45 protein-coding genes and 1 tRNA gene (1 of these 46 only partly in view) are annotated in these 42,381 nt (G+C 66.9%); 30 read left to right on the top strand and 16 right to left on the bottom strand.

Features of this window, described 5'->3' with window-relative positions; translation table 11 throughout:
• A protein-coding gene (locus ACWGE0_RS34835; RefSeq protein WP_452265140.1) for an LGFP repeat-containing protein crosses the window boundary here: on the bottom strand, positions 1-158 show its 5' end (the start). Its footprint begins 982 nt before the window's first position; 158 of the gene's 1,140 nt are visible here — the first part of the coding sequence; the start codon lies at positions 156-158; the stop codon falls past the left edge of the window.
• Positions 159-163: 5 nt separating this feature from the next.
• Positions 164-1,339 carry an LGFP repeat-containing protein gene (locus ACWGE0_RS34840; protein ID WP_452265141.1) on the bottom strand — a complete coding sequence of 392 codons (1,176 nt, stop codon included), beginning with the start codon at positions 1,337-1,339 and terminating at the stop codon, positions 164-166.
• 137 nt (positions 1,340-1,476) lie between these two features.
• Here ACWGE0_RS34840 and ACWGE0_RS34845 point away from each other — a divergent pair, with 137 nt between their 5' ends.
• Together ACWGE0_RS34845 and ACWGE0_RS34850 are read left to right on the top strand one after the other, a co-directional pair.
• A complete protein-coding gene (locus tag ACWGE0_RS34845) occupies positions 1,477-2,844 on the top strand; it encodes a S28 family serine protease (RefSeq protein WP_452265142.1) in 1,368 nt (455 codons plus the stop codon).
• A 14-nt stretch (positions 2,845-2,858) separates the two neighbouring features.
• Positions 2,859-3,203: a PIN domain-containing protein gene (locus tag ACWGE0_RS34850; RefSeq protein ID WP_319964883.1), complete on the top strand. Its 345-nt coding sequence runs from the start codon at positions 2,859-2,861 to the stop codon at positions 3,201-3,203.
• Here ACWGE0_RS34850 and ACWGE0_RS34855 read toward each other — a convergent pair.
• Positions 3,200-3,973: an HAD family hydrolase gene (locus ACWGE0_RS34855; RefSeq protein WP_452265143.1), complete on the bottom strand. Its 774-nt coding sequence runs from the start codon at positions 3,971-3,973 to the stop codon at positions 3,200-3,202. The two genes, ACWGE0_RS34850 and ACWGE0_RS34855, sit on opposite strands and share 4 nt — an antisense overlap.
• A gap of 74 nt (positions 3,974-4,047) precedes the next feature.
• Between ACWGE0_RS34855 and ACWGE0_RS34860 the strand changes: the two genes are divergently transcribed.
• On the top strand, positions 4,048-4,716 hold the full coding sequence (locus tag ACWGE0_RS34860) for a dienelactone hydrolase family protein (protein WP_452265144.1): 669 nt from the start codon (positions 4,048-4,050) through the stop codon (positions 4,714-4,716).
• Here the strand turns inward: ACWGE0_RS34860 and ACWGE0_RS34865 are convergent.
• Positions 4,713-5,732 carry an NAD(P)-binding domain-containing protein gene (locus ACWGE0_RS34865; RefSeq protein WP_452265145.1) on the bottom strand — a complete coding sequence of 340 codons (1,020 nt, stop codon included), beginning with the start codon at positions 5,730-5,732 and terminating at the stop codon, positions 4,713-4,715. The genes ACWGE0_RS34860 and ACWGE0_RS34865 overlap by 4 nt on opposite strands.
• Before the next feature lie 121 nt (positions 5,733-5,853).
• On the opposite strand from ACWGE0_RS34865, the gene ACWGE0_RS34870 reads away from it, so the two are divergent.
• The 7 genes from ACWGE0_RS34870 to ACWGE0_RS34900 all read left to right on the top strand — a co-directional run bounded on the left by ACWGE0_RS34870 (position 5,854) and on the right by ACWGE0_RS34900 (position 13,796).
• On the top strand, positions 5,854-6,705 hold the full coding sequence (locus ACWGE0_RS34870; RefSeq protein ID WP_452265146.1) for a pentapeptide repeat-containing protein: 852 nt from the start codon (positions 5,854-5,856) through the stop codon (positions 6,703-6,705).
• A gap of 45 nt (positions 6,706-6,750) precedes the next feature.
• Positions 6,751-8,571 carry an NHL domain-containing thioredoxin family protein gene (locus ACWGE0_RS34875; protein ID WP_452265147.1) on the top strand — a complete coding sequence of 607 codons (1,821 nt, stop codon included), beginning with the start codon at positions 6,751-6,753 and terminating at the stop codon, positions 8,569-8,571.
• 36 nt (positions 8,572-8,607) lie between these two features.
• Positions 8,608-8,901 (top strand): GroES family chaperonin, encoded by a 294-nt coding sequence (locus ACWGE0_RS34880; RefSeq protein ID WP_319965040.1) that lies wholly within the window; start codon positions 8,608-8,610, stop codon positions 8,899-8,901.
• Between the two features lie 282 nt (positions 8,902-9,183).
• Positions 9,184-10,968: a VanW family protein gene (locus tag ACWGE0_RS34885; RefSeq protein ID WP_452265179.1), complete on the top strand. Its 1,785-nt coding sequence runs from the start codon at positions 9,184-9,186 to the stop codon at positions 10,966-10,968.
• Between the two features lie 46 nt (positions 10,969-11,014).
• On the top strand, positions 11,015-11,803 hold the full coding sequence (locus tag ACWGE0_RS34890) for a DUF1206 domain-containing protein (RefSeq protein WP_452265148.1): 789 nt from the start codon (positions 11,015-11,017) through the stop codon (positions 11,801-11,803).
• A gap of 77 nt (positions 11,804-11,880) precedes the next feature.
• Positions 11,881-12,849 carry an FG-GAP repeat domain-containing protein gene (locus ACWGE0_RS34895; RefSeq protein WP_452265149.1) on the top strand — a complete coding sequence of 323 codons (969 nt, stop codon included), beginning with the start codon at positions 11,881-11,883 and terminating at the stop codon, positions 12,847-12,849.
• Between the two features lie 23 nt (positions 12,850-12,872).
• Positions 12,873-13,796 carry a hypothetical protein gene (locus tag ACWGE0_RS34900; RefSeq protein ID WP_452265150.1) on the top strand — a complete coding sequence of 308 codons (924 nt, stop codon included), beginning with the start codon at positions 12,873-12,875 and terminating at the stop codon, positions 13,794-13,796.
• A 68-nt stretch (positions 13,797-13,864) separates the two neighbouring features.
• On the opposite strand, the gene ACWGE0_RS34905 is transcribed toward ACWGE0_RS34900, so the two are convergent.
• Positions 13,865-15,700: an acyl-CoA dehydrogenase gene (locus tag ACWGE0_RS34905; protein WP_452265151.1), complete on the bottom strand. Its 1,836-nt coding sequence runs from the start codon at positions 15,698-15,700 to the stop codon at positions 13,865-13,867.
• Between the two features lie 151 nt (positions 15,701-15,851).
• Complete coding sequence (locus tag ACWGE0_RS34910) at positions 15,852-16,886, bottom strand: FAD-dependent oxidoreductase (protein ID WP_452265152.1); 1,035 nt, start codon at positions 16,884-16,886, stop codon at positions 15,852-15,854.
• Positions 16,887-16,967: 81 nt separating this feature from the next.
• Between ACWGE0_RS34910 and ACWGE0_RS34915 the strand changes: the two genes are divergently transcribed.
• Complete coding sequence (locus tag ACWGE0_RS34915) at positions 16,968-17,546, top strand: TetR/AcrR family transcriptional regulator (protein ID WP_452265153.1); 579 nt, start codon at positions 16,968-16,970, stop codon at positions 17,544-17,546.
• On the opposite strand, the gene ACWGE0_RS34920 is transcribed toward ACWGE0_RS34915, so the two are convergent.
• The gene (locus tag ACWGE0_RS34920) at positions 17,508-18,149 is read right to left on the bottom strand and encodes a response regulator transcription factor (protein ID WP_452265154.1); all 642 of its coding nucleotides are present in this window, start codon (positions 18,147-18,149) and stop codon (positions 17,508-17,510) included. The genes ACWGE0_RS34915 and ACWGE0_RS34920 overlap by 39 nt on opposite strands.
• A gap of 242 nt (positions 18,150-18,391) precedes the next feature.
• Here ACWGE0_RS34920 and ACWGE0_RS34925 point away from each other — a divergent pair, with 242 nt between their 5' ends.
• On the top strand, positions 18,392-19,903 hold the full coding sequence (locus tag ACWGE0_RS34925; RefSeq protein ID WP_452265155.1) for a sodium:solute symporter family protein: 1,512 nt from the start codon (positions 18,392-18,394) through the stop codon (positions 19,901-19,903).
• On the opposite strand, the gene ACWGE0_RS34930 is transcribed toward ACWGE0_RS34925, so the two are convergent.
• The gene (locus ACWGE0_RS34930; RefSeq protein ID WP_452265156.1) at positions 19,893-20,237 is read right to left on the bottom strand and encodes a hypothetical protein; all 345 of its coding nucleotides are present in this window, start codon (positions 20,235-20,237) and stop codon (positions 19,893-19,895) included. The genes ACWGE0_RS34925 and ACWGE0_RS34930 overlap by 11 nt on opposite strands.
• Positions 20,238-20,354: 117 nt before the next feature.
• On the opposite strand from ACWGE0_RS34930, the gene ACWGE0_RS34935 reads away from it, so the two are divergent.
• The gene (locus ACWGE0_RS34935) at positions 20,355-20,771 is read left to right on the top strand and encodes a hypothetical protein (protein ID WP_452265157.1); all 417 of its coding nucleotides are present in this window, start codon (positions 20,355-20,357) and stop codon (positions 20,769-20,771) included.
• Here ACWGE0_RS34935 and ACWGE0_RS34940 read toward each other — a convergent pair.
• The 4 genes from ACWGE0_RS34940 to ACWGE0_RS34955 all read right to left on the bottom strand — a co-directional run bounded on the left by ACWGE0_RS34940 (position 20,768) and on the right by ACWGE0_RS34955 (position 23,601).
• Entirely contained in the window at positions 20,768-21,730 is a 963-nt protein-coding gene (locus ACWGE0_RS34940) for a TIR domain-containing protein (RefSeq protein WP_452265158.1), read from the bottom strand. The genes ACWGE0_RS34935 and ACWGE0_RS34940 overlap by 4 nt on opposite strands.
• A gap of 142 nt (positions 21,731-21,872) precedes the next feature.
• Positions 21,873-22,244: a hypothetical protein gene (locus ACWGE0_RS34945; protein ID WP_319964903.1), complete on the bottom strand. Its 372-nt coding sequence runs from the start codon at positions 22,242-22,244 to the stop codon at positions 21,873-21,875.
• Positions 22,245-22,394: 150 nt separating this feature from the next.
• Positions 22,395-22,763, bottom strand: coding sequence for a roadblock/LC7 domain-containing protein (locus ACWGE0_RS34950; protein WP_452265159.1), 369 nt, complete (start codon positions 22,761-22,763; stop codon positions 22,395-22,397).
• Positions 22,764-22,827: 64 nt separating this feature from the next.
• The gene (locus ACWGE0_RS34955; protein ID WP_452265160.1) at positions 22,828-23,601 is read right to left on the bottom strand and encodes a hypothetical protein; all 774 of its coding nucleotides are present in this window, start codon (positions 23,599-23,601) and stop codon (positions 22,828-22,830) included.
• A gap of 375 nt (positions 23,602-23,976) precedes the next feature.
• Here ACWGE0_RS34955 and ACWGE0_RS34960 point away from each other — a divergent pair, with 375 nt between their 5' ends.
• The 3 genes from ACWGE0_RS34960 to ACWGE0_RS34970 all read left to right on the top strand — a co-directional run bounded on the left by ACWGE0_RS34960 (position 23,977) and on the right by ACWGE0_RS34970 (position 26,288).
• A complete protein-coding gene (locus tag ACWGE0_RS34960; protein WP_452265161.1) occupies positions 23,977-24,342 on the top strand; it encodes a PadR family transcriptional regulator in 366 nt (121 codons plus the stop codon).
• A 57-nt stretch (positions 24,343-24,399) separates the two neighbouring features.
• Positions 24,400-25,392 carry a hypothetical protein gene (locus ACWGE0_RS34965; RefSeq protein WP_452265162.1) on the top strand — a complete coding sequence of 331 codons (993 nt, stop codon included), beginning with the start codon at positions 24,400-24,402 and terminating at the stop codon, positions 25,390-25,392.
• 422 nt (positions 25,393-25,814) lie between these two features.
• Positions 25,815-26,288: a hypothetical protein gene (locus ACWGE0_RS34970; RefSeq protein WP_452265163.1), complete on the top strand. Its 474-nt coding sequence runs from the start codon at positions 25,815-25,817 to the stop codon at positions 26,286-26,288.
• A 106-nt stretch (positions 26,289-26,394) separates the two neighbouring features.
• Here the strand turns inward: ACWGE0_RS34970 and ACWGE0_RS34975 are convergent, their stop codons facing one another.
• Both ACWGE0_RS34975 and ACWGE0_RS34980 read right to left on the bottom strand, forming a co-directional pair.
• On the bottom strand, positions 26,395-26,922 hold the full coding sequence (locus tag ACWGE0_RS34975) for a hypothetical protein (protein ID WP_452265164.1): 528 nt from the start codon (positions 26,920-26,922) through the stop codon (positions 26,395-26,397).
• An 852-nt stretch (positions 26,923-27,774) separates the two neighbouring features.
• Positions 27,775-27,848: transfer RNA gene (locus ACWGE0_RS34980), tRNA-Gly, on the bottom strand.
• A 49-nt stretch (positions 27,849-27,897) separates the two neighbouring features.
• Between ACWGE0_RS34980 and dcd the strand changes: the two genes are divergently transcribed.
• Positions 27,898-28,479, top strand: coding sequence for a dCTP deaminase (gene dcd, locus ACWGE0_RS34985; RefSeq protein WP_319964909.1), 582 nt, complete (start codon positions 27,898-27,900; stop codon positions 28,477-28,479).
• On the opposite strand, the gene ACWGE0_RS34990 is transcribed toward dcd, so the two are convergent.
• On the bottom strand, positions 28,476-29,450 hold the full coding sequence (locus tag ACWGE0_RS34990) for a cation diffusion facilitator family transporter (RefSeq protein ID WP_452265165.1): 975 nt from the start codon (positions 29,448-29,450) through the stop codon (positions 28,476-28,478). The two genes, dcd and ACWGE0_RS34990, sit on opposite strands and share 4 nt — an antisense overlap.
• 219 nt (positions 29,451-29,669) lie before the next feature.
• Here ACWGE0_RS34990 and ACWGE0_RS34995 point away from each other — a divergent pair, with 219 nt between their 5' ends.
• From ACWGE0_RS34995 to ACWGE0_RS35010, 4 genes are all read left to right on the top strand, one after another.
• A complete protein-coding gene (locus ACWGE0_RS34995; protein ID WP_452265166.1) occupies positions 29,670-30,218 on the top strand; it encodes a MarR family winged helix-turn-helix transcriptional regulator in 549 nt (182 codons plus the stop codon).
• A 157-nt stretch (positions 30,219-30,375) separates the two neighbouring features.
• Entirely contained in the window at positions 30,376-31,659 is a 1,284-nt protein-coding gene (locus ACWGE0_RS35000; protein WP_452265167.1) for a hypothetical protein, read from the top strand.
• 32 nt (positions 31,660-31,691) lie between these two features.
• Positions 31,692-32,072 carry a phage holin family protein gene (locus tag ACWGE0_RS35005; protein ID WP_452265168.1) on the top strand — a complete coding sequence of 127 codons (381 nt, stop codon included), beginning with the start codon at positions 31,692-31,694 and terminating at the stop codon, positions 32,070-32,072.
• 140 nt (positions 32,073-32,212) lie between these two features.
• Positions 32,213-32,524: a hypothetical protein gene (locus ACWGE0_RS35010; RefSeq protein WP_452265169.1), complete on the top strand. Its 312-nt coding sequence runs from the start codon at positions 32,213-32,215 to the stop codon at positions 32,522-32,524.
• A gap of 57 nt (positions 32,525-32,581) precedes the next feature.
• Here ACWGE0_RS35010 and ACWGE0_RS35015 read toward each other — a convergent pair whose 3' ends face one another.
• A complete protein-coding gene (locus tag ACWGE0_RS35015; protein WP_452265170.1) occupies positions 32,582-34,846 on the bottom strand; it encodes a (Fe-S)-binding protein in 2,265 nt (754 codons plus the stop codon).
• Positions 34,847-34,989: 143 nt separating this feature from the next.
• On the opposite strand from ACWGE0_RS35015, the gene ACWGE0_RS35020 reads away from it, so the two are divergent.
• The 9 genes from ACWGE0_RS35020 to ACWGE0_RS35060 all read left to right on the top strand — a co-directional run bounded on the left by ACWGE0_RS35020 (position 34,990) and on the right by ACWGE0_RS35060 (position 42,197).
• Positions 34,990-35,313, top strand: a complete 324-nt coding sequence (locus ACWGE0_RS35020; RefSeq protein ID WP_319964915.1) for a DMT family transporter — start codon at positions 34,990-34,992, stop codon at positions 35,311-35,313.
• The gene (locus tag ACWGE0_RS35025) at positions 35,310-35,900 is read left to right on the top strand and encodes a TetR/AcrR family transcriptional regulator (RefSeq protein ID WP_452265180.1); all 591 of its coding nucleotides are present in this window, start codon (positions 35,310-35,312) and stop codon (positions 35,898-35,900) included. The genes ACWGE0_RS35020 and ACWGE0_RS35025 overlap by 4 nt, the downstream gene beginning before the upstream one ends.
• Positions 35,901-35,904: 4 nt before the next feature.
• Positions 35,905-36,459 carry a hypothetical protein gene (locus tag ACWGE0_RS35030; protein WP_452265171.1) on the top strand — a complete coding sequence of 185 codons (555 nt, stop codon included), beginning with the start codon at positions 35,905-35,907 and terminating at the stop codon, positions 36,457-36,459.
• Between the two features lie 92 nt (positions 36,460-36,551).
• The gene (locus ACWGE0_RS35035) at positions 36,552-37,394 is read left to right on the top strand and encodes a DUF4097 family beta strand repeat-containing protein (RefSeq protein WP_452265172.1); all 843 of its coding nucleotides are present in this window, start codon (positions 36,552-36,554) and stop codon (positions 37,392-37,394) included.
• 182 nt (positions 37,395-37,576) lie between these two features.
• Positions 37,577-39,448, top strand: coding sequence for a molecular chaperone DnaK (gene dnaK / locus ACWGE0_RS35040; RefSeq protein ID WP_452265173.1), 1,872 nt, complete (start codon positions 37,577-37,579; stop codon positions 39,446-39,448).
• Positions 39,445-40,077, top strand: a complete 633-nt coding sequence (grpE, locus tag ACWGE0_RS35045; protein ID WP_452265174.1) for a nucleotide exchange factor GrpE — start codon at positions 39,445-39,447, stop codon at positions 40,075-40,077. The genes dnaK and grpE overlap by 4 nt, the downstream gene beginning before the upstream one ends.
• Positions 40,078-40,096: 19 nt before the next feature.
• A complete protein-coding gene (gene dnaJ, locus ACWGE0_RS35050; protein ID WP_452265175.1) occupies positions 40,097-41,260 on the top strand; it encodes a molecular chaperone DnaJ in 1,164 nt (387 codons plus the stop codon).
• 5 nt (positions 41,261-41,265) lie between these two features.
• Positions 41,266-41,694, top strand: a complete 429-nt coding sequence (locus tag ACWGE0_RS35055; protein ID WP_452265176.1) for a heat shock protein transcriptional repressor HspR — start codon at positions 41,266-41,268, stop codon at positions 41,692-41,694.
• A complete protein-coding gene (locus ACWGE0_RS35060) occupies positions 41,670-42,197 on the top strand; it encodes a hypothetical protein (RefSeq protein WP_452265177.1) in 528 nt (175 codons plus the stop codon). The genes ACWGE0_RS35055 and ACWGE0_RS35060 overlap by 25 nt, the downstream gene beginning before the upstream one ends.
• Positions 42,198-42,381 lie beyond the last annotated feature (184 nt).

Below are 42,381 nucleotides of genomic sequence, written 5' to 3' on the forward strand. Positions count from 1 at the left end.
TTGTGGACGATCCGGGTGACGTTGAGGTCGCGGTTGGCGGGAACCGCGCAGGCGGCCTGCATCTCGGCGTTGGAGACGTGTGCCGGTTCGGCTTGGGAGACACCGGCCAACGGCAGCAGGGACAGGACAGCGATCGCGACAGTGGTGGTCGTCTTCATGGCCATCACCCGTTCGCCACGGACCAGGCGCCCTTGGCGGGGGTCCAGTAGAAGGTGGAGTTCTCGAAGGTCTGCATGCGGCCACCGGCCTCGCCTGCCCAGTCCTTCTCGGCTTCCTTGGGGTAGCCGTGGGTGTGCTCGTCGCCGGTGGTGCCGAACTTCTGCAGGATGTCGCCGTAGACGGGGTAGGCGCTGGTGCGGGCGGACCAGTACCAGATGCCGTTCTGGAACTTCTGGTAGCGGCCGTTGTTGGCGCCGGGCGCTTCTTCCATCAGCGGGTAGCCCCAGCGGTGCTCGTCACCGTTGTTCATGAAGTTGGTGAGGATCTCGCCGAAGACGGGGAACGCGCTGGTGCTGGAGGTCCAGTAGAAGTTGGCGTTCTGGAAGCCCTGCCAGCGGCCGCCGTGCGCACCAGGAGACTCGTCGTTGACCGGGTAGCCCCAGCGGTGCTCATCACCGGAGTTCATGAACTTGGTCAGGATCTCGCCGTACACCGGGTGGGCGTTCGTGGCCGGGGTCCAGTAGATGTTGCCGCGCTGGAAACCCTGCCAGCGACCGCCGGGCGCGCCGGGCTGCTCGTTGTTGATCGGGCTGCCGACGAGGCTGTTGTCCGCGCCCATCGCACGCCACTTCGTGCCGATGTCGCCGGCGACGTTGTACGAGATGATGCCGTTGTAGCGGATCGGCGTGTACTTGGCGGCGGTCGCGGCCGACCAGTTGCGCTCGACCGTGGCGGCACCGTTCGGGCCGGCCTGCTCACGGACCCGCGGCATGGTCCGCGCGCCGTCCGCCCAGCCGATGAACAACGCGGTGTGCTGTCCCGGCCAGTTCAGCGCGTCGCCGGGCTGCAGGTCAGCGCGGTTGATGGTGTGCGAGACCTCGTGCAACGTCGAGGTCGTGTAGGAGTGGTGCAGGCCCCAGATCATCGACAGGTAACCGCTGCAGTCGGTGCGGTACGAGCCGAACTGGTTGGAGTGGCACGCGCTCTGGCTGTACGGCACCCGCGCCTGGATCCAGGTCGTGGATCTGGCGAGGGCTTCGTCCCTGGCTGTCTGCTTGCCCGCGGGGTAGGTCCCGCAGTTGAACATCACGCTCATGTCGTCAGCCGTGGCCACGTTCGCCATTCCCATGACGAGCGCGACGGCGACCGCACTGGTTCCGAGCAGCTCTCGAATCTTCATTTCCGATCTCCCTCTTCAGGCTTGGCTGAAGATTCGCGGGCTCGTCTGCAAGGCCTCTCCAAGTCCGCTGCAAGAGACCTGTAGTCCCGCCGATCGGCCGGTCCGTTGAGACGCTCGCGCTGGCTAGCTTCAGGTGCGTGAACAGACTCGTACGCTCCCTGCTGGCGTTCGGCCTGGCATCGGCACAGGTCCTGGCTGTCGCCTCGGTCGTGTCCGCCGCCCCGGACATCAAGGACCGGATCGCCGCACTGCCCGGCGTCCGGATCATCAGCGAAGGGACGTCCGGCACCGCGCGGACGTTCGTCCTCGGCATTCAGCAGCCCGCGGACCACCACCGGCCGCGCGGGACGAAGTTCGAGCAACGCTTCTCGTTGCTGCACAAGGACGACGCCAAACCGATGGTGCTGCACACCACCGGCTACGGCCTGCCGGGCACGATCGGCGCGTCCGAACCGGCGCGGCTCGTCGACGGCAACCAGCTCAGCGTCGAGCAGCGGTTCTTCACGCCCTCACGCCCGGCGCCGGCCGACTGGGACGACCTGAACATCTGGCAGGCGGCCAACGACCACCACCGGATCGTGCTGGCGTTCAAGAAGATCTACCGCGCCAAGTGGCTCTCCACGGGTGCGAGCAAGGGCGGTATGACGTCGATCTACCACCGCCGCTTCTTCCCGCGCGATGTCGACGCGACCATTGCTTACGTCGCGCCGAACGACGTGGTGAACGACCGCGACGTGTACGGCGAGTTCATCCGCAACGTCGGCAACGACCCGACGTGCAACAAGCGGCTCGAGGGCGTGCAGCGGCAGATCCTGCAGCACCGCGACGAGATCGTTTCGCGCCTGGAAGCCAAGGGCTACACGTACAAGCAGTTCGGCAGCGCGCACCGGGCGTTGGAGATCCTGGTGCTCGACACGCCGTTCACGTTCTGGCAGTACGGCACTCAGGAGCAGTGCGCTCTGGTTCCGGGCGCCGCGGCCTCGGTGGACGACCTCTGGACGTTTATGGAGAAGACCGTGGGCTGGGACTTCTACACCGACGCGGGCGTGGCGCCCTACGCGCCGTACTACTACCAGGCCGGCACGCAGCTCGGCTGGCCGGAGGCGGACGAGTCGGCGGTGCGCGACCTGCTGCGCTACCCCGGTGTCTCGGTGCCGCGCTCGATGGTGTCGCCGGAGATCAGGTTCCCGCGTTTCGACCGTTCCGCCATGCGTGACGTCGACTCGTGGGTGCGCTATCAGGGTTCACGGCTGCTGTTCGTGAACGGCCAGAACGACCCGTGGAGCGCCGAACCGTTCCGCCTCGGTCCGGGCACGCGCGACTCGCTGTCGTTCGCGGTGCCGGGCGGCAACCACGGCTCCAACATCGCGAAGCTGCCCGAGAAGGAACGCGCCGCCGCAACGGCCGCCGTGCAGCGCTGGGCCGGCGTCTCCGGCGTTGTCTCTTCTCTCGCCGTGAGCGACGACCCCGACTCGCTCGACGCACTGCGAGCGCGCCGGGGCTGAGGCACTCTGAGGGCGTGAAGCCGTTGCTCGTGGTCGATGCTGCCAACGTCGTGGGATCAGTGCCCGACGGGTGGTGGCGCGACCGGGCGGGCGCGGCCGAACGCCTCCGCGACGCGTTGAGCGGCCGCGACGAGGAAGTGGTCCTCGTCGTGGAAGGCAAGGCGCGCAACGTGTCCAGCATTCCTGACGTCCGCGTGGTCTCCGCCGCCGGCGACGGCGACGACACGATCGTCGAGGTGGTCCGTTCCGAGGGCGCCGGCCGGTCGGTGACGGTGGTGACCGCCGACCGCGAGCTCCGGCGGCGGGTGACAGCGCTGGGTGCCGAGGTGGCAGGGCCCACCTCGGTGCCGCGCCGCTAGATCCGGAAGAGCCGTTCGAGGATCTGGGCGACGCCGTCCTCGGTGTTCGGCGGGGCGTGGTTGCTGCACGCCTGCTTGACCACCGGGTGCGCGTTGCCCATCGCATACGCCGTGCCGGCCCACCCGAGCACCGACAGGTCGTTCGGCATGTCCCCGAACGCGATCACCTCGTGCTTGCCGATTCCCCTTGCACCGCAAAGAGATTCCAGCGTGGCCGCCTTCGAGACGCCGGGCGGGCTGATCTCCAGCAGCCCGAGCCCGCCGGAGTGCGTGACCGTGACGTGCTGCCCGACGGCTTGCTTGGCGATCTCCATCATGTGGTCGCTCTCGGAGTCCGGCGCCCAGGCGAGCATCTGCACGACCTGGTGCGCCTCCTCGAAGACGTGGTCGAGCAACTCCAGTGTCCGATGTGGATTGTTCGCGCTGAACCCCTTGAACGCGGGCTCGCACAACACTTCCAGCCCGGTCTCGACCGCGATCCCCACGTTCGGGATCACCTCCGCGAGCGCCTCCGACACCTTCCGCACGACGTCGAACGGCACCGTCTGCGCGTGCGTGACCTCCCGATTCGTCAGGTCGTAGATCATCGCGCCGTTGGAGCAGATCGCCGTCCCGGTGAGGTCGAGGTCCTGCACGAACCGCGGCGGCCTCGCGGTCACGACCACGACGTCCGCGTCGACGGCGTTGAGCGTGGCGCGGGTGCGGTCGCTGAGCACCCCGCCCGGCTGCAGGAGCGTGCCGTCGAGGTCGGTCGCGATCAGCCTGATCATCGGCCGATTATCGGCCACCCAACGGCGCCGTGGTGGTGAGCACCTGGACCGAGCTTCTCGGGCAAGATCGATCCATGACCCATCGAATTGACGACATGCCGTTGCCGGTTTGGCTGCCTTCGTCCGGTTCCGGCCCCGGCATCGTCCTGATCCAGGAGATCTTCGGCCTGGACGGATACCTGCAGGGCATCGCCGAGAAGCTCGCCGCGCTCGGCTACGTCGTGGCCGTGCCCGAGCTGTTCCACCGCTTCGAGCCGGGCTGGGTGGGTGAGCACGACGAGGCCGGCATCCAGAAGTCGATGGAGGTCGTCGGGAAGCTCGACTTCCCGCTGGCCGTGCAGGACGTCGTGGCGTCGGTCGAGTACCTGCGCGGCCTGCCAGAGGTCACCGGTGGCGTCGGCGTGCTCGGGTTCTGCCTCGGCGGCACCCTGGCCTACGCGGCGGCCACCGCCTCCGACCCGGACACCGCCGTCTCGTTCTACGGCTCTGGCGTGCCGGACCAGATCGACACGCTGGACCACGTGTCCTGCCCGATCCTGTTCCACTTCGGCACCGAGGACTCGTTCATCACCGGGTACCAGAAGGTCGTGGACGCGGTGGCCGCGCACGAGGGCGCGGAGATCCACCTGGAGCCTGCGGGCCACGCGTTCCTCAACCACCTGGCGCCCTGGTACGACGAGGACGCCGCCGGCCGGGCCTGGGACCTGACCGCGGCGTTCCTCGCGCGCACGCTTCCCGCCTAGGCGATGCAGGGCACCGCGAGCTGCTGCGAGAAGAACCTCTCCAGCGGCTTGCGGTGCAGGCGGTGTTCCACGGCGATCAGCTCGTTCTTGCGGTAGTGGCTGATCTGGGTGCTCGTGACCACGAAGCCGCGGCGTTCGGTCGTCGGCATCTCGTCGTAGAGAAGCGCGTGCTGTCCTTGCGGGACAACGACGTCCGCCAGCCCGTCCGGGATCTCGCTGGCCCGCATGGCGATGGTCGCCGCGAGCGCGTCCGGCCGGTTGCGCAGTCTGCGGTGCGGCCACGGCACGCCGTGGTGTTCGGCCTCCAGCATCCGGTGCAGCGCCCTGGCCGAGTGCCGGATCGCTTTGATCGAGTCACCGCTGACGACGTGCGCGTGCGGCGCGTCGAGGGTCGTGTCCCTGCGGAAGCCCGCGCACACGATGACCTTGTCGTACCGCAGCTCGCCGGTGCCGTCGATCGTGGCGACGAACTCGTTGCCGTCCTTGACGATCCGCTGCACCGTCCGCCCCACGGTGTGCGTGACCCTGGCCGTCGCCGCGATGTTGTCCGCCGTCTCGAACGCGCTGTGCCCGCGTCCGATGATCAGCACCCGCCTGCCCGCGTACTCGGTCGGATCGGTGCTGGCACTCGCGTACGTCTCGGCGAGCTCGATGCCCGGAATTGCCGGCAGGTAAGGCTTCTTGCCGGTCGCGATGATCACGTGCCGCGCCCGGTACTGGTCCACGTGGCTGACCGTCGTGTTGTAGCGGACGTTCAACGGCCGCGCGAAATCCTCCAAATACCGCACCAGATCGTCCGCGTTGGGGAAAGACCGCTTGCTGTACCGCGAAAACGGCGCACCTTCGAACAACGAGTTGTCGTCCGTGGAAAGCACGCGATGCCGCGGGAACGTCCGGAAGAAGCTCGCCGGCTCCGCCCCCGCCTCGACGATCAGGTACTCGCGGCCCGCGCGGTGCAGGAAGCGCCCCATCTGCAGGCCCGCCGGACCCGCACCGATCACCAGGTACTCCACCATCACACGCACCTCCCGGCGTCCTCTACGCCAAACACGGCGCAAAGGTTCAGACGGGCGGTTACCGTCCATCATCGTGGATTCCGGCCTGCTTTGGTCAATCAAAAGGCACATAGGCCTCGTTGTGCTGATCGGCCTAACCGTCTTTGCTGCGGCCGCAGCGCTTCTCTGGGCCGCGCTGGGCTTTCCGACCGCGTCAAACGCCAGGCTCGACATCATCAAGGTCGCGCTGACCGTGGTAGCGGGCGTGGGCGGCGTGGTCGCACTCGTCGTGGCTTATCGAAAACAACGCATCAGCGAGTCCGCCGAAACCCGCGAACGAACCAAGCTGCTCAACGAACGCTTCGGCGCCGCCTGCAACCAGATCGGCAACGAGGCCCCGACCATCCGCCTGGCCGGCATCTACGCGATGGCCTCACTGGCCGACGAATGGCCCGAACAGCGCCAGGTCTGCATCAACGTCCTGTGCGCCTACCTGCGCGTCCCGTACGAGCCGGCCCTCGACTCGGAGTGGTACCACGACGCCGAGTCCGAGGTGCGCCTGACGCTCACCAGCGTGATCGCCCAGCACCTCCGCGCCGGCGCCCCGGTCAGCTGGCAGGGCCACGACTTCGACCTGGTGCGCGCGGTGCTGCGGTCGGCCGACTTCGCGGGCATCGTCATCCCGGCCGGCACGTTCTTCCTCAGCCTGGCGCGCTTCCCCGGCGGCTGGATCTCGTTCGACGGCATGAAGGTGTGCGGCGGCGAGGTGTGGTTCGGCGGCGCCTCGTTCGACGGCGCGCGCGTGACGTTCGACAAGGCGGAGTTCAGCGGCGGGCGGGTGCGGTTCGAGGGCGCGGAGTTCAACGCCGGCGAGGTGTCGTTCCGCGGGGCCCGGTTCGCGGGCGGGGAGGTGGACCTGTCGGAGGCGGAGATCACCGTGATGCCGGTGTTCGACGAGGGCGAGAAGCCGGGCCTCAAGCTGCCGTCCACATGATGGACATCGGAATGGACGCCCTGTCTCACCGTGTTGGATACGGTCGTGACGACTGTGAAGCGCCGTGCCCGTGTCCGTGCCCCTGAGCTGGTCGGACGCGGCTGGCTGAACACCGGTGACACCACGGTCAGCCTCAAGGACCTGCGCGGCAAGATCGTGCTGCTCGACTTCTGGACGTTCTGCTGCATCAACTGCCTGCACGTCCTGGACGAGCTGCGCCCCCTCGAGAAAGAGCTGGAGGACGTCCTCGTCACGATCGGCGTGCACTCGCCGAAGTTCGTCCACGAGGCCGACGCCGAGGCGCTCAAGGCGGCCGTCGAGCGCTACGAGGTGCATCACCCGGTCCTCGACGACCCCGAGCTCACCACCTGGCAGAACTACGCGGTCAAGGCGTGGCCGACGCTCGTGCTGGTCGACCCCGAGGGCTACGTCGTGCACGTCGCCGCTGGTGAAGGGCACGTCGAGGCGCTCAGGACGATCATCAGGGAACTGGTCGAGGAGCACGACGCGAAGGGCACGTTGCACCGCGGCTCGGGGCCGTACGTCGCGCCGGAGCCCACGAGCACCACGCTCCGGTTCCCGGCCAAGGCCATCGTCACGCCGCGCAACACCATCCTGGTGAGCGACTCCGCCCACCACAGCATCGTGGAGCTGGAAGCGGACGGCGAGACCGTCATCCGCCGCATCGGCACCGGCGAACGCGGCAAAGAAGACGGCCTCAACCCCACCTTCTCCGAGCCGGCCGGCCTCGCGAACGTTCCCAACACACACGGCTACGACGTCGTCGTCGCGGACACCGTCAACCACCTCATCAGGGGCCTCAACCTCGAAACGGGCGAGGTCACGACGCTCGCGGGCACGGGCGAGCAGTGGCGCGACGGTGAGACCGACGGGCCCGCCGACAAGATCGACCTCACCAGCCCGTGGGACGTCGCGTGGTGGAACGGTGGCGTGGCGATCGCCATGGCCGGCAACCACACGCTCGGCTTCTTCGACCCCGACCAGAACACCGTCAGCAGGCTTGCCGGCACCACGGTCGAAGGCATCAACGATGGTCCGGCGCGGGAGGCCTTCTTCGCGCAGACGTCCGGGCTGGCCGCGGACGGCGACAGGCTCTGGATGGTCGACTCCGAGACCAGTGCGCTGCGGTACCTCGAGAACGGCGAGGTCCACACCGTCATCGGCAAGGGCCTGTTCGCGTTTGGACACAAGGACGGCGACGCCGAGGAAGCGCTCCTGCAGCACCCGCTGGGCGTCACCGTCCTCAATGACCACTCGCTCGCCATTTCGGACACCTACAACAACGCGATCAGGCGCTACGACCCCGAAACGAAGACGCTGACCACCATCGCGACGGACATCGCCGAGCCGTCCGACGCACTCGTCGTCGACGACGAGCTGGTGGTCGTGGCCAGCGCTGCTCATCGGCTCGAGCGGTTCTCCGCGGCCGCCACGAAGATCGACGGCAAGGAGCACGCGGTCAAGCGGCCGTCCACCGACATCGCGTCCGGGGAGATCGAGCTCGCGGTGGTCTTCACGCCGCCGACCGGGACCAAACTGGACGAAAGGTACGGACCGTCCACTCGGCTGGAGATCACCAGCTCACCGCCGGAGCTGATCCTGGAGGGCGCGGGTGTCAGCACCGAACTGGTACGGGCGTTGCGGATCAACGATCAGGTCACGAACGGAGTTCTGCACGTAGTAGCGCAGGCGGCCAGTTGCAGTGACGATCCGGCCGACGAACACCCGGTCTGCCGTCTGACCAGGCAGGACTGGGGGGTTCCAGTTCGAGTTGTTGCCGATGCACCTACCCGGCTGCCGCTGCTCATGGGCGGCATGGACGAGGCTGGTCCAGCAGGCACGTAGACTCTGCTGGTGCCTGATGTCAAGCTCGAGATCCAGATGCTGTACGACCGCGTCATGGTGCGTATTTCGCCGGAGGACGGCGAGCGGCGTTCCAGTGGTGGCATCGTGATCCCCGCTACGGCCCAGATGGCGAAGCGGTTGGCGTGGGGTGATGTGTTCGGGGCTGGTACCAGCGTGCGGCACGTGAAGGTGGGCGACCGGGTTCTGTTCAACCCGGAAGATCAGCTTGAGGTCGAGGTGCACGGCACCACGTATCTCGTGATGAGGGAACGCGACCTGCACGCTGTGGCAAGTGAGCTCACCGAGCACGGTACTGGTCTGTACCTATGAGCCGCCGGTAAGAGATCTGCGCCTGATAGCTACATACACATATGCCGCCTCAGGAGAGACAGGGCAACGGGGAGAGCTGTGCCGTACGACGCTGAAAAGACTAGAGCGATGCCGCCGGTCAATCCCGGAGGCACCGCCTCCGAGCAGACGACGAAGATCGGCCCAGTGACCACCGGTGCGCCTCCCGAGGCGTGGCCTTCCGAGGAACCGGACAGCGAGCCGACCGTCACCGCGGCCGTGCCCGGCGTCGGGTTCCCGGCCAGCGAGGACGCGACCGAGTACATGGCGCCGGTGGCCCCGCCACTGCCGCAGCCGGAGGACTCGGGCGTCTACGGGCCGGTGATGATCGAGCCCGGCGAGGACGACGAACAGCCGAAGAACAACAAGAAGAAGATCCTGATCGTGGCCGCGGCAGTGGTCGGGGCGTTCGGCCTGCTCTACGGCCTGGACATCCTCGTCTCCAGCGGCAACGTGCCCCGCGGCGTGACCGTGGCGGGCGTCGACGTCGGCGGCATGGGTCACGACGAGGCCGAGAAGAAGCTGCGCGACGAGATAGGCCCGCGGCTGAGCAAGCCGGTCGCGCTCAAGGCCGGTGACATCACCACCGAGCTCGATCCCAAGGCAGCGGGTCTGGAGCTCGACTGGAACGGCACGATCGACCGTGCCGGCAGTCAGCCGCTCAGCCCGATCACCCGCGTGACCTCGTTCTTCACCAGCCGTGAGGTCGGCGTCGCGACGAAGGCGGACGACGCCAAGGTCTCCGGGGCGCTCGAGGCCATGCGCCCCAAGCTCGACCACGACCCGATCGAGGGCACCATCAAGTTCGAGGGCGCCAACCCGGTCGCCGTCGAGCCGCACGACGGCCAGAAGCTCAAGACGGAGGACGCCGCGAGCACGGTCGTCGCGAACTGGGCGTCCGGCAACCCGATCGAGGTCCCGATGGACTTCACCCCGGTGAAGACGACCAAGGAGGGCGTCGAGAAGGCGCTCAACGAGATCGTCAAGACCGCGGTGTCCGGTCCGGTCGTCATCAAGGGCGAGGGCAAGGACGCGACGCTCACGCCGGAGCAGATCGGGGCCACGCTGGCCTTCGCTCCCGGTGAAGGCGGCGCGCTGACCGTCACGCCGAACAAGGACAAGCTCGCCGAGGTGACCACGCCGCAGCTCAAGGACACGGTCAAGCAGGGCAAGGACGCCGAGATCGTCTTCGAGGGCGGCAAGCCGACCGTCAAGCCGTCGGTGGACGGCCTCGACCTCGACTGGGACAAGAACCTCCAGCCCTACTTCGACACGCTGAAGAAGACGGACGCGCGCGAGGTCAAGTTCGAGTACAAGCACACGCCCGCGAAGGTCACCACCGAGCAGGCGAACAAGATGGGCATCAAGGAGGTCATCGGCGAGTTCCAGACCGGTGGCTTCGCCCCCGCCTCCGGCGTCAACATCCGGGTCGTCGCCCAGAAGGTCAACGGCGCGATCGTGAAGCCCAAGGAGACGTTCAGCCTCAACAAGTACACCGGCCCCCGCGGTACCGCGCAGGGCTACGTCGAGGCGGGCATCATCGAGAACGGCATCCCCGGCATGGCGGTGGGCGGCGGTATCTCGCAGTTCGCGACCACGCTCTACAACGCGTACTACTACGCGGGCATGAAGGACGCGGGCCACAAGGAGCACAGCTACTGGATCACGCGGTACCCGAAGGGCCGCGAGGCCACCGTGTTCATGGACGGCGCGGGCAACAGCCTGATCGACATCGCGTTCACGAACCCGGACGACACGGGCGTCGCCATCCAGACGATCTGGACCGGCTCGTCGATCAAGATCGTGCTCTGGGGCACCAAGAACTACGACGTCACGGGCTCCACCAGCGGCGATTTCAACCCCACCCAGCCGCAGGAGAAGAAGGTCAGCAAGGCCGGGTGCTCGCCGAGCAACGGCGCTCCTGGCTTCTCGGTGACGGACACCCGCACGATCACGGACCGCCGCAACGGCCAGTCCCGCAGCGAGTCGCGCACGGTTCGCTACGACCCGCAGTTCAAGATCATCTGTGAGCCGCCGCCCGGCGGCTGAGCAACATTCAGGTTCACCGTGGCCACGCGGGGGTATTCACCCCTTCGTGGCCACTGTTGCGCAACAGGCGCGAAGACATCCCGTCGTCCAGACCCTCGGGCGGGCGGGAATGGTGCTGTACGGGGTCGTGCACGTCCTGGTGGCGTGGCTGGCGATCCAGGTCGCGTTCGGTGACTCCGAACAGGCCGACTCGAAAGGCGCGGTGAGCGACATCGCCCAGGGCGGCGCCTGGGTGCTGTGGACGCTCGCGATAGGGCTGGTGTTCTTCGCGCTGTGGCAGCTGTTGCTCGCCTTCGTGGGCTACACCTACATCGGCAAGAAGCGGAAGCGGATCTCCAAGCGCATCGGCTCCGCCGCCCGCGCCATCACCGCGACCGGTATCGCGCTCGGTGCCTTCAAGTACGCGACGAGCGGCAGTTCCGGCGACCAGAACCAGCAGCAGCAAGAACTCACCGCGCAGGTGCTCGCGTTGCCCGCCGGTCAGTTCATCGTCGGCGCGATCGCGATCGGCATCCTCTGCGTCGCCGGCGTGATCATCTACAAGGGAATCAAGAAGTCCTTCGAGAAGGACCTCGACATGAGCCGTGCGCCGTCGTGGATCGAGCCCGTCGGCCGGATCGGCTGGATCGGCAAGGGCGTTGCGTACGGCGTGATCGGTGTCCTCGTAGGACTCGCCGCGATCAACGCGGATCCCCAGCAGTCCGGTGGCATGGACAAGGCGCTGAAGACGTTGGCAGCACAGCCTTACGGCATGTTCCTGCTCAGTGCGGTCGCGATCGGCATCGCCGCGTTCGGCGTGTACTGCTTCGTCGCCGCACGCGCGCTCAAGGAGTGAAGGTTCGCTGACCGCAGCCGTCCCCGCGTTGCCGGATTCCGCTGCGGCAACACGGGGACGGCCTGCATGATGCGCGCATGCAGCGCAAATGGAGCCTCCTGGTCGCCACGGCGGCATTGCTGACATCTACTGCCGCATCCACAACTCCGGCCGTCGTCGCCGCGCCCGAGCCGCCCGGTGTCCAGTCCACCGGGATGCAGCCGGCCGAGACCGGCGGGTACGCCGGTGCCAGCTCCGCGAGCAGCGGCGCCAGATCCGGCGACTTCACCGGTGACGGGTTGCCGGACATCCTCGCGAGACAGGCCGACAACGGCGTGCTCAAGATCTACCCGCACGGCAACAACTTCGACGGCGGCTTCGACACCTTCCAGCCCGCCGTGACCATCAACCACGGGTGGGGCGGCTTCCGCTGGATCGGTGCCGGCCGGATCACCGACGACCAGCTGGCCGACGTGGTCAGCATCGACAGCGGGGGCACGATGCGGGTCTACCCGCACTCGGGGACCTTCGACGGCCTCAACACCCTCGGCCCGTCGTACGTCCTCGGCACCGGCTGGAACATCAACGACCTGGTGCTGCTTCACGACTTCAACGGCGACGGCCGCGACGACATCATCGCCCGCCGGGTGAACACCGACATGGCGTACATCTACCGCCACCTCGGCAACTTCGGTGGGGTAGCGCGGTACAGCGCACCGGAAGCGCTGATGTACGGCGTCAGGTACGTCGTGGACATGAACATGGCAGATGTCACCTTCGACGGCTCCCCCGACCTGTTGTACCTGGACCCGGCCGACACGCTGAAGGTGTTCTCGTTCCGCGAGGAGGCCAACTACACCCTCGGCCACGGGTTCACCACGCTCAACTTCGTCGGTGTCAGCGCGTACAGCGGTGACGCCTGGCCAGACCTGATCGGCAGGCGGCACAACGGCGAGCTGGTCGGCTACCGGCACTCGCAGACGTGGAACCCGGCCAACCCGATCGCGACGTTCCAGGCGCCGACCCTGATGGGCTACGGCTGGAACACCAACAACGTCATCAGCTGACCGAACCGGGGGAAAGAAAAGCCATGCGAAGAAGAACCTGGATCGCCGCCGCGGTCGTCGCCCTGTCCGTCACCGGCCTCGCCATGCCGGCGACCGCTGAGCCCGGCACTTCGCCCCGTCCGTCGGGTGATGTGACCGGCGACGGCAAGTCCGACATCACCGCGCGCACCTCCGACGGACGGCTCGTCGTCTACCCGCAGATCGACGGCGGCAACTTCGGCGCGCCGGTGACGATCGGCTACGGCTGGCGCGACGTGAACTACCACTGGATCGCCACCGCCAGGGCCGACGGTGCCGGCCCGAGCGACGTCGTCGCCTCCGACCACGACGGCAACCTCTGGCTCTACCCGAACGCCGGTTTCAACGGCATCGCGACGCTGCGCCAGCGCGAGATCGCCGGCAAGAACTTCTGGTACCACGCCGACGGCTGGGGCAAGGCCGTGATCCGCACGGTCCGCGGCGACGGCCTCGACGACATCGAGAAGATCTACGCCAGCGACAACGAGACCTCGCTCTACCACTACCAGAACAAGCTCGTGTACGGCGCCGACCACTTCGAGCAGTTCGGCATCGACCGGGAGAGCAAGGGCCGAGTCGTCTGGACGCAGTACTCGGAGGTGCCCGGCTCGGTGACGAGGGGCCCGCACCGCGACCGGATCGTCGAGTACGCGAACGGCAGGCTCGCGGTGCAGAAGTTCGAGGTCGAGAACAGCACCGGCCGCGTCCGGGAGATCACGATCGGCTGGGGCTGGGACACGCTGGACTCGTTGATGCTCAAGGAGATCAGCGGCGACGGCATCCCCGACCTGTTGGGCCGCAGGAAGAGCGACGGCGCGTTGGTCGCGTACGTGCACAGCGGCCGGTTCGACGAGAGCGACGTCTACAACACCTATCTGGCCCCGCGAGTGCTCAGCACGGGCTGGTACACCGTCGACCAGATCTCCTGACGAGGCAATGAAAAACGGGCCCGCGCACCTCGGGCAGGAGGTGCGCGGACCCGTTGTCGTTGAAGCGCCTAGAAGACGCTCTCGTCGATGTCCATCAGCGCGTTGTCGGTCTGCTCGGCGATCTTGCGACGGGCGGTGAGCTCCGGCAGCACGCTCTTCGCGAAGAACGACGCCACGGCGATCTTGCCCTCGTAGAACGCCTTGTCCTTGGCCGACGGCGTGCCCGCGAGCTTCTGCAGCGCGACCTCCGCCTGGCGCAGCAGCAGCCAGCCGACGAGGACGTCACCCGCGGTCATCAGCAGGCGGACCGAGTTCTGGCCGACCTTGTAGAGGTTGCGGACGTCCTCCTGCGAGGTGGTCAGGAATCCGACCAGCGCGCCGAGCATGCCCTGCAGGTCTTCGAGACCCTGCTTGAGCAGCGCCCGCTCCTCCTTCAGACGGCCGTTGCCGCCCTCGTTGTCGAGGAACGTCTGGATCTCGCCGTTGATGAAGCCGAGCGCCTGGCCCTTGTCGCGGATGATCTTCCGGAAGAAGAAGTCCAGCGACTGGATGGCCGTGGTGCCCTCGTACAGCGAGTCGATCTTCGCGTCGCGGATGTACTGCTCGATCGGGTACTCCTGCAGGAAGCCCGAGCCGCCCAGGGTCTGCAGCGACTGCGCCAGCTGCTCGTACGCGCGCTCCGAACCGACGCCCTTGACGATCGGCAGCAGCAGGTCGTTGACCTTGGCCGCCAGCTTCGCGTCGTCGCCGCCGAGCATCACCTTGTCCTGCTGAGTGGCGGCGTACAGGTACACCGCGCGCAGGCCCTCGGCGTACGCCTTCTGCAGCATCAGGCTGCGGCGCACGTCGGGGTGGTTGGTGATGGTGACGCGCGGGGCGGTCTTGTCCGTCATGCGCGTCAGGTCGGCGCTCTGCACGCGCTCCTTGGCGTAGGACAGCGCGTTCAGGTAACCGGTCGACAGCGTCGCGATGGCCTTGGTGCCGACCATCATGCGGGCGTACTCGATGACGTCGAACATCTGCGCGATGCCGTCGTGCACCTCGCCCAGCAGCCAGCCCTTGGCGGGCACGCCGTGCTGGCCGAACGTCAGCTCGCACGTGGTGGACGCCTTGAGGCCCATCTTGTGCTCGACGTTGGTCACGAAGGCGCCGTTGCGCTCGCCCAGCTCGCCGGACTCGGGGTCGAAGTGGAACTTCGGCACCAGGAACAGCGACAGGCCCTTGGTGCCCGGCTTCGCCTCGATGCCTTCGCCCTCGGGACGCGCCAGGACCATGTGCATGATGTTCTCGGTGATGTCCTGGTCAGCGGACGTGATGAAGCGCTTCACGCCCTCGATGTGCCAGGTGCCGTCGTCCTGCTTGATGGCCTTGGTGCGGCCGGCGCCCACGTCGGAACCGGCGTCCGGCTCGGTGAGCACCATCGTGGCGCCCCAACCGCGGTCGATCATCAGCTGCGCCCACTGCTTGTCGCGCTCGGTGCCGTTGTTGTAGACGACCGTCGCGAAGCTGGGGCCCGCCAGGTACATGTAGACCGCCGGGTTCGCACCGAGCAGCAGCTCGGACGCGGCCCAGGTGACCGACGGCGGGGTGCCGAAGCCGCCCAGCTCGTTCGGCAGGAACAGGCGGTACCACTCGCCGTCCCACACCGCCTGGTACGACTTCTTCAGCGACTCCGGCAGGGTCGCCGTGTGCGTCGCGGGGTCGAACACCGGTGGGTTGCGGTCTGCGTCGACGAAGGAGTCCCCCAGGACACCCTCCGCGAGGTTCTTCACCTCGGCCAGCACGCTGCGCGCCGTGTCCTCGTCGGACTGCTCGAACGGCCCCGTGCCGAGGTGGTCCTGCACGTTGAAGACCTCGAACAGGTTGAACTCGAGATCCCGGACGTTGCTCTTGTAGTGGCCCATCTCGTCAGCTCACTCCTCAGGGTCGCGGCGGGGTCGCCTACTGACCGGTAACAACAGAGTATTACCCGACAGTAACCCCGGCAAGGGCGACCACCCACTGGTGGCGAATCAGACACTTCCGCAACCACCCTGAATCGGGCATGAGAGCCGGTCAGACGCGTATCGGGCGCTCAGAAACCATGTGCAGCAGTGCGGGGTTCGTGCGCTCGGCGAAGCTGATCCCGCGCGGCAACATGACAGATTCGTAGGCTTGCGCACCCTTTCGGACACCGTGTTCGGCGATCGCGAGCGCCAGTTCGGCCGCGTCCTGCATGGCCAGGTTCGCTCCGACGCCCAGCGGAGGCATCAGATGGGCCGCGTCACCGAGCAGCGTGATGCCTGGCGTGTGGTCCCAGATGTGGGGCACCGGCAGCGCGTAGAGGGGCCGGTAGGTCAGCTCGCCGGCGAAGAACGCCCTGAGGTCCGGGTGCCAGTCCGCGTAGAGGTCCAGCAGCTCGGCGTTGGAGGGCCTCCAATCCTCACGCGCGCGCAGGCACGCGTACGCGCGGATGTGATCGCCGCTGTTGCGCTGCGCCCACAGCATCAGGCCCTCGTGGTCCGCGAGCATCGTGCCCTGGCCGGTGAGGTCGAGCAGTCGTTCGTCATCGTCGTGGCGGGTCTCGATGAACATCACGCCGGTGTACTGCGGGATCGCGTCGGTCAAGGCCTGGCGCACGCGTGACCAGGCGCCGTCCGCACCGATGACCAGGTCGAACGTGGCAGTGGAGCCGTCGGGGAACGTGATCTCGCCCGGTGCGGCGGAGTCGATGCCGAGGCCCCAGCTGACGGTTCCCGGCGCCAGTGAGTCGAGCAGGAGCCTGCGCAGCTGGCCGCGGTCGATCTCCGGGCGGAAGTCGCCCTCCGCCGGTTCGTGCTCGATCAACGCGGCCGTGGCGTGGTCGACCTTGCGCTGCTCCTGGCCCTCGAAGCGGGCGAGCGCGCGCCACTCGTCGAACAGGCCGGCGGCGCGGATCGCCTCCTGGCCGCTGTCGGCGTGCAGATCGATGGTGCCGCCCTGCTGGCGGGCTTCCGGCGAGCTCTCCTGTTCGAAGACGGTGACGTTGTCGAAGCCGTGCAGCTGGAGAACGCGGGCGCAGGTGAGGCCGCCGATGCCGGCCCCTGCGATGGCGATGCGTGGTGTGGTCATGCCGTCGATGAAAGCGTATCCACTACAAAAGTGCAATCGCTACACTTTTGTACTCAGTTAACTTTCAGGTAGGATCCGGCGGTGACCGAACTCGGCCGCCGTGAGCGCAAGAAGCTGCAGACCCGCCAGTCGATCGCCGACGCGGCGCTGGAGCTGTTCATGGCGCGCGGGTTCGACGACGTGGGCGTGAAGGAGATCGCCGACCGCGCGGACGTGTCGGTGACGACGCTGTTCAAGCACTTCCCGAGCAAGGAGGCGCTGCTCTTCGACGAGGACGAGGAGCAGGAGTCCGCGCTGCTCGGCGCGGTGCGCGACCGTCCGGCCGGCAAGTCGATCCCGCGGGCGTTGCGGGACCACTTCGTCGGGGCGGCCAAAGGGCACGCCGACCACCCGTTGTTCGTCGACTTCCAACGGCTGGTGCGGACGACACCGGCGTTGCGTGCGTACGGGCACGGGATGTGGATGCGCCATCAGGACGCGTTGGCGCGCGTCATCGCGGCGGAAATCGGTGCGCCGGAAGATGACGCCAGGTGCGCCGCGCTGGCCCGGTTCGCCCTGGAGGCGCGGGACCTGATCTTCGATCGGCCGGACCGTGAACGGGCCGCCGACGAGGTGTTCGGACTACTCGAGCACGGCTGGTCGGCCGATCAGCAGTCCTGACCGATAGGCGAGCGACACCGCGTGCGTTCGGTCGCGCGCGCTGAGCTTGCGCAGGATGCCCTTCACGTGGGTCCGCACGGTCTCCACGGACACGATGAGCTCGTTCGCGACCTGCTGGTTCTCCAGGCCGTCCGCGATGAGCGTGAGCACCTCGTACTCGCGCCGGGTGAGCGTCGGACGTTCCTTCGTCGGGCGCAGGTCGGGATGCACGTAGCCGCGGGACCGGCACGTCTCGGCGATCACCCGGACGATCTGCTCCGGCTGGGCCGAACGCGGCACGACGCCGCGAACACCTGCTTCTAACACGCTCGTCACGTAGTTCGCGTGCGAGTGCGCGTCGCGGACGAGTCCGATGATCAGCAGATTCGGGTCGCGTTCGACCAGCAGCCGGGCCAGGTGGCCGACCGGATCGAGCACGGAGTCGATGAGGAGCACGTCGGGGCGCAGTCGTTCGTGCAGGCGAACGGCAGCGTGCAGATCACCCGTTGAACCGAGCCAGCGCAGGCCGCCGGTCCGCCTGATCAGGGCGGACAGGCCTTCGCGGTACAGCGGCACCGGGTCGATCAGCGCGACACCGGGGGCAGGCCGGTTGGGCGGGAGCATCAGCACCTCCGTTCGTGCTTCCGGAGGAGAGACGTCGTTCCCTCGGACGTGTGACGCGGAATAGTCGGTTCACGTGGATGAACAAGGGTCACGAATGTGATTCAAGACCGCCGAAGGTCTTCCGTCCCGGGGCAACAGTCTCGTAAGACCTACGTCACATATCCCGTGCGGATGTGCCAGGTTCCGCCGCCATGAGGCCTGGTGCTCTCGCGGGCACACGTGTGTGCACGCAAGGAGGTCACATGGGCACCCTCGATTGGATCGTGGTCGCCGGTTACTTCGTGGTGATGGTCGGCATCGGTCTCTGGTCCCGTGGGCGGATCAAGAACATCGCCGACTTCTTCACCGCGGGCGGCAAGATGCCGTGGTGGTTGTCAGGCATCTCGCACCACATGTCCGGGTACAGCGCTGTCATGTTCGTCGCGTTCGCGGCGGAGGCGTACCGGCTCGGCCTCACGGTCTACATCTGGTGGTCGCTGACGATCGGTATCGGTGTCGGCATCGGCGCGTTCCTCTGGGCACCTGCCTGGAACCGGCTGCGCGCCAAGCACGACGTGAAGTCGCCGCTCGAGTACCTGGCAATCCGCTACAACGTGCCGACCCAGCAGCTCATGGCATGGGCGGGCGCCAGCCTCAAGGTCGTCGACATCGCGGCCAAGTGGGTCGCCGTCGCGCTGCTGCTGCAGGGTTTCGCCGGAGTCCCGATCTTCTGGGGCATCGCGCTCGTCGGCGTCGTCACGATGGTCTACTCGGTGCTCGGCGGTCTGTGGGCCGACGCGCTGACGGACTTCGGCCAGTTCATCATCCAGGGCGCCGCCGGCCTCGCGATGTTCTTCGCGGTCGCGTCGCACTTCGGTGGCATCGACTTCATGTGGACGATCTGGGACAAGCTCCCTGCGAGCCACAGCGACCCGTTGACCGGCCCTTACACGCTGACGTTCTTCATGGCGCTCTTCCTGATCAAGACGCTCGAGTACAACGGCGGCATGTGGAACCTGGCCCAGCGCTACATGGCGGCCCCGTCGGGCTTCGCCGCGAAGCGTTCGGCCCTGCTGTCCGCCGGGCTGTGGCTCGTCTGGCCACTCATCCTGTTCTTCCCGATGTGGGCCGCGCCGCTGATCGTGCCGGGAATGGAGGCCAACGCCGAGCAGGCCTACGTCGAGATGGGCAAGGCCATGCTCCCCGCGGGCATGGTGGGCCTCGTCCTCGCCGGCTTCTTCTCGCACACGATGGCGATGGTCTCGTCCGACGCCAACGTCATCACCGCCGTCATCACCCGCGACATCCTTCCGCGCATCTGGAAGGGCGCCCGTGAGATGACCGCGGATGCTCAGTTGAAACTGGCGCGCATCACGACGTTCCTGTTCATCGGCCTGTCGATGACCATCGCGTTGACAGCAGACACCAAGGGCTTCGTGCTGAAGGTCGTGATTGCCCTGGTCGCGGCCACAATGGGCCCGATCGCGATTCCGCTGATGCTCGGCCTGCTCCCGTGGTTCCGGAAGTTCGGCCCGACGGCAGCGCTGTCGTCGACCATCGGTGGTCTCAGCACCTGGGCGTTCCTCTACGTCGAGCAGCAGTTCCTGAAGGACTTCGTCGTCTCGCAGGCCCTGATCGTCTCGACGCCGCTGCTGGTCTCCCTGGTCCTTTACCTGACGATCGGCTTCGCGAAGCCGGAAGCCTCGCCGGAGCGCGACGCGCTGATCGACTCGCTGAAGTCCGACGAGCCCGACGTGGCCGCCGTCAAGGCGTAACGGCGGCACGTTCCTTCTGCATGATCCTCGCGGCGGCGCACCCGAACAGGGTCGCCGCCGCGAGCCAGATGTAGGGCATCGGCGTACCGGTGTACGTCTGGCCGGCGGTGGCGAGAATGGCCGTGGCGCCCGCCACGAGCCCGGTCGTGTGCGTGACCGGGTAGGAGCTCTTCAGCACGGTGACGACGGCGACGGGCACGAGCAGGAAACCGTAGGCCAGGATGCGGGTGATGAGGTTGGCGTGGTCGGCCAGCTCGTACTTGAGCGCCGGCACCGCGAGCAACGTCAGGACCAGCCCGATGGCGAGCCCGACCGCCATCGGCTTCAACAGCACGCCAAGCCCTTGCCTCACATGCGTCATGCGCTTCAAGACGCGTGTGTGACCCGTTGGTTCCGTGGCGTGCGTCATCGTCACGAGACTCATGCTCGGTTACGCATGCACAGTGGACACATGGGTAAGTGGTGTCCTGCAGACGACGCGGAACTGGCCACGGGGTGGCGGCTCTGGCTGGAGCTGAGCGACCGCGTGTACCCGGACCCGTCGTGGGACGGCACCCCGGCCGACGCCATCCGCCAGGTCCGGGCACTGCTGGCCGTCTGCGAGGAGATCCGGGCTTCCTACCTCGACGAGAGCCCGCGGCCTTCCATGGCGCTGCTACAACTCCTGCAGTCGATGTCGTTCGTCGCGTCGTTCGCGGTCGACCTGTGGCATGACGACACACATCCGTTGGACGTAGAACGCGCCGAGTTGCTGCACGGCGACCTCGCGTCGTTCGCCGACCACGTGGCGGGTGTGCGCGCTGCTCTCGCTCGCGGAGGTGGGTGGGTGGAGCTGGACCGCCGGCCGTGGGGCCTGCCGGTCGACTAGACCGTTTTCCCCAGAGCCGTGGTCACGATGTCCACCAGTTCGCCCGGCGCGCTCGTCAAGCCCTGCGCTCCGCGCGCTGCCGCCTCCAGGCGAAGTCGGCGTGCTGAGGCGCCGGTGTAGAGGAAGAACGGCGTCAAGAGATCCCGCGACCGGACCTCGTTCAACAAGGTGAAACCCTCTTCCGGACCCTCAACTCTGCCCATGTCCGAGATGATCGCGCCGAACCGGCGTTCATCGAGCACGCTCAGGGCCTCCCGGGTCGATCTGGCGAGAGTGAACTCGATGCCGAACGACTCGAAAACCTTCCGTTCGCGCTGGTTGTTGCCGGGGTTGTCGTCAACCCAAAGGATGTGTCGCTTCCAGTTCTCCGCGGGGTCTTCGCCGAGAAGCCCGACCTTCGCGCGTCCGCGCAGAGTCCGGTCCGTGGCTTCAGAGGCGACCGTCTCCACATCGATGCCGGCCGGTTCGTCGGCTACCTGCGCCAGGGCGAGCGAGAGCGCCCCGGTGACGACCTTCTCGAGCTGCGAGGCGTTCATGTTCGAGACCAGCGTGCTCGGCTCAGGAGCTGTGTGAGCCCCGCTCTGGTGGTGGCTGACCAGTTCCGCGGCTCTGGACGCCACGACAGACAGCTTCCGCTCCCAGGCGTCCCCTTGAAGAATCGGCGGCAGATGCTTTTCCGGCAGCGACGAGTCGGCCAGGTACACGATGATCGGTGTGCCGGCACCCCAGAAAGCGCCCAGCTCCGCGCCGCACCAACTCGACTTCACTGACGCATGGGTGGCGATGAAAACGCACACCGAGCACGTCTGCACCGCCGCACGGAGCTGGTCACGGAGCGAGGCACTGCCGGTCTTGATCTCGGCCGGGCGCCAGTACGGCACGTTCAGCTGATCCAGCCACTCGGTGACGTTCTCGAACTCGGGCTTGTTGTCGAAGGAGTGGCTGATGAACGCCGTCACGGTGACCACCTCGCATCACGGAGATCTGGCCGAGGCCGAAGCGGCCACTCTACCGGTTGGGGCCAAAAGAAACTCTTGGCGTCGAAAAGAAGGCCCAGGCCGTGTGACCTGGGCCTTCGAGCGGTGCGGATACCGGTTCGACCTATACCTGCAGGTCGGCTTCGATGCGCTTGAGCTGGTGCCGGGCCATCGCGAGGTTCGCGACCTCCCTTTCCAGCACCAGGTACAGGAAAAGCGAGCCTCTGGATTTCATGCCGCTCATCAGCCGGATGAGGTGGTACTGGCGGTGCAACGTGATCAGGATGTCCTCGATGCTGTCGTTGAGCCCGAGTGACGACATCACCCGCAGCTTCGACCGGATCACCTCGGTGTTCCCGGCCGCGGCGATCTCCAGGTTCAGCCAGTCGCCTCCACCGCTGGTGCCGAGCGACATTCCGCTGTCGTAGTCGACCAACGCGACACCGACGGCGCCGGAGATGGACATGGCTTCTTTCAACGCGATATCGATGTTCATCAAAATCCACTTCCCTGTTTCGGCTGGTGGTTGAGGAGACGTGGCCGATTTCCGGTGTCTCGGTCGCATGCGGACACGTCTCCATGCAGAAGATATTGACGAGAACAATGAACCAAGCGTGGACATGTACTCACCGAATTGTGGTGTGTGCTACGCGGCCAGGATCGCGCCGACCCGCTCGATCACAGGCCGGGACTCGTGCAGGAGACGGCCGAGGTTGAGTCCTTTGTCCCCGAGTACGACCATCAGTGAAAGCCGGCCGATGGCGTACACGGCCATGTAGCCTTCGCTGCCGAACACCACGGTCTGGTTGAGCGTGCCCAGTCCGATCACCTCCGCAGCCTGGCGCGCGATTCCGAGTTCGGCGGCGGCCAGTGCGGAGATGTGTGAGGGTTCGACGTCCTTCGCCACGTCGGCGAGAATCGGAATCCCGTCGGACGCGGCCAGCACCGTGTCGGTGACTCCGGTGACGTTCTCCCGGAGTTTTTGCATCTCGGCGTTCAGGGCCTCGTAGTCCAATTCACTCCACTCCTGAATTGGAAAAGCCGAACCGCTCAGCACTAACATTCCACCTCCGAAGTCCTCAGGCGATTCCGGAATCCGGCGCTGCCCGGCCCGGGCGGCGCGTGGGCAGCGGACTCGCCTGGTCAGCCTCGTGATTGACGGTCTGCGGCGCTGCTGCCCGAGGACGCAGTGAAGTCAGTCCCCAATGCGTGCAACTGGACGAGGTTGCCGGTGGAGCGATCTCCAGCAGTCCGTCACCGAGCATTCGGGAGATTTCGACGGTGACCGGGTAGAGGCTTCGTCCCAGCGCGAAGGCCATGTCCCGCGCGGTGCGCCTTCCGGTGGCGTGCGCGATGATCTCCTGCTGTTCCTCGTTCAAGCCGGCCGTCTCCGTTCCGCCGACGGCCACCACCCGGTCCCGGTGAGGCGACAAGGAGAGCGGGAGCGCGGCGACCGCATCCAGTCGGCGGGCCGTTTCCGACAACAGCAAGTCCGGGGCGACGCCGTCGGACGCGGCCAGTAGAGGGTGATCGATGGATTCGTCGACGAGACATTCCTCGATCTCGCCGGCGGCCGTGGCGAACGCCCCGTCCAGCATGACGGCGGTGATGAGGTCCTGGACTTCGGTGGAACTGATCCCCCGAGATAGAAGTGCCGCTTGAAGTGACCGCGTCTCGACACTCTCCACCAGTGCCGCGGTCCAGTCGCTTTCCTCGATCCTGCCCGAACTCAGCAGAAGTGTCTCCAGTCCGGGAGAGCCGGGGCTGTCCACCGCGACCACCAAGCCGTCGCGCAAATGAAACAGTCCGCCCGCATTGCCGACAATGCGCAACGCGCCGGTGACTCGATCCACGTTGCACTGCGTCAGGGCGGACGCGAGAACGTCGAATACAGCTCGATTGTCGCGTCTCAGGAGTCACTCCGGGTGAATTCGGGCCTGCAGAGCGTATCTGGCGACCTTGTCATCCGATCAGGTACTCCACCCTCATCGAAAGAGCGATCGCAGGGGTTACTTCTTACCCGCAGGCGTCGACTTTCCAGGGCAAGCGTCACCTGATTGAGTGAAGCATTCCAGTTCGTGAAGCAAAGCCGACCGGCCGGTTTGGTGTCGACGCCTCATTGCGTCACAACAACAGAAGGAAGTTTCATTTGCGATACATGAATTGGCGCCCGGAAGCTGGCTATGGGTCGGTTGACGATACATATCGGACGCTGTAGCTTCCTCGGTGTGCCCATCCCGCTTCGTGAGCCCACGTTTCTCATCCTCACCGCGCTCACCACCGAACCGCTCCACGGCTACGGCATCGTCCAGGCCGTAACGGAACTTTCCGGCAACCGCGTCCGCCTCCAGGCGGGCACCTTGTACGGCGCACTCGACCGGCTCAAGGACGACGGCTGGATCGAACTCGACCGCGAAGACGTCGTCGACGGTCGCCTGCGCCGCTACTACAAGCTCACCGACACCGGCGCCGGCGTCCTCGCGGAGGAAACCGCCCGGCTGCGCGCCAACGCCGATGCCGCCACCGCCGGCCTCCGCGCCCGCGCCGCCCGCGGTGGCCTGAGCGGCTTCGGCCCCGCGGCCGGCCTGGCCTGACGCACCGACGCACCCGCTCACGCGAACCGACCCCGTACTTCTCGAAGGAGCACGTCTGTGACCGTCGCCGACCCGGCGTCCCACCGCCTCGAGCACGCCTACCGCAGGCTGCTCCGCTGGTACCCCGCCGCCTACCGCGCCGACCGCGAGCAGGAGATGCTCGGCACCCTCTGCGAAATGGCGCAACCAGGCCAGGTCCGGCCCACGGCACGGGAGCGAGCCAGCCTGCTGCGCGGCGCCGTCCGGGCCCACGTGCGCGGAGCGGGAGACGGCATCCGCACCGCGACCACCGCGGCGACCATCCCCGTCGCCGCCCTGGTCACCGGCTACCTCGTCGCCGTCTACGCGCTGCTCGCCTTCGACGGCACCGGCCTGACCGACGCCGTGCACATCGGGTCAGCGTGGAGCCACCTCGCGCTAGCGGCCACCACGACTCTGTGGATCGGCGCCGTGGTGTCGGTGCTGCGCGGCCGCGCTCGGTGGGCCAAGGGCCTTGCCGCCGCAGCGGCGATCGCGGCGCCGTTCCTGCCTGGCGTGGACGCGGGCATGGGCCCGGACGCGCACATGACCGTGGTCATCGGCGCTCTGCTCCTGCTACTCGCTCCCGCACCTGCTCTCCAACTCGACAAGCGCGAACGCCTGCATGCCGGGCTCGTCACCGCGCTCGCCGCCCCGGTCTCCGTGGTCTTCGCGGCCCTCACGGTGGCCACGTCGGTACCCGCCCACAGCAGGCACCCCTTCACGATGGACCTCGACGAGCAAGCGCTCCCCATCGGCATGGCCCTCGCCCTCTTCGTCGCCGCGGGCCTGGTCCTCCAGCGCACGGGAGCGCGCGGCCTGCTCACCACACTGGTGATCGCGAGCGCCACCATCTACCTGCTCGACCCGATCTACGACCTGCTGCCGCGGGGCTCCATGGTGGCCATGCCGGTCCTGTACGGCCCTTTCCCGGCCATCGCGCAGACGGCCATCGCGTTCACGGCGACAACCATGGCGCTCCGCCACGTGCGCCGCGTTCTCAACCGTCCGCAGGGCGCCACCGCCGCCTGACGGATGTGTTCGCAACATCAAAAACGAGGGCCCAGGTCGTGGTGACCTGGGCCCTCGAAGTGGAGCGGGTGACGGGAATCGAACCCGCCTCTACAGCTTGGGAACCCGTTGCGGCTAGTGGGTCAGGAGCCCTGACCTCCTTCTGGGCTGAGTCGCAAGTGGCTGTGACGGACCCCTGTTGACCAGGGTTAGTTGCACGTGGATTGCACGGCGGGTACCGCCCTCCCGTCGCCGGGAAAGGATGGGTGGCCGGAGGCCGGGCCCGGTCCGCTTGCCCAAGCGACACAGGGATGGGGACGTGAAGCCCATGCCGGACGGGCCGCCTTGATGAAGAGACAAACGCTGAACGCGGAAGTCGGACCAGCTCCTGCGGTGTCTCGGCTGATGCTTGACACCGTTGGCCACCGGCACACCATGGAGGCGTGACAGCTTGGTTAGCCAGCGTGATCGCTGTGGCAGGCACTCTCCTCGGGTCGATCATCACTTTCGTGTTTCAGCGTTCTCACGCGGAGCGGGCCGAACGATTCGCCCGCGATGAGCGGCTGCGCCAGGAGCGGATAGCGTCCTACAGCGCATTCGCCGGGGCGATCACCGAACTGCGACGAGGAGTAATCAGCCTCTGGTTCGTGCGACTTCGCAAGGACGACCCCGCAGATCCGGATCTTCTCGCGGCTCACGCAGAGTCGGATCGTTTGGGGGCCGCCGCCGCTCATGCCCGGTTCCGGGTTCAGCTCATGGCCGACGACGCTGATCTTGTGGCACTTGCGGAAGCCGCATTCGGGCCAATCGCCGCCATACGAGCCTCGGCTGATCGTGCTGAGCTGGTGGAACACGAGGATCTGTCCGAGGAGAGAATCAGAGCGTTCATCATCGCTGCTGGCGCTCAGGTTCGCTGAGCCGTGCAGGTAGTCACGAGTCCAACAGGTGAAGGCCCAGATCCGGGGTGGACCTAGGCCTTCGAAGTGGAGCGGGTGATGGGGCTGCGCAGAGGAGTGGGCGGTTTTACCGATGCCACTTCCGGAACGACTTGATTACATCACCGTTGCGGATCTGCCCTGCACTCTCGTTCCACGAATCCGCCAGCTGGGCGGCCAGGAATTCTGTTCTTGGTGGGTAGCTGGGTCTGGAGAGCCTGGCCCACGTGGCGGCGGCTGCTGTGCCTTGCTCGGTGTTGATGACTGACACAGTGCGCTCGATCCGGCGCTTTTCCCGACCGCTCAGCCCGTAGGAGGCCCAGACGCCGATGATGATGGTGTCTTTCGCCGTGAACCACACCAGATGCGTCAACGGGCCGCTCTTCCAATCGCGCAGACCTATCTCCCTGAGGCGGTGGCGAGGGATGGAGCCGTTGGGATGGCGCACCCTGTCAATCTCCTTCGACAGTTGGTGCAGTGACTCCTCGTGCAGTGGCGAGAGCAGTTCCACGAGGAACTCCCCTGGGTCGGGCAGGATCGCCGAAACCTCCGGGTCTATGGCGATGTTGTCCGAGTCGATGACCAGTGTCTCCTCGTGACGGCTGAATAGACCCACGGGGCCACTCCTCCTGACGTTGTCATCTGATCGTCTGGCCGACTTTGTGTGTGCATCGGCCCTTGCACGTCGGGCACCGCTGGGTCTTGCACTCGTATCGTCCGTATGGGCCGTCTGCTTTCTGCACGGTCTCGTACAGGTAGGTGGGCACGTCGCAGTGTGGGCATCTCGGTGTCATGGTGAATCAGAAATTCCGTTTCCGCGGTTCCCGGGTCGGCTGTGGGACGGCAAAATTCGTTGATCAGTCGTCCACGTCTGGTTCGGTCTGCCCTGCCTTCTTGGCGCAATCAGGGCACAGAGTCGCACTCCAGCTGCCAGTGTGCTGCGCGCCGCACGTAGTGCATTTGATGTTGTTCTTCGCCATTTTCGCTCCAGCTCGATCAGGGCCGCGGGCGGGTGGTTGGACCGTTTATGGCAACCGCTCATTTTGCTGCCGTGGCATCTCAACCTGAACTTCGCGGTGGCTCTTGAAATCGTTACGTGAGCAGGTAATTTTTCCTTGAACGCAAGTTGAGTTGCGCCGTTCGAGTGAACTTTTTTGCGGGTCTTGGGGGCCAATTGAATAGTTGTGGCGAAGGAATACTCGTCCGATCCCCAGAACCAGGCTGGAACCCGAGTCGGCGGAGTTGTCCACCATCTGGTGGTCCGGTCGGTCGCTGTCCGGTCTCGGTGGGCCTGATCTTTCGTCGCCGGCGTGGGATCGGCCAGCGCGACCGAGCGGCACGCAGGGGTGCCGCCCCGATGAAGAAGAAATGCCAGAAGTGCTGGGCACCGCCGCACGCGGACAGCGCAGTGGGGTCGTGGGCGAGACCAACGAGCGAAGACCCAGGTCCGGTGGACCTGGGCCTTCGGTGGAGCGGGTGACGGGAATCGAACCCGCCTCTACAGCTTGGGAAGCTGTCGTTCTACCAATGAACTACACCCGCGAAGCTAGTGCGTCGCCGATCATACACAAGGCTGAGCTAGCCTGTCCGCGTGCTGCTGAGTGACCAGGATCTGCGCAAAGAGGTCGAGTCCGGCCGTCTCCTTCTCGACCCGTTCGACGTCGAGATGGTTCAGCCGTCGAGCATCGACGTGCGGCTGGACCGGTTCTTCCGGGTCTTCAACAACACCCGCTACACCCACATCGATCCCGCTCTGCAGCAGGACGACCTGACGAGTCTCGTCGAGACGGCGGAGGACGAGCCGTTCGTGCTGCACCCCGGTGAGTTCGTGCTCGGCTCGACCTACGAGATGGTCACGCTGCCGGACGACCTGGCCGGGCGCCTCGAGGGCAAGTCCAGTCTCGGCAGGCTCGGGCTGCTGACCCACTCCACGGCCGGCTTCATCGACCCCGGCTTCTCCGGCCACATCACGCTGGAGCTGTCGAACGTCGCCAACCTGCCGATCACGTTGCACGCGGGCATGAAGATCGGGCAGCTGTGCCTGTTCAAGCTGTCGAGCCCGGCGGAGCACCCGTACGGCTCGAAGCAGGCGGGCAGCCGGTACCAGGGGCAGCGCGGACCGACGCCGAGCCGTGCCTACCTGAACTTCCACCGCACGGACACACGACGCTAGAACCCGTAGCGCTCCAGCACGCGGCGGCGCAGGTCCGGGTCTGACCGCGGCACGGGCTCCAGGAAGATCTCGTCCAGGTCGCTGAACGACGAACGCAGCTCCGCGGAGATCCGCACGCACGCGTTCTCCAGTTCGAACGCCGTCAGCTCGTCCCTGAAGTCGAGTCGTGCGCACAGCAGCACGCGGTCGGTGCCGATGAGCATCGTCAGCACGTCCACGACGGCGTCGACCTCGGGTACCTCGCCGAGCTGGCGCCAGATCGCTTTCACCATGACCGGGTCCGCCTGCCGTCCGATCAACAGGCCGCGGTTGGTGCGCGCCAGCACGTAGGCGACCAACGCCAGCAGCACGCCGATCGCGAGTGAGGCCAGGCCGTCCCACAGCGACGAGCCGGTCAGCTGGTGCAGGCCCAGGCCGGCGAACGCCAGCAGCAGACCGACCAGTGCGGCGGAGTCCTCCAGGAACACCGTCTTCACGGTCGGGTCGTCCGACACCCGCAGGAAGTCCCAGAACCCGCGGCTGTGTGCGGCGGCTTCGGAGCGGACCTGCCGGAACGCCTGGGTCCACGAGATCGACTCCAGCGCGAAGGCCAGGCCGAGCACGAGGTAGCCGACCCAGGGCCGGGTCTGCTCCTCGGGTTCGCCGAAGACCGTGCGGAAGCCCTCGTAGAACGCGAACATCGCGCCAGAGGCGAAGATCGAGACGGCCGCCAGCAGGGACCAGAAGTAGCGCTCCTTGCCGTAGCCGAACGGGTGGCGGCGGTCGGCGGGGCGGTCCGAGCGGCGCAGTGCGGTCAGCAGGAGCGCTTCGGTGAACGTGTCGGCCACCGAGTGCGCGGCTTCGGAGAGGATTGCCGCCGAACCGGTCAAAACGCCCGCAATGGCTTTCATGACCGCGATCGCCAGATTCACCAGCAGGGCCAGGACGACGGTGAGAGTGCTTTCGCCCGAGGCCTGCGGCTTCTCGCTCATGACGATCAGCCTAGGCCGCAGCCGAACACCGGGCGCGCCAGCGAGCCGTTAGGCCGTTCGAGTGACATTCCGGCGGTAAGGCAACATCCACAACCCCTGGGGTGTCTTAAGGCTGGGATCTGCTCCGGGGGGACGCTGATCACCAGGGGGTAAGTCGAACGGCCCGCGTCCGGGAGAGACGCGGGCCGTTCTGCATGTCGGCGCAACTACCATCATGTGATGGGCAACCGTGGTGCGGACGACACCGATGCCGAGGTCGAGTCGTGGAGGGCCATGGTTCCGGCGATCGATCCGGTGGTCGAAGGAGTGGTCGACCGGGTCCACCAGATCAGCAAGTACCTCGACTTCCTCGCCACGGAGATCGCCGCGCCGCACGGGCTGAACCGCGCGGACTACGAGATCCTCGCGCGGCTCTTCTGGATCGGGCCGCCGCACCGGCTCACGCCCAAGCAGCTCGCGAACGGCACGCTGAGCCCGGCCACCACGATCACGAGCCGCCTCGACCGGTTGGAGAAGGCGGGTCTCGTGGTCCGCGAACTCGACCCGAGCGACCGCCGCTCGTTGCCCGCCACGCTCACCGACGCCGGCCGCGAGATCTTCCTGCAGATCGTCGCCGGCCAGGCCGAACGGGAGCGGGACCTCTTCACCGCGCTGCCGGGTGGCGACCTGGAAAACCTGCGTGACCTGCTGCGTCAGGTCATGGAGGTGCTGAGCGGCGAGCTGGGTCCCGCGCACCGGCGGACGAGGCTCGCGCTCGACAAGGACTAATTGCTACGAACTCGTACTATCCGATATCGTGCTAACTGGCGCGAGAGGGAGGGGTGCGACATGGGTGGCTATCCGCTGTCGGAGTGACCGGTATCACGCAACGCTGACCCCCGGCGTTCCGATGTCCTATGTGGAGCAATCGAACGCTGGGGGATCAGTGAAGAAGGTTTTCGCCGTCGCGATGACGGCTGCTCTCGTACTGCCCGTCGCGGCCACGTCGGCAGCGGCGCAGAACGAGAAGATCACCATCGAGGGCCTCTTCTTCCTCGACCGCAACGGTGACAACGCCTTCAACGAGGGCGAGAACGTCCGGGCCAACGGCACCGGCGTCAGGATCCGCGTCCAGGGCACCAACGAAGAGGTCGGCACCTTCCCGACCGGCCCGGACGGCAGGTTCAAGGCCGTCCTGCCGAAGGGGCCGACGTACATCGTCAACAACAACGACATGACCGACTACACGACCACCAAGATCGGGTACGGCACGTCGGAGTCCAAGTCGGACGCCAACTTCCCGTTGCGCGGCTACTTCCTCAACGGCTTCACCTTCGTCGACGCGAACGGTGACGGCGTGAAGCAGGACGACGAGAAGACGCACGGCGGCAAGGTCAAGGTCACCGGCAAGAGCCAGACCGGTGCCGACGTCAACGTCGAGACCGAGGCCAAGGCGGACGGCTCCTACCTGCTCGACCTCCCGCTGGCCGAACTGACGGTGGCCGCGCCGGACCTCACGCAGGGCGGCCTCGCGCTGGCCAAGCCGAAGGCCGACCACGACATCGACTGGCTGACCGGCACGCGCAAGCTGGTCCCGGACACCAACAGCCGTGCGCAGCGGGTCGACCTGCGCTACTTCGAGGCCAAGGCCGACATCGCGCTGGCCGCCGCAGTCGCGCCGACCAAGGACACCTATGTCCTCGGTGAGCAGATCGACGTCAAGCTGACGCTCTCGAACAAGGGCGACGTGCCGGTCGTGCCGTCCGTGGTCATGGCGGAGTTCGTCGCGAAGCTGGTGTCGCACAGCGACAACGTGAAGTTCGTCAACGGCAGCGACGACGACTTCGAAACCGTCGCCAAGATCCTGCCGGGCGAGAAGGCCGACGTCGTGCTCAAGGTCGAGCTGAACGACCTCACGTTCGACAAGGTGCAGCCGATCGTGCGCTTCAACTACGGCAACCTGAAGGACGTCGACCGCAAGAACAACGTCCTGGTGCCACCGATCGCGATCAAGGTCGTCGAGAAGGGCACCACGACCGAGCCGAGCGCGCCGTCGTCGACCAGCACCGCCGCGCCGACCACCACGACGAACCCGGCCGTGGCCCAGGCGGGCAACAAGTCCGGCCTCGCGTCGACCGGTGCGTCGGTGTTCGGCTTCCTGGGGCTGGGCGCGCTGCTGCTCGCGGCCGGTGTCGGTGCGTTCTTCGTGGCACGCCGCCGACGCTCCTGACCACTTAGGACCCGTCACGGTTAGTCTGCGGCATGGGCATCTTGGTGCAAGTGCTGCTGACTGCCGTGGCGGTGTGGGTGTCGACCGCCCTCCCCGGCATCGACCTGGGCGAGGGCACCACCGGTTCGAGAATCCTCACGCTGATCGGCGTCGCGGTGATCTTCGGCCTGGTGAACGCGGTCGTGAAGCCGCTGGTGAAGTTCTTCGGCTGCCTGTTCTACCTGGTCACGCTCGGCCTGATCGGGCTCGTGGTGAACGCGCTGCTGTTCATGTTCACCGGGTGGATCGCCGAGCAGCTGGACCTTCCGTTCCGCGTCGACGGTTTCTGGCCCGCGTTCTGGGGCGCGATCATCGTCGCCCTGACCGGCTGGGTGCTGAACGTGGTCTACGACAAGATCACCGACAAGGACTGACCCACCGAACGACAAATGCCCTCGGTCCACATCGGACCGAGGGCATTTCTCTTCACGAACTCATTCGAGGACATCCCGGCCAGGCCGGTCCGTACGACGCGGGTTTCGTGCAGGGGCGGTACGACGCGGCGGTCGGCCGCGTGGACGCGCCCCGCTTCATGAAGGTCGGTGAGGAGGTCGACGTCGAGGTCACCTACCGGAACAAGGGCAACCTGCCCGCACCGCTGCACGGCTACGCCACGCTGCCGGAGGGCCTGACCCCGTTGTCCGTGAGCCTGTCGAGCGTCTACCAGGCGGACACGCACATCGGTGAGTCCGTCACCTACACGGTGAAGGCACGGGTGGACAAGCCGATCAGGCGCGGCGAGATCGTCGCGACCGCCGAGACCCTCGGCGCGCCGGACGTCGACCTGGCGAACAACGCCAAGAAGGTCAGGGTCTGGGCGTTCTGACAAACGAAACGGCCTCGCTCCACCCAGGGTGGACCGAAGCCGTTTCGTGTCAATCCGTCAGGACGTCGGCGCCTTGTCCTCGTCCGGCAGCGGCGTACCGGTCGGAACCTCGTCGGTCGGCGTGTCCGGCTTCTCCGTGCCGCGCTTCACGGACTCCAGCAGCATCTGCGCCACGTCCACGACCTCGACGTGCGCCCCCGCCTGGCCGTCGGCCTGACGCGCCGTCACGCCGTCGGTGAGCATCACGCGGCAGAACGGGCAGCCGGTCGCGATCTTCGACGGCGCGGTGGACAGGGCCTCGTCCACGCGGTCGACGTTGATGCGCTTGCCGATCCGCTCCTCCATCCACATGCGCGCGCCACCGGCACCACAGCACATGGAACGTTCCTCGTGCCGCGGCATCTCGCGCAGCTTCGCGCCGGACGCCCCGATGAGCTCACGCGGTGCTTCGTAGACCTTGTTGTGGCGGCCCAGGTAGCACGGGTCGTGGTACGTGACGTCCTCGGTGACCGGCGCGACCGGCACCAGGCGACGTTCGCGCACCAGCTTGTTCAGCAGCTGCGTGTGGTGCACGACCTCATAGGTGCCACCGACCTGCGGGTACTCGTTGGCCAGCGTGTTGAAGCAGTGCGCACACGTCACGACGATCTTGCGCTGGCCGGCGGGCCGGTCCTCGAACACCGAGTTGAGCACCTCGACGTTCTGCTGCGCGAGCATCTGGAACAGGAACTCGTTGCCGGCGCGGCGGGCAGGGTCACCGGTGCAGGTCTCCTCCGGGCCGAGCACGGTGTACTTGACCCCGGCGGTGTGCAGCAGTTCGGCCACGGCGCGCGTGGTCTTCTTCGCACGGTCCTCGTACGCACCGGCGCAGCCGACCCAGAACAGGTACTCGGCGTCGCCCAGTTCGCCGTCGAACACCGGCACCTCGAACTCGAGGCCCTCGGTCCACGCCAGACGGTCCTTCGAGTTCTGGCCCCAGGGATTGCCCTTGTTCTCCAGGTTCTTGAACATGCCGCCGAGCTCGGACGGGAAGTTCGACTCGATCAGCACCTGGTAGCGGCGCATGTCGACGATGTGGTCGACGTGCTCGATGTCCACGGGGCACTGCTCGACGCACGCACCGCAGGTCGTGCAGGACCACAGCACCTCGGGGTCGATGACGCCCAACTCGTCGGGGCCGCCGACCAGCGGGCGCTCGGACTCGGCCATCGCCAGCACGTCGATGGACTCGAGGCGCTTCTTGTAGTCCTCGTACTTGTCCTCGGTCAGGCCGACCTCGTCGCCGGCCATGTCGCGCGAGCCACCGGCCAGCAGGTAGGGAGCCTTGGCATACATGTGGTCGCGCAGCTGCGTGATGACCAGCTTGGGGGACAACGGCTTGCCGGTGTTCCAGGCGGGGCACTGCGACTGGCAGCGGCCGCACTCGGTGCAGGTCGAGAAGTCGAGGACGCCCTTCCAGGTGAAGTCCTCGACCTTGCCGACGCCGAACACGTCCTTGTCCGGGTCGGCCTCTTCCAGGTCCAGCACCTTGCCGCCGGACATCATCGGCTTCAGCGCGCCGAGAGCGACGCCACCGTCGTCCTCGCGCTTGAAGTAGATGTTGAAGAACGCCGAGAACCGGTGCCAGGCAACACCCATCGTCAGGTTCCGGCCGACCACGATCAGCCAGATCATCCCGCTCAGCAGCTTGACCAGCGCCATCACCGACACCCAGATGGGCGCGGCTGGCAGGATCTGCGCGAGCGGCTGCGTCACGAACGACGTCCACAGCGGCGCGACCTCCAGGCCGCTCGACTGCTTGAACGCCTTGACCAGCAGGATGCCGACACCCTCGATGATCACGACCGCCTCGACGAAGTAGGCGGACTTGAAGTCGGAACCCTGGAAGCGGGAGACCCGGTCGGCGCGGCGCGGGTGGTTGCGCTGGCGGATGATCGCGAGCGCCACACCACCGACGACGGTGCCGAGGCCCAGCAGTTCGACCAGCAGCAGCCAGACCGACCACGTGCCGATGATCGGCCAGTGGAAGTGCGGGTCGAACACCTCGCCGTACGCCTCGAACAGCACCGCGGAGCCGATGAGGAAGCCCCACATCACCATCCAGTGCCACGGGGCGACCGAGCGGAACTTCGCCATTCTGGTGTGCGCGACGAACTCGACGATCATCGTCTTCATGCGCGGCACGAACGGGCCCATGCGGGTGCCGTCCGGCTGGCCGAGCCGAATGATCTTGATCTGCTTCAGCACGGCGGCGACGAACACGCCCCAGGCGACGACGCTCACCGCCACGGCGACGAGTCCGAGAACCAGCTGGAGGGTCATGGCGGGATTCTAGGCCACGTTACTCGCGGGTAACCACTTGGACGTGGCCGGTGTCTCCTCACGTACCGGTCAAGTATCCGGAAATTGATCAAAAACTTGTGGAACACTTGTTCAAGTAGTTGGTCGAGGGCCCGGAGGTTGCCGTGTTGTACCTGTATCTCGCTGCGGCGATCGTGGGAGAGATCGCCGCCACCGTGTCGTTGAAGCTGTCGGAGGGCTTCAGCAGACTGTGGCCATCCGTCGTGGTCGTCGTCGGTTACGCCATCGCCTTCACGGCGCTTTCGCGCGCGTTGAAGTTGGGTATGCCCGTGGGCGTCGCCTACGCCGTGTGGTCAGCTGTCGGCGTAGCAGCCGTTGCGATCATCGGCTGGAAGTTCCTCGGCGAGACCCTCAACCCCACGATGGTCATCGGGCTGGTCCTGATCATCGGAGGCGTGGTGACGCTCGAGCTCGGGAGGACGCACTGACCGCAGTCGTAGGCAGTCCGAAGATCGACGGCCGCAAGGCGCGTGGGGAGAAGAAGCGCCACGCGATCGTCGAGGCCACGCTGCGCGTGATCGAACGTGACGGCATCACCGGCGTGACGCATCGCAGTGTGGCCCGTGAAGCAGGCGTGCCGACGACGGCGCCGACCTACTACTTCGCGACGCTCGACGACCTGTTGATCGCCACGTTGCTGTGGGCGGCTGATGAGTCGTGCGAGGAGATGCTGCAGACGGTCGCGCGCGGTGGCAGTCCGCGTGAGATCGCGGCCATGCTGGCGAAGGCGGTCAACGAGAACCGCGCCCGCACGCTCGCGGAGTACGAGCTGTACCTGCTGGCGGGGCGGCGGCCGGAACTCAGACCCGCTGCACGCCGGTGGCTCGACCAGGCGATGGAGATCGTGCGACCGGCGGATCCGATCGCGTTCCGGGCGTTCCTCGCCGCCATCGACGGGCTGCTGATCCAGGGCCTGATCGCCGACGTTGCTCCGAACGAGGACGAGCTGGAGCCAATTGTGTCCTTCTTGATCCGCGGCCGCGACGATTCCACCGCCACGACGAGGGAACAATGAGGTCATGAAGTTCGCGCGAGAGGTGTCCGGCGTCAGCCACGGGGTGAGCCTGGGGCTGCTGGCAGCGCTTTACGTGCGCGACACCCTGGCCCTGTCCGTCGACGTCGAGCCGCACGTGCCCGGCCTGGAGCCGCCGCTGCCGGTGCAGGTGCCCGCGGGCGTCGACCGCGCCGCCGTGACCGCGGAGTGGCCGGGCTGGTGGGCCGACGCGCTGGACGCGTGCACGCGGGGCGCCGAACCTGTGACACCCGAAGACGCCGAGGCGTTGCTGACCCGGCCGGCCTGCCGGGCCGCCGTGCTCGCGATGAAGCCGGGCATCGAGCAGTTGCACCGGGTGCAGAGTCCCGCGGCGTTGCCGATAGGGGACGTCCTGCGCGGCATCGAGTCGCGGATCGGCCGGTGGGCGCAGAGCGTGGAGCTGCACATCGTCGAGGTGCCGGTCGACGGCCTGATGTGGGAACGGATCGCGCCCGCGTACGTGCTCGCCTCGACCCGGTTCCTGAACGACCCCGCGCGCACTGCTCCGGCCCTGCGCGCGGTCCTCGAAGACCTGGTCTGATCTTCCGTTCGAACCAGGTAGGGACAACCCCACCCCGCCTTCGGGGGCTGACTGCCGTGTAGCTGAGCGCCGCCACCTCTACTTTTGTGCTCATGATGAGGACGGCGCTGGTGGCGTTGCTTGCGGGGGCGGTGCTCACGGTGCTGACGGGCTGTGGCATTCGCATCATGAAGTACGAGTTCCAGGACGACCACGTCGTCGCGGAGAAGTTCACGTCGGTCAAGGTCCGCAGCGACCAGGACTCGGGGAACGTGACGATCCGGTACCAGCAGGGCCTGACCGAGACGAAGGTCCACCGCAGGGTCGAGCACAACAAGGACAACAAGCCCTCGGGTGTCGCGCACCGCATCGAGGGCAGCACGCTGGTGCTGGACGGCTGCGGCAACGACTGCGAGATCAACTACGAGGTCGTGGTCCCGTCAGCGGACATCACGGTGGTCGGTGACATCGGCTCGGGTGACGCGACCGTCGAGGGGCTGACCTCCGTCGACATCAGGACCGGCTCCGGCAGGGTCATCGCCCGCGACATCGCGGGGGACGTCAAGGTGAAGACCGGATCCGGTGATTTCGAGGGTGCCAGGATCGGTGGCGCCGTCACGGCCGACATGGGGTCCGGGCGGATCCAGCTGGACGCGATCAAGGGCAAGGCGCTGCTCGACACCGGTTCCGGGGACATCAACGGCACCTCGATGGCAAGCGAGGTGATCGCGAAGGCCGACTCCGGGCGAATCGAACTGATGTTGTCGGCGGCGAACTCCGTGCGGGCCGTCACCGGGTCCGGCGACATCACCGTCCGGGTGCCGGGTGGTCCGTTCAAGATCGCCGGTTCGTCGGGCAGCGGTGAGCGCGCGATCCACGTGCCGACCGATCCTGGTGCGTCGCTCGAGCTCAACCTCAACGCCGGCTCTGGGGACGTCCAGGTGTTCGCGGCTTAGGCCAGGGGGAATGTGTCGAGGGCCACTCCACAAGGGGTGGTCCTCTTCGCGTTGTGAGGGAACAACCAGACTTTCCCGGCCGTTAGGTCAGTCAGAAAGCTTGAGTCGGGTAGGCTCAAGGTTGGGCGAGATGGCAAACTTGAGCCAGCAACGCTCAACAAGTACTAGCGGAAGGAACTCCAATGGCGCGTGCAGTCGGCATCGACTTGGGGACGACCAACTCCGTCGTCGCCGTTCTCGAGGGCGGTGAGCCGACGGTCATCGCCAACTCGGAGGGCTCGAGGACGACCCCGTCCATCGTCGCGTTCGCCAAGAACGGCGAGGTCCTCGTGGGTCAGCCCGCGAAGAACCAGGCCGTCACCAACGTCGATCGCACCATTCGCTCGGTCAAGCGCCACATCGGCACGAACTGGCAGACCGACGAGATCGACGGCAAGAAGTACACCTCGCAGGAGATCAGCGCGCGCGTGCTGATGAAGCTCAAGCGCGACGCCGAGGCGTACCTGGGCGAGGAGATCACGGACGCCGTGATCACCGTCCCCGCCTACTTCGAGGACGCGCAGCGCCAGGCCACCAAGGAGGCCGGCCAGATCGCGGGCCTCAACGTGCTCCGCATCGTCAACGAGCCCACCTCGGCCGCTCTGGCCTACGGCCTCGACAAGGGCGAGAAGGAGCAGACCATCCTGGTCTTCGACCTCGGTGGCGGCACGTTCGACGTCTCGCTGCTCGAGCTCGGTGACGGCGTCGTCGAGGTCCGCGCGACCTCCGGTGACAACCACCTCGGTGGCGACGACTGGGACCAGCGCGTCGTCGACTGGCTGGTCGAGCGCTTCAAGTCGGCCAACGGCATCGACCTGACCAAGGACAAGATGGCCCTTCAGCGCATCCGCGAGGCTGCGGAGAAGGCCAAGATCGAGCTGTCGAGCTCCTCGCAGGCGTCGATCAACCTGCCGTACATCACCGTCGACGGTGACAAGAACCCGCTGTTCCTCGACGAGACGCTGTCTCGCGCCGAGTTCCAGCGCATCACGAACGACCTGCTCGAGCGCACCCGCGCGCCGTTCAACAACGTGATCAAGGACGCCGGCGTCTCCGTCGGCGACATCGACCACGTCGTGCTCGTCGGTGGCTCGACCCGCATGCCCGCCGTCGCGGAGCTCGTGAAGGAGCTGACCGGCGGCCGCGAGCCCAACAAGGGCGTGAACCCGGACGAGGTCGTCGCCGTCGGCGCCGCCCTGCAGGCCGGTGTCCTCAAGGGTGAGGTCAAGGACGTCCTGCTGCTCGACGTCACCCCGCTGTCCCTCGGCATCGAGACCAAGGGCGGCATCATGACCAAGCTGATCGAGCGCAACACCACGATCCCGACCAAGCGCTCCGAGACCTTCACGACGGCCGACGACAGCCAGCCGTCCGTGCAGATCCAGGTCTTCCAGGGCGAGCGCGAGATCGCGGCGCACAACAAGAAGCTCGGCATGTTCGAGCTGACCGGTCTGCCCCCGGCCCCGCGTGGCGTGCCGCAGATCGAGGTCACCTTCGACATCGACGCGAACGGCATCGTCCACGTGTCGGCGAAGGACCTCGGCACCGGCAAGGAGCAGTCGATGACGATCACCGGTGGCTCCGCGCTGCCGAAGGACGACATCGACCGCATGGTCAAGGACGCCGAGGCGCACGCCGAGGAGGACAAGCGCCGCCGCGAGGAGGCCGAGGTCCGCAACCAGGCCGAGACGCTGGTCTACCAGACGGAGAAGGTCGTCAAGGAGAACGACGACAAGCTCCCGGCCGAGATCAAGGACAAGGTCAACGCCGCGATCGCCGAGGCGAACGAGGCGCTCAAGGGCACCGACATCAACGCCATCAAGACGGCGGTCGAGAAGCTCGCGACCGAGTCCCAGGCGATCGGCCAGGCCATCTACGCCAACGCGCCAGGCGCGCCCGGCGCCGAGGCCCCTGGTGCTGACGCGCCGGGTGCCGCGGGTGCCGGTGCCGGTGCGAAGGACGGCCAGGACGACGTCGTCGACGCCGAGATCGTGGACGAGGACGAGAAGAAGTGACCGAGCCGAGGCATGCCGCCCCTGACGAGGAGCAGCCTCAGGTAGTCGTGAACGACCGGCGCCGGATCGACCCCGAAACGGGTGAGGTCCGGGCGCCGGCCCACGCTACCGAGGAAGGCACTGCTCCGGCTGTTGCTGATGAACCCCTGGTCGCCGAGGTCGTGGACGAGGTGGCCGCCGAGCTGAAGACCCAGCTCGACGAGCGCACCGCCGACCTCCAGCGGCTCTCTGCCGACTACGCGAACTACCGCAAGCGGGTGGAACGCGACCGCGAGGCAGTGATCAACAACGCGAAGGCGTCCGTGGCCGGCGAGCTGCTCTCGGTGCTGGACGACGTCGAACGGGCCGCCGCACACGGCGACCTGACCGGCGCGTTCAAGGCCGTGGCGGACAAGCTCGTGTCCACCCTGTCGAAGACCGGCCTGGAGCCGTTCGCGCACGAGGGCGAGGCGTTCGACCCGTCGGTGCACGAGGCCGTGCAGCACAACACGTCCCCGGACGTCGACGGACCGACGGTCACCGCCGTCCTGCGCCGCGGCTACCGGTTCGGCGACAAGCTCGTCCGCCCCGCGCTCGTCGCGGTGACGGACTACGAGCCTGCCGCCGCACCGCAGGCCGAAGAGATCTGACGAAAGGAGGAGACATCCGGTGAGTGCTAGGGACTGGATCGAGAAGGACTTCTACCGCGAGCTGGGTGTCTCCTCCGACGCGTCGGCGGACGAGATCAAGAAGTCGTACCGCAAGCTCGCTCGCGAGCTGCACCCCGACGCGAACCCCGGCGACGCCAAGGCCGAGGCCCGGTTCAAGTCGGTCTCCGAGGCCTACGGCGTGCTGTCGGACCCGGCCAAGCGCAAGCAGTACGACGAGGCGCGCCGCCTGTTCGCGGGCGGCGGTGGCTTCCCCGGTGGGTTCGGCGGCGGGGCCGGCGGCTTCGACGTCAACGACCTGTTCGGCCGCGCCGCGCAGAGCACCGGTGGCGGCGGGCTGGGCGACCTGCTCGGTGGCCTGTTCAACCGGCGTGGCGGCGGTACGGCCGGTTCGCCCACGCGCCCGCGCCGTGGCGAGGACGTCGAGACCGACGTCCGCATCGACTTCACCGAGGCGGTCAAGGGAGCGACGGTGCCGTTGCGCCTGTCGTCCCCCGCCGCCTGCACGACGTGTGGCGGCTCGGGCGCCAAGCCTGGCACCACGCCGCACGTCTGTGCGACCTGTTCGGGTTCCGGCCTCGTCACGCGGTCACAGGGCGCGTTCGCCTTCAGCGAGCCGTGCCGCGACTGCCGCGGCACCGGCCGGATCATCGACGACCCGTGCCCCGAGTGCGGTGGCGACGGCGTCAGCACCCGGACCCGCACGCTGACCGTGCGCATCCCGTCCGGCGTTGACGACGGCCAACGGATACGCCTTGCGGGACAAGGAGAACCGGGCCGCAACGGTGGACCTTCGGGCGACCTGTTCGTGCGCGTGCACGTCAACCCGCACAGCGTGTTCGGCCGCAAGGGCAACGACCTCACGCTCACGGCACCGATGACGTTCTCCGAGCTGGCGCTGGGAGCGACGTTGACCGTGCCGACGCTGGACGGCAAGGTGACCTTGAAGGTGCCTGCGGGAACCGCCTCCGGGCGAGTGCTGCGGGCTCGGGGCAAGGGGATCACGAAGCGGGACGGGACCGCGGGCGATCTCCTGATCACCCTGGAGGTCGCCGTGCCGAACAACCTGTCGTCCGAGGCCCGCAAGGCGCTCGAGGCGTATGCGGACGTCACCGGTGACCATGACCCGCGTGGAGATTTGAACGCGCTGCTTGAAGGGCGGTGAGTTCGGTGGGTTTTCCGTTCCCTCCCGGGACTGATGAGGACACGCCGTTCTTCGTGATCTCGGTGGCGGCTCAGCTGTCCGGGCTGCATGCCCAGACGCTGCGGTCCTACGACCGGATGGGGCTGGTTTCCCCTGGGCGGACTTCCGGCGGTGGGCGGCGGTACTCGATGCGGGACATCGTGCTGCTGCGCGAGGTTCAACGGCTCTCGCAGGACGAGGGCGTGAACCTGGCCGGGATCAAGCGGATCATCGACCTGGAGAACCAGGTGGATGCGTTGCGGGCTCAGGTTGCCGAGTTGACGGCGGAGTTGGCGAACGCGTTGGCGGCTGCGGATTCTGCTGCTGCGGCTGTGCATGCTTCTTATCGGCGGGATCTGGTGCCTGTTCGGCAGGAGACCGCGTTGGTGGTGTGGAAGCCGAAGCCTCGCAAGTGATTGAGCGTCTGTATGAGTTGTTCGCAGCGCCACGTCCGCGAGTGGTCGAGTTCTGCGATCACTGCGTGGAGCCTGCGGATGTTGTGCCTTTCACTGCCGTGGCGTTGCGGGAGTTGACTGCTGGGCAGGTTGAGAAGTACTGGTTGCGGTCGGGAACGATTGGTGATGAGGGCTTCAGGCGCTACCTGCTGCCGCGAGTGCTGGAGTTGATCGCAGTCGGTTCGCTTGATGCGGACTTTTTCTGGCTGCGGTTGGCGGTCGAGGCCCATGCGGAGGGCGACTCGCGGGAGCAGGCGGTCATCCAGGATTACTTCCTGGCGGTACCGCATGCGTTGGCGGCGCTTGTCGGGGACGTTGTGGGTAGCAAGGATGCTGACGGGGCGTTGGTCGCGTGGCTGCGCGGGGTGGAACCTCTTGCTGCGCTCGAGGAAGCTGCGCTGGGTGGGCCTGACCCTGACGGCAGGATTTCTGAAGCTCATACGGCGCTGGAAGTTTGGCGTTGATGCGGTGGTTGGGTTGGGTGCGTTGGTTCCGGTTTAGGGATTTCGGGGCTCCGCCCCGGACCCCGCCAATCTGATCAAGGACCTGCCCGCGCCACACGCGGGTTGATGGCACGCCTGTTGCGTTGGGCGGAGTTGCGTTGCGTGGGTGGTGCGGTTCGGGTGGGTGGTCCCGTCACGAGCCGGG

It is taken from the genome of Lentzea sp. NPDC054927 (genome assembly GCF_053610285.1).

What these genes read in the sequence shown, in the direction of transcription:
- ACWGE0_RS35030 (WP_452265171.1), top strand. Translation starts at nt 35,905, where the DNA reads ATGAAGTTCGCGCGAGAGGTGTCCGGCGTCAGCCACGGGGTGAGCCTG.
- ACWGE0_RS34855 (WP_452265143.1), bottom strand. Translation starts at nt 3,973, where the DNA reads ATGATCAGGCTGATCGCGACCGACCTCGACGGCACGCTCCTGCAGCCG.
- dnaK (WP_452265173.1), top strand. Translation starts at nt 37,577, where the DNA reads ATGGCGCGTGCAGTCGGCATCGACTTGGGGACGACCAACTCCGTCGTC.
- ACWGE0_RS34895 (WP_452265149.1), top strand. Translation starts at nt 11,881, where the DNA reads ATGCAGCGCAAATGGAGCCTCCTGGTCGCCACGGCGGCATTGCTGACA.
- ACWGE0_RS34840 (WP_452265141.1), bottom strand. Translation starts at nt 1,339, where the DNA reads ATGAAGATTCGAGAGCTGCTCGGAACCAGTGCGGTCGCCGTCGCGCTC.
- ACWGE0_RS34995 (WP_452265166.1), top strand. Translation starts at nt 29,670, where the DNA reads ATGGGCAACCGTGGTGCGGACGACACCGATGCCGAGGTCGAGTCGTGG.
- ACWGE0_RS34925 (WP_452265155.1), top strand. Translation starts at nt 18,392, where the DNA reads ATGGGCACCCTCGATTGGATCGTGGTCGCCGGTTACTTCGTGGTGATG.
- ACWGE0_RS34880 (WP_319965040.1), top strand. Translation starts at nt 8,608, where the DNA reads ATGCTGTACGACCGCGTCATGGTGCGTATTTCGCCGGAGGACGGCGAG.
- ACWGE0_RS34885 (WP_452265179.1), top strand. Translation starts at nt 9,184, where the DNA reads ATGGCGCCGGTGGCCCCGCCACTGCCGCAGCCGGAGGACTCGGGCGTC.
- ACWGE0_RS34990 (WP_452265165.1), bottom strand. Translation starts at nt 29,450, where the DNA reads ATGAGCGAGAAGCCGCAGGCCTCGGGCGAAAGCACTCTCACCGTCGTC.
- ACWGE0_RS34860 (WP_452265144.1), top strand. Translation starts at nt 4,048, where the DNA reads ATGACCCATCGAATTGACGACATGCCGTTGCCGGTTTGGCTGCCTTCG.
- ACWGE0_RS34935 (WP_452265157.1), top strand. Translation starts at nt 20,355, where the DNA reads ATGGGTAAGTGGTGTCCTGCAGACGACGCGGAACTGGCCACGGGGTGG.
- ACWGE0_RS35035 (WP_452265172.1), top strand. Translation starts at nt 36,552, where the DNA reads ATGATGAGGACGGCGCTGGTGGCGTTGCTTGCGGGGGCGGTGCTCACG.
- ACWGE0_RS34900 (WP_452265150.1), top strand. Translation starts at nt 12,873, where the DNA reads ATGCGAAGAAGAACCTGGATCGCCGCCGCGGTCGTCGCCCTGTCCGTC.
- ACWGE0_RS34865 (WP_452265145.1), bottom strand. Translation starts at nt 5,732, where the DNA reads ATGGTGGAGTACCTGGTGATCGGTGCGGGTCCGGCGGGCCTGCAGATG.
- ACWGE0_RS34945 (WP_319964903.1), bottom strand. Translation starts at nt 22,244, where the DNA reads ATGAACATCGATATCGCGTTGAAAGAAGCCATGTCCATCTCCGGCGCC.
- ACWGE0_RS34920 (WP_452265154.1), bottom strand. Translation starts at nt 18,149, where the DNA reads ATGCTCCCGCCCAACCGGCCTGCCCCCGGTGTCGCGCTGATCGACCCG.
- ACWGE0_RS34910 (WP_452265152.1), bottom strand. Translation starts at nt 16,886, where the DNA reads ATGACCACACCACGCATCGCCATCGCAGGGGCCGGCATCGGCGGCCTC.
- ACWGE0_RS35005 (WP_452265168.1), top strand. Translation starts at nt 31,692, where the DNA reads ATGGGCATCTTGGTGCAAGTGCTGCTGACTGCCGTGGCGGTGTGGGTG.
- ACWGE0_RS35015 (WP_452265170.1), bottom strand. Translation starts at nt 34,846, where the DNA reads ATGACCCTCCAGCTGGTTCTCGGACTCGTCGCCGTGGCGGTGAGCGTC.
- ACWGE0_RS34905 (WP_452265151.1), bottom strand. Translation starts at nt 15,700, where the DNA reads ATGGGCCACTACAAGAGCAACGTCCGGGATCTCGAGTTCAACCTGTTC.